General features: G+C 73.8%; 52 protein-coding genes and 1 pseudogene (1 of these 53 cut by a window edge). 28 read left to right on the top strand and 25 right to left on the bottom strand.

Features of this window, described 5'->3' with window-relative positions; genetic code table 11:
- The 3 genes in view from ACIGG8_RS26395 to ACIGG8_RS26385 are tightly spaced (at most 37 nt apart) and all read right to left on the bottom strand, a layout consistent with a single transcriptional unit that may run on beyond the window.
- Nucleotides 1-728 carry the 5' portion of an acetyl-CoA C-acetyltransferase gene (locus ACIGG8_RS26395; RefSeq protein ID WP_350524352.1) on the bottom strand. It extends 487 nt beyond the left edge of the window, so only the first 728 of its 1,215 coding nucleotides appear in the window; the start codon lies at nt 726-728; the stop codon falls past the left edge of the window.
- A 37-nt stretch (nt 729-765) separates the two neighbouring features.
- Entirely contained in the window at nt 766-1,908 is a 1,143-nt protein-coding gene (locus ACIGG8_RS26390) for an acyl-CoA dehydrogenase family protein (RefSeq protein ID WP_396551281.1), read from the bottom strand.
- Between the two features lie 2 nt (nt 1,909-1,910).
- The gene (locus ACIGG8_RS26385; protein ID WP_396551357.1) at nt 1,911-3,095 is read right to left on the bottom strand and encodes a CaiB/BaiF CoA transferase family protein; all 1,185 of its coding nucleotides are present in this window, start codon (nt 3,093-3,095) and stop codon (nt 1,911-1,913) included.
- 205 nt (nt 3,096-3,300) lie between these two features.
- Between ACIGG8_RS26385 and ACIGG8_RS26380 the strand changes: the two genes are divergently transcribed.
- The 5 genes from ACIGG8_RS26380 to ACIGG8_RS26360 all read left to right on the top strand — a co-directional run bounded on the left by ACIGG8_RS26380 (nt 3,301) and on the right by ACIGG8_RS26360 (nt 7,803).
- Nucleotides 3,301-3,885 carry a GNAT family N-acetyltransferase gene (locus ACIGG8_RS26380; protein ID WP_396551279.1) on the top strand — a complete coding sequence of 195 codons (585 nt, stop codon included), beginning with the start codon at nt 3,301-3,303 and terminating at the stop codon, nt 3,883-3,885.
- Between the two features lie 109 nt (nt 3,886-3,994).
- Entirely contained in the window at nt 3,995-4,975 is a 981-nt protein-coding gene (locus ACIGG8_RS26375; RefSeq protein WP_396551277.1) for a hypothetical protein, read from the top strand.
- Nucleotides 4,972-6,240, top strand: coding sequence for a sensor histidine kinase (locus ACIGG8_RS26370; RefSeq protein ID WP_396551275.1), 1,269 nt, complete (start codon nt 4,972-4,974; stop codon nt 6,238-6,240). The genes ACIGG8_RS26375 and ACIGG8_RS26370 overlap by 4 nt, the downstream gene beginning before the upstream one ends.
- Complete coding sequence (locus ACIGG8_RS26365) at nt 6,237-7,007, top strand: response regulator (protein WP_396551273.1); 771 nt, start codon at nt 6,237-6,239, stop codon at nt 7,005-7,007. The genes ACIGG8_RS26370 and ACIGG8_RS26365 overlap by 4 nt, the downstream gene beginning before the upstream one ends.
- Nucleotides 7,008-7,152: 145 nt before the next feature.
- On the top strand, nt 7,153-7,803 hold the full coding sequence (locus ACIGG8_RS26360) for a Pr6Pr family membrane protein (protein ID WP_396551271.1): 651 nt from the start codon (nt 7,153-7,155) through the stop codon (nt 7,801-7,803).
- 259 nt (nt 7,804-8,062) lie between these two features.
- On the opposite strand, the gene ACIGG8_RS26355 is transcribed toward ACIGG8_RS26360, so the two are convergent.
- Nucleotides 8,063-9,670 (bottom strand): ABC-F family ATP-binding cassette domain-containing protein, encoded by a 1,608-nt coding sequence (locus ACIGG8_RS26355; protein ID WP_350524358.1) that lies wholly within the window; start codon nt 9,668-9,670, stop codon nt 8,063-8,065.
- 535 nt (nt 9,671-10,205) lie between these two features.
- Between ACIGG8_RS26355 and ACIGG8_RS26350 the strand changes: the two genes are divergently transcribed.
- From ACIGG8_RS26350 to ACIGG8_RS26335, 4 genes are all read left to right on the top strand, one after another.
- A complete protein-coding gene (locus ACIGG8_RS26350) occupies nt 10,206-11,426 on the top strand; it encodes a hypothetical protein (RefSeq protein ID WP_396551269.1) in 1,221 nt (406 codons plus the stop codon).
- Nucleotides 11,427-11,531: 105 nt separating this feature from the next.
- Nucleotides 11,532-13,169 carry an ABC-F family ATP-binding cassette domain-containing protein gene (locus tag ACIGG8_RS26345; RefSeq protein WP_396551267.1) on the top strand — a complete coding sequence of 546 codons (1,638 nt, stop codon included), beginning with the start codon at nt 11,532-11,534 and terminating at the stop codon, nt 13,167-13,169.
- Between the two features lie 154 nt (nt 13,170-13,323).
- Nucleotides 13,324-13,944, top strand: coding sequence for a nitroreductase family protein (locus ACIGG8_RS26340; protein ID WP_396551265.1), 621 nt, complete (start codon nt 13,324-13,326; stop codon nt 13,942-13,944).
- 376 nt (nt 13,945-14,320) lie between these two features.
- A complete protein-coding gene (locus tag ACIGG8_RS26335; RefSeq protein ID WP_396551263.1) occupies nt 14,321-14,899 on the top strand; it encodes a GNAT family N-acetyltransferase in 579 nt (192 codons plus the stop codon).
- Between the two features lie 69 nt (nt 14,900-14,968).
- Here the strand turns inward: ACIGG8_RS26335 and ACIGG8_RS26330 are convergent, their stop codons facing one another.
- Both ACIGG8_RS26330 and ACIGG8_RS26325 read right to left on the bottom strand, forming a co-directional pair.
- Nucleotides 14,969-15,922, bottom strand: coding sequence for an aldo/keto reductase (locus ACIGG8_RS26330; RefSeq protein WP_396551261.1), 954 nt, complete (start codon nt 15,920-15,922; stop codon nt 14,969-14,971).
- A 143-nt stretch (nt 15,923-16,065) separates the two neighbouring features.
- Nucleotides 16,066-16,713: a GDSL-type esterase/lipase family protein gene (locus ACIGG8_RS26325; protein ID WP_396551259.1), complete on the bottom strand. Its 648-nt coding sequence runs from the start codon at nt 16,711-16,713 to the stop codon at nt 16,066-16,068.
- A gap of 295 nt (nt 16,714-17,008) precedes the next feature.
- On the opposite strand from ACIGG8_RS26325, the gene ACIGG8_RS26320 reads away from it, so the two are divergent.
- From ACIGG8_RS26320 to ACIGG8_RS26310, 3 genes are all read left to right on the top strand, one after another.
- Complete coding sequence (locus ACIGG8_RS26320; RefSeq protein ID WP_396551257.1) at nt 17,009-17,605, top strand: choice-of-anchor C family protein; 597 nt, start codon at nt 17,009-17,011, stop codon at nt 17,603-17,605.
- 236 nt (nt 17,606-17,841) lie between these two features.
- Complete coding sequence (locus ACIGG8_RS26315) at nt 17,842-19,374, top strand: carbohydrate binding domain-containing protein (protein WP_396551255.1); 1,533 nt, start codon at nt 17,842-17,844, stop codon at nt 19,372-19,374.
- Nucleotides 19,375-19,535: 161 nt separating this feature from the next.
- Nucleotides 19,536-20,975: an SDR family oxidoreductase gene (locus ACIGG8_RS26310; protein ID WP_396551253.1), complete on the top strand. Its 1,440-nt coding sequence runs from the start codon at nt 19,536-19,538 to the stop codon at nt 20,973-20,975.
- 34 nt (nt 20,976-21,009) lie between these two features.
- Here ACIGG8_RS26310 and ACIGG8_RS26305 read toward each other — a convergent pair whose 3' ends face one another.
- Together ACIGG8_RS26305 and ACIGG8_RS26300 are read right to left on the bottom strand one after the other, a co-directional pair.
- On the bottom strand, nt 21,010-21,447 hold the full coding sequence (locus tag ACIGG8_RS26305) for a hypothetical protein (RefSeq protein ID WP_396551251.1): 438 nt from the start codon (nt 21,445-21,447) through the stop codon (nt 21,010-21,012).
- 132 nt (nt 21,448-21,579) lie between these two features.
- Nucleotides 21,580-22,323: an SDR family oxidoreductase gene (locus tag ACIGG8_RS26300; protein ID WP_396551249.1), complete on the bottom strand. Its 744-nt coding sequence runs from the start codon at nt 22,321-22,323 to the stop codon at nt 21,580-21,582.
- A 112-nt stretch (nt 22,324-22,435) separates the two neighbouring features.
- On the opposite strand from ACIGG8_RS26300, the gene ACIGG8_RS26295 reads away from it, so the two are divergent.
- A complete protein-coding gene (locus tag ACIGG8_RS26295; RefSeq protein WP_396551247.1) occupies nt 22,436-23,155 on the top strand; it encodes a TetR/AcrR family transcriptional regulator in 720 nt (239 codons plus the stop codon).
- A 1,225-nt stretch (nt 23,156-24,380) separates the two neighbouring features.
- On the opposite strand, the gene ACIGG8_RS26290 is transcribed toward ACIGG8_RS26295, so the two are convergent.
- The 3 genes from ACIGG8_RS26290 to def all read right to left on the bottom strand — a co-directional run bounded on the left by ACIGG8_RS26290 (nt 24,381) and on the right by def (nt 26,442).
- On the bottom strand, nt 24,381-24,950 hold the full coding sequence (locus tag ACIGG8_RS26290; protein WP_396551245.1) for a hypothetical protein: 570 nt from the start codon (nt 24,948-24,950) through the stop codon (nt 24,381-24,383).
- Nucleotides 24,951-25,024: 74 nt separating this feature from the next.
- Entirely contained in the window at nt 25,025-25,798 is a 774-nt protein-coding gene (locus ACIGG8_RS26285) for a class I SAM-dependent methyltransferase (RefSeq protein ID WP_396551243.1), read from the bottom strand.
- Complete coding sequence (def, locus tag ACIGG8_RS26280; protein WP_396551241.1) at nt 25,795-26,442, bottom strand: peptide deformylase; 648 nt, start codon at nt 26,440-26,442, stop codon at nt 25,795-25,797. The genes ACIGG8_RS26285 and def overlap by 4 nt, the downstream gene beginning before the upstream one ends.
- A 71-nt stretch (nt 26,443-26,513) precedes the next feature.
- Between def and ACIGG8_RS26275 the strand changes: the two genes are divergently transcribed.
- Nucleotides 26,514-27,266, top strand: a complete 753-nt coding sequence (locus tag ACIGG8_RS26275) for a winged helix-turn-helix domain-containing protein (RefSeq protein WP_396551239.1) — start codon at nt 26,514-26,516, stop codon at nt 27,264-27,266.
- A 7-nt stretch (nt 27,267-27,273) separates the two neighbouring features.
- Here ACIGG8_RS26275 and ACIGG8_RS26270 read toward each other — a convergent pair whose 3' ends face one another.
- From ACIGG8_RS26270 to ACIGG8_RS26250, 5 genes are all read right to left on the bottom strand, one after another.
- On the bottom strand, nt 27,274-27,810 hold the full coding sequence (locus ACIGG8_RS26270) for a hypothetical protein (protein WP_350524375.1): 537 nt from the start codon (nt 27,808-27,810) through the stop codon (nt 27,274-27,276).
- A gap of 188 nt (nt 27,811-27,998) precedes the next feature.
- A complete protein-coding gene (hemC, locus tag ACIGG8_RS26265) occupies nt 27,999-28,934 on the bottom strand; it encodes a hydroxymethylbilane synthase (RefSeq protein ID WP_396551237.1) in 936 nt (311 codons plus the stop codon).
- Nucleotides 28,935-28,976: 42 nt separating this feature from the next.
- Nucleotides 28,977-30,290 (bottom strand): hypothetical protein, encoded by a 1,314-nt coding sequence (locus ACIGG8_RS26260; protein ID WP_396551235.1) that lies wholly within the window; start codon nt 30,288-30,290, stop codon nt 28,977-28,979.
- Nucleotides 30,291-30,465: 175 nt separating this feature from the next.
- A complete protein-coding gene (locus ACIGG8_RS26255; RefSeq protein ID WP_396551233.1) occupies nt 30,466-32,778 on the bottom strand; it encodes an FtsX-like permease family protein in 2,313 nt (770 codons plus the stop codon).
- A complete protein-coding gene (locus ACIGG8_RS26250; protein ID WP_396551231.1) occupies nt 32,775-33,500 on the bottom strand; it encodes an ABC transporter ATP-binding protein in 726 nt (241 codons plus the stop codon). The genes ACIGG8_RS26255 and ACIGG8_RS26250 overlap by 4 nt, the downstream gene beginning before the upstream one ends.
- Before the next feature lie 118 nt (nt 33,501-33,618).
- Here ACIGG8_RS26250 and ACIGG8_RS26245 point away from each other — a divergent pair, with 118 nt between their 5' ends.
- The 6 genes from ACIGG8_RS26245 (at nt 33,619) to ACIGG8_RS26220 (ending at nt 39,096) form a co-directional block, all read left to right on the top strand.
- On the top strand, nt 33,619-34,470 hold the full coding sequence (locus tag ACIGG8_RS26245) for a sensor histidine kinase (protein ID WP_396551229.1): 852 nt from the start codon (nt 33,619-33,621) through the stop codon (nt 34,468-34,470).
- 159 nt (nt 34,471-34,629) lie between these two features.
- A complete protein-coding gene (locus ACIGG8_RS26240; RefSeq protein ID WP_396551356.1) occupies nt 34,630-35,316 on the top strand; it encodes a response regulator in 687 nt (228 codons plus the stop codon).
- A 227-nt stretch (nt 35,317-35,543) separates the two neighbouring features.
- The gene (locus ACIGG8_RS26235; RefSeq protein WP_396551227.1) at nt 35,544-36,749 is read left to right on the top strand and encodes a cytochrome P450; all 1,206 of its coding nucleotides are present in this window, start codon (nt 35,544-35,546) and stop codon (nt 36,747-36,749) included.
- 86 nt (nt 36,750-36,835) lie between these two features.
- Complete coding sequence (locus tag ACIGG8_RS26230; RefSeq protein ID WP_396551225.1) at nt 36,836-37,996, top strand: type III polyketide synthase; 1,161 nt, start codon at nt 36,836-36,838, stop codon at nt 37,994-37,996.
- Nucleotides 37,993-38,577, top strand: a complete 585-nt coding sequence (locus ACIGG8_RS26225) for an NUDIX domain-containing protein (RefSeq protein ID WP_396551223.1) — start codon at nt 37,993-37,995, stop codon at nt 38,575-38,577. The genes ACIGG8_RS26230 and ACIGG8_RS26225 overlap by 4 nt, the downstream gene beginning before the upstream one ends.
- A 99-nt stretch (nt 38,578-38,676) precedes the next feature.
- Nucleotides 38,677-39,096, top strand: a complete 420-nt coding sequence (locus tag ACIGG8_RS26220) for an SHOCT domain-containing protein (protein ID WP_350524384.1) — start codon at nt 38,677-38,679, stop codon at nt 39,094-39,096.
- 128 nt (nt 39,097-39,224) lie between these two features.
- Here ACIGG8_RS26220 and ACIGG8_RS26215 read toward each other — a convergent pair whose 3' ends face one another.
- The gene (locus ACIGG8_RS26215) at nt 39,225-41,717 is read right to left on the bottom strand and encodes a Tex family protein (RefSeq protein WP_396551221.1); all 2,493 of its coding nucleotides are present in this window, start codon (nt 41,715-41,717) and stop codon (nt 39,225-39,227) included.
- Between the two features lie 188 nt (nt 41,718-41,905).
- Here ACIGG8_RS26215 and ACIGG8_RS26210 point away from each other — a divergent pair, with 188 nt between their 5' ends.
- The gene (locus tag ACIGG8_RS26210) at nt 41,906-42,298 is read left to right on the top strand and encodes a PPOX class F420-dependent oxidoreductase (RefSeq protein ID WP_350526439.1); all 393 of its coding nucleotides are present in this window, start codon (nt 41,906-41,908) and stop codon (nt 42,296-42,298) included.
- Here ACIGG8_RS26210 and ACIGG8_RS26205 read toward each other — a convergent pair.
- A complete protein-coding gene (locus ACIGG8_RS26205; RefSeq protein WP_396551219.1) occupies nt 42,285-42,863 on the bottom strand; it encodes a hypothetical protein in 579 nt (192 codons plus the stop codon). The genes ACIGG8_RS26210 and ACIGG8_RS26205 overlap by 14 nt on opposite strands.
- Nucleotides 42,864-42,937: 74 nt before the next feature.
- On the opposite strand from ACIGG8_RS26205, the gene ACIGG8_RS26200 reads away from it, so the two are divergent.
- From ACIGG8_RS26200 to ACIGG8_RS26185, 4 genes are all read left to right on the top strand, one after another.
- Nucleotides 42,938-43,837 carry an aminoglycoside phosphotransferase family protein gene (locus ACIGG8_RS26200; protein ID WP_396551217.1) on the top strand — a complete coding sequence of 300 codons (900 nt, stop codon included), beginning with the start codon at nt 42,938-42,940 and terminating at the stop codon, nt 43,835-43,837.
- A 175-nt stretch (nt 43,838-44,012) separates the two neighbouring features.
- Nucleotides 44,013-44,663 (top strand): TetR family transcriptional regulator, encoded by a 651-nt coding sequence (locus ACIGG8_RS26195; protein ID WP_350526436.1) that lies wholly within the window; start codon nt 44,013-44,015, stop codon nt 44,661-44,663.
- Nucleotides 44,664-44,725: 62 nt separating this feature from the next.
- On the top strand, nt 44,726-45,460 hold the full coding sequence (locus ACIGG8_RS26190) for a tyrosine-protein phosphatase (RefSeq protein ID WP_396551214.1): 735 nt from the start codon (nt 44,726-44,728) through the stop codon (nt 45,458-45,460).
- A 137-nt stretch (nt 45,461-45,597) separates the two neighbouring features.
- Complete coding sequence (locus ACIGG8_RS26185) at nt 45,598-46,158, top strand: DinB family protein (RefSeq protein ID WP_396551212.1); 561 nt, start codon at nt 45,598-45,600, stop codon at nt 46,156-46,158.
- A 19-nt stretch (nt 46,159-46,177) separates the two neighbouring features.
- Here ACIGG8_RS26185 and ACIGG8_RS26180 read toward each other — a convergent pair whose 3' ends face one another.
- Nucleotides 46,178-47,104 (bottom strand): pentapeptide repeat-containing protein, encoded by a 927-nt coding sequence (locus tag ACIGG8_RS26180; protein ID WP_396551210.1) that lies wholly within the window; start codon nt 47,102-47,104, stop codon nt 46,178-46,180.
- A 130-nt stretch (nt 47,105-47,234) separates the two neighbouring features.
- Here ACIGG8_RS26180 and ACIGG8_RS26175 point away from each other — a divergent pair, with 130 nt between their 5' ends.
- Nucleotides 47,235-47,900 carry a GNAT family N-acetyltransferase gene (locus ACIGG8_RS26175; RefSeq protein ID WP_396551207.1) on the top strand — a complete coding sequence of 222 codons (666 nt, stop codon included), beginning with the start codon at nt 47,235-47,237 and terminating at the stop codon, nt 47,898-47,900.
- 50 nt (nt 47,901-47,950) lie between these two features.
- Here the strand turns inward: ACIGG8_RS26175 and ACIGG8_RS26170 are convergent, their stop codons facing one another.
- Both ACIGG8_RS26170 and ACIGG8_RS26165 read right to left on the bottom strand, forming a co-directional pair.
- Entirely contained in the window at nt 47,951-48,745 is a 795-nt protein-coding gene (locus ACIGG8_RS26170) for an SGNH/GDSL hydrolase family protein (RefSeq protein WP_396551205.1), read from the bottom strand.
- 354 nt (nt 48,746-49,099) lie between these two features.
- Nucleotides 49,100-49,453 (bottom strand): annotated as a pseudogene (locus ACIGG8_RS26165) (winged helix-turn-helix transcriptional regulator); the annotation flags it as partial.
- Nucleotides 49,454-49,550: 97 nt separating this feature from the next.
- Between ACIGG8_RS26165 and ACIGG8_RS26160 the strand changes: the two are divergent.
- Together ACIGG8_RS26160 and ACIGG8_RS26155 are read left to right on the top strand one after the other, a co-directional pair.
- Nucleotides 49,551-50,765 (top strand): pyridoxal phosphate-dependent aminotransferase, encoded by a 1,215-nt coding sequence (locus ACIGG8_RS26160; RefSeq protein WP_396551203.1) that lies wholly within the window; start codon nt 49,551-49,553, stop codon nt 50,763-50,765.
- 18 nt (nt 50,766-50,783) lie between these two features.
- Nucleotides 50,784-51,116: a YnfA family protein gene (locus tag ACIGG8_RS26155; protein WP_350526430.1), complete on the top strand. Its 333-nt coding sequence runs from the start codon at nt 50,784-50,786 to the stop codon at nt 51,114-51,116.
- An 85-nt stretch (nt 51,117-51,201) separates the two neighbouring features.
- Here the strand turns inward: ACIGG8_RS26155 and ACIGG8_RS26150 are convergent, their stop codons facing one another.
- From ACIGG8_RS26150 to ACIGG8_RS26135, 4 genes are all read right to left on the bottom strand, one after another.
- Entirely contained in the window at nt 51,202-52,869 is a 1,668-nt protein-coding gene (locus tag ACIGG8_RS26150; RefSeq protein WP_396551201.1) for a fibronectin type III domain-containing protein, read from the bottom strand.
- Nucleotides 52,870-53,088: 219 nt separating this feature from the next.
- Complete coding sequence (locus ACIGG8_RS26145) at nt 53,089-53,340, bottom strand: hypothetical protein (protein WP_350526428.1); 252 nt, start codon at nt 53,338-53,340, stop codon at nt 53,089-53,091.
- A 118-nt stretch (nt 53,341-53,458) separates the two neighbouring features.
- Nucleotides 53,459-53,887, bottom strand: coding sequence for a (2Fe-2S) ferredoxin domain-containing protein (locus ACIGG8_RS26140; protein ID WP_396551200.1), 429 nt, complete (start codon nt 53,885-53,887; stop codon nt 53,459-53,461).
- A gap of 207 nt (nt 53,888-54,094) precedes the next feature.
- Nucleotides 54,095-55,750, bottom strand: coding sequence for an FAD-binding dehydrogenase (locus tag ACIGG8_RS26135; RefSeq protein WP_396551198.1), 1,656 nt, complete (start codon nt 55,748-55,750; stop codon nt 54,095-54,097).
- Between the last annotated feature and the right edge of the window lie 153 nt (nt 55,751-55,903).

Raw genomic sequence — 55,903 nt, 5'->3', positions numbered from 1 at the left:
TACTTCTGCAGGGCGACGGCGTCGAAGCCGCCGGCTTCGCCGATCTGGGCGAAGGAGGGCTTGAGGCCGGCCAGGGTCTCGACGGTGGTGCCGGGGCGGATGAACTCGTCGCGTTCCAGCACGACCAGGCCGTTGCGGTCGCGCACCGGGACGACCGAGCGGTCGAACAGGCCGTCCGCCTGGGCCTTGGCGGCGCGGGCCTGGGACTCGGCGGCGAAGGCGTCCACGTCGGTGCGGGAGAGGCCCTCGATGGTGGCGATCAGGTCGGCGCCGATGCCCTGCGGGACGAAGTTGGTCTCGTAGGCGGTCATCGGGTCGGCGAACCAGGCGCCACCGTCGGAGGCCATCCTGACCCGGGACATCGACTCCACGCCGCCGGCCAGGATGAGGTCCTCCCAGCCCGAACGGACCTTGGCGGCGGCCAGGTTGACGGCTTCCAGGCCGGAGGCGCAGAAGCGGTTCTCCTGGACGCCGGCGACGGTGTCGGGCAGGCCGGCCGCGACGGCGGCGATCCGGGCGATGTCGGAGCCCTGGTCGCCGATCGGGCTGACCACGCCGAGCACGATGTCGTCGATCGCGGCCGGGTCCAACCCGGGGAAGCGGCGGCGCAGTTCGTGGATCAGGCCGACGACGAGGTCGATCGGCTTGGTGCCGTGCAGCGAGCCGTTGGCCTTGCCCCGGCCGCGCGGGGTGCGGATCGCGTCGTAGACGTACGCTTCGGTGGTCACGATGGGATTTGCCTTTCGGGGCGGGGGGCTTGGCAGGTCAGCCGAGGACGGAGCGGCCCACGATCTCCTTCATGATCTCGGTGGTGCCGCCGTAGATGGTCTGGATGCGGCCGTCGGTGAACGCCCGGGCGACCGGGAACTCGCTCATGTACCCGTAGCCGCCGTGCAGTTGGAGGCACCGGTCGGCGGTGCGCTTCTGCAGTTCGGTGGCCCACCACTTGGCCATCGAGGCGTCGGCCGGGGTGAGCGCGTAGCGGTTGTGCTCGGTGATGCAGCGGTCGACGAAGGTCCGGGTGACGGCGCACTCGGTGGCCAGTTCGGCGATCTCGAAGCGGACGTGCTGCAGCTTGGCGAGCGGCCGGCCGAAGGCCTCGCGCTGCTTGACGTAGTCCGTGGTGATCTCGACCAGGTACTCGGCGCCGGCGATCGCCGAGGCCGCGATGGTGAGCCGTTCCTGGGCGAGGTTCTGCATCAGGTGGACGAAGCCGCCGTTGAGCTCGCCGAGCAGGTTCTCCTTCGGCACCCGGACGTCCTCGAAGAACAACTCGGCGGTGTCCTGGGCCTTCTGGCCGATCTTGTCGAGGTTGCGGCCGCGCTCGAAGCCGGGCGTGCCGCGTTCGACGACCAGCAGGCTCAGGCCGCGCGAGCCGCCCTCGGGGGTGGTGCGGGCCACCACGACGACCAGGTCCGCGAGGATCCCGTTGGAGATGAAGGTCTTGGCGCCGTTGAGCAGGAAGTGGTCACCCCGGTCGACCGCCTGGGTGCGGATGCCCTGCAGGTCGGAGCCGGCGCCGGGCTCGGTCATCGCGATCGCGGTGATCAGCTCGCCGGAGCAGAAGCCGGGCAGCCAGCGGCGCTTCTGCTCCTCGGTGGCGAGCGAGGTCAGGTAGGGGCCGATGATGTCGTTGTGCAGGCCGATCGCCAGTCCGGAGGCGCCGGCCCGGGCGAACTCCTCGGCCAGTACGGCGGCGTAGCGGAAGTCCGGGGTGCCACCGCCGCCGAACTCCTCGGGGACGGCGATGCCGAGCAGGCCCTGCCGGCCGGCCGCGAGCCAGGCGGACCGGTCGACGATGCCCGCCTTCTCCCAGCGGTCGTAGTGCGGCAGCACCTCCTTGGCGAGGAACGCCTTGACGGTGGCCCGGAAGTCGTCGTGCTGCTCGGTGAAGATCTCGCGCTGCAACGCTACTCTCCTTGCTCTGCTACGGAGTCGGGGGCCGACGGGCCGAGTGACGGCACGCCCCAGTCGCGGGCCACCTCGGCGGTGTCCGCGCCGGGTCGGGCCGGCGGGCGGCGCAGCGCGCCGGGGGTGGCGGAGAAGCGGGGGGCGGGCGCCGGCTGGGTGACGCCGCCCGCCTCGACGTACGTCCCGCGGGCCGACAGGTGTGCGTCGGCCGCCGCCTGACGCATCGTCAGCACGGGTTCCACGCAGGCGTCGGAGCCGGCGAAGACGGCCTCCCACTCGGCCCTGGTCCGGGTGGCGAAGCGGGCGGCGATCAGGGCGCGCAGCTCGGGCCAGCGGGCGAGGTCGTGCTGGCCGGGCGCGTCCGGGCCCAGCTCCAGCAGTCGGGCGAACTCGGCGTAGAAGCGCGGCTCCAGCGCGCCGACGGCCAGGTGTCCGCCGTCCGCAGCCCGGTAGACCGCGTAGAACGGGGCGCCGCCGTCGAGCAGGTTGACACCCCGGCGGTCCTGCCAGTGCCCGGCCGCGAGCAGGCCCCACAGCATGCTGCCGAGGTGTGCCGCGCCGTCGACGATCGCCGCGTCCACCACCTGGCCGGCGCCGGTGGCCCGGGCGTGGTGCAGCGCGGCGAGCAGGCCGACGACCAGGTAGAGCGAGCCGCCCGCGTAGTCGCCGAGCAGGTTGGCCGGGATGCCCGGCGCCTCCTCGGCACCGCCCGGCGCGGCCACCATCCCCAGCACCCCGGCGACCGCCGCGTACCCGAGGTCGTGCCCGGCGGTCGCGGCCCGGGGGCCGTGCTGGCCCCAGCCGGTCATCCGCCCGTACACCAGCGCCGGATTGCGCGCCAGGCAGTCCCGGGGCCCGACCCCGAGCCGCTCCGCGACGCCCGGCCGGTAGCCCTCGATCAGCAGGTCGGCCCGCTCCACCAGGTCCAGCACCAGCCCGGGGCCGTCGGGCGACTTCAGGTCGACCAGCACCGAGCGCTTGTTGCGGTTGCTGAGGTCGTGGGCCGGGTCCGTCCCCAGCGGCGACGGCTCCGGCCGGTCCACCCGCACCACGTCCGCGCCGAGGTCCCCCAGCAGCATCGCCGCGAACGGCCCCGGTCCGATCCCGGCGAGTTCCACCACCCGCACGCCCGCCAACGGGCCGCCCGAGCCCGGTGCACCGCTTGAGTCACGCACTGGCCGCAGAACCCTTCGGGGTTTGACAGTAAAGCTGTAACACTCGCGATGATAGGCAAGCGACCCGCCGGTAACAAGACCTCCGCGCCGGTCCGCGCCGGTCCGCGCCGCCCCGGGGCCCACCGGCGGAAATTGGCCGGGCGCCTGTCGGCGTAATGGCCTAGTCTGCGTTGCATCCATTACGAAGGACACGAAGAACCACGGGGGAAGCGCCATGACCATCACCGACCGGACCGTCACCGACCGGCCCGTCACCGATCGGCCCGTCACCGACCGGCCCGCCACCGACCGCACGGTCGTCGCCGTCTCCGAGCGGCTGGTGCTCACCCGGCCGCAGGAGGGCGACGCCGAGGCCATGTTCGCCGTGCACGGGGACCCGGAGACCAACCGGTACAACCCGCACGGGCCGCAGCGGGACCTCGCGCAGGCCCAGGAGGCGCTGGACGGCTTCGTGGCGGACTGGGTGCGGGACGGCGTCGGGTACTGCGCCGTGTCGACGCGGGACGAGCCGGAGGTGATCATCGGCTTCGCCGGGCTGTACCTGCACACGCTGGACGGGGAGCGGGTGTTCAACCTCTACTACCGGTTCCGGCCGTCCGCCTGGGGCAAGGGCTACGCGGCGGAGGCCGCACGGGCGGCGATGGCACAGGGGCGCCCGCGGTTCCCGGGGATCCCGGTCGTCGCGCTGATCCGGGCCGACAACCTGCCCTCCCGCCGGCTCGCCGAACGGCTCGGGCTGGTGGCCGACCCGGACGGACGGGTCGACGCCGAGGACCGGCTGATCCACCGGATGGCCTGAGCCGGACGGACAGAGCCGGACGGACCGAGCCGGACATCCCCCGCCGGGGGGAGCGGGATCACGCCCCGGGCGGAGGACGGGGAGCCGGTCCCGGCGCGACCGTGGGGGCATGAGGATCAACGAGACCGTCGTACGGGCCGGGGCCGCGTGGACGGCGGTGGCGGCGACGGGGCCGTACCTGACGCTCAAGCTGCTCTGGCTGACCGGCCATCCGGTGGGGTCGGACGACCCCGCCGGGATGGACCGGCTCTGGCTGCTGAACCTGCTCACCTTCGGGATGGACGCGATCGCCGTCGCCCTGGCGCTGGCCTTCGTACGGCCGTGGGGGCGGCGGGCCCCGGCCGGGCTGGTGGCGTTCCCGATGTGGGTGGCGACCGGGCTGCTCGGCACCCTCCTCGTGGCGCTGCCGCTGTCCCTGCTGAGCACCCTGGTGCTGGGCCCGGAGCACGGCACCGCTCCGGACGACAAGGGCCTCGGCAGCTGGGTCTTCGTCGTCGTGTACGGCGGGTTCGCGGTGCAGGGCCTCGCGCTGATCACCGCCTTCGCCCTGTACGCCCGGCGGCGGTGGGCCGGGCTGCTCGCGGACCGGATCGGCGACCTGCCGCGCTCCCCCACGCTGGCCGTGCAACGCACCCTCGCCTGCGTCGCGGCGCTGCTCGCCGCCGGTGTCGCGGCGGCCCGGACGTACTGGTCGCTCGGCGGCACCGCCGGGGTGCCGGCCGCGATGGCGCAGGAGCGGAACCGGGGCGTGGCGGTGATGGACGGGGTGACCGCCGTGATGGCGGTGGCCGCCGCGGCGGCCCTGCTGGTGGTGGTCTTCCGGGTCCGGCCGCGGCGGCGGCTGCTCGGTCCGCTGCTGGTGGCCTGGACGGCGGCCGGCTCGCTGTTCGGCTGGGGCAGCTGGCAGCTGGTGGCCTTCGGGGCGACGACGACCCGGGTGACCGAGCTGCGGATGGCGGTGCCCGGGCTGATGCCGCTGGTGCAGGCCGGCCAGGTGGTGACCGCGGTGCTGATGCTGGCCGTCGGGGCGGTCGCGCTGACCGAACGGGGAGCCCGAGCGGGCGCCCCTGACGTAGAGTCACCCAGGTGATCACGGGGGCGGGCACGCGGTTGCGGCGTGCGGCGGGGGCGGTGGTCGGGCGGCGGGCCCGGCTGCGCTGGGTGCACCTGGTGCTGGGCGGCGCGCTGCTGATGCCGTACTGGCTGCTGTCGGTGGTGCTGCTCGGGGCGCTCAACCCCGAACAGGGCAACGCCCGGCAGGCGCTGCTGCAGTTCCTCTCGCTGTTCACCTCGCTGCCGATGGCCGCCGTCACCGCGCTGGTGCCCACGGTCCGGGGGCTGGAGGGCGCGGCCGCCCGGGCGCTGTGCACGGCCGAACGGCCCGAGGAACTGGCCACCGGCCCGGCCCGCACCTGGCCGGCCCGGTGGCGCACCGCGGTCTGGTACGTGCTGCACGTGTTCTTCGGCGGGGTGGTCGCCGGGATGACGCTGGCCGGGGTGCCGTTCGCCGTGGTGCTGATGTTCTCCTTCGGCGGGGCCGAGGACATCGCCCGCTTCTGGGAGGACCGCTTCCCCGGCTGGATGGTCACCGGCCCCGCCCTCGGCCTCGCCGTCCTGCTGCTGGTCCTGCTCACCAACGCCGGCTGCGGAGCCCTGCTCGCCCGCTGGGCGCCCGCCCTGCTCGGCCCGACCCCGGAGGAGCGGCTCGCCGCCGTCGAGCGCCGAGCCACCGTGCTCGCCCAACGCAACCGGCTGGCACGCGAGTTGCACGACTCGGTCGGGCACGCGCTGAGCGCCGTCGGCATCCAGGCCTCGGCGGCCGCCCGGGTGCTGCGGACCAACCCCGACTTCGCCGCCGAGGCGCTGCAGGCGATCGAGGAGACCGCGCGGGCGGCCGTCAGCGAACTCGACACCGTGCTCGGCCTGCTGCGTGAGGAGGACCCGGAGGCCGCCGGACCGGCCGGGCCCACCCTCGCCGGGCTGGACGACCTGCTGCGCCAACTCGCCCGCACCGGGGTGACGGTGGACGCCGACCTGGCCCCCGGCCTGGCCGCCCTGCCGGCCCCGGTCTCCCGCGAGGCCTACCGGATCGTGCAGGAGGGCCTGACCAACGTGCTGCGGCATGCCGGACCGGCCCCGGCCGGGCTGCGGGTCGGGCTGGCCGCCGGCCGACTGGAGATCGAACTGACCAACCCGCTGGGCCCCGCCCGTCCGAGCCGACCCGGCGGCGGGCGCGGGCTGCGCGGGATCGGGGAGCGCGCGGCGGCCCTGCGGGGCGGCAGCACGGTGGGGCCGAGCGCGGACGGCACGACGTGGCGGCTGGCCGTGTGGCTGCCGGTGGGAGGGACCGCATGACGAACGACGGGACCGGCATGGGCAGCGGCATGGGGAGCGGCACGGACGGCCTGACGGACGGCGGCACGGAAAGCGTGACGGGCGGCGGCGTGGACAGCGGCACCGACGGCATCCGGGTGGTGATCGCCGACGACGAACGGCTGGTCCGGATGGGTCTGCGGGTGGTGATCGACGCCGAGCCGGACCTCACCGTGGTCGGCGAGGCAGCCGACGGCGCGGAGGTCGTCCCGCTGGTGCGCGAGCTGCGGCCGGACGTCGTGCTGATGGACGTCCGGATGCCCGGCATCAACGGGATCCGGGCCACCGAGCAGCTGGTCGGCGGGATGGCCGAGCCGCCGAGGATCCTGGTGGTCACCACCTTCGAGCACGACGACCACGTGTACGACGCGCTGCGCGCGGGCGCGGCCGGGTTCCTGCTGAAGCGGGCCCGGGCCGAGGAGATGGTGCAGGCGGTACGGCTGGTCGCACGCGGGGACTCGCTGCTCTTCCCGGCGGCCGTCCGCGAACTCGCGGTGCGGCACGGCAACGACCGCCGGCGGGAGGCCGGCACCGACCGGGGGCCGATCGGGCGGCTGACCGAACGGGAGGGGCAGGTGCTGCGGCTGATGGCCACCGGGCTCAACAACGGCGAGATCGCCGCCCGGCTGGTGGTGAGCCAGGAGACGGTGAAGACGCACGTCGGCAGCGTGCTCGCCAAGCTCGGTGCGCGGGACCGCACCCAGGCGGTCATCGCGGCGTACGAGTCGGGGTTCGTGCTGCCGGGCTGAACACCCGCAGACGGGCACGGGAGCCCACCGGAGGTCCGTGGGGATCACACACGGGTTCCACCCCGCCGGTACCGGCGAGTAGAGTGCGACCTTCCCCTCAGCCGTCCGATACCTCCCGTATCGCCTGAAACGAACTGGTGGCCGCATGACAGTCCGGACCCGACCCGCGCTGTGGTGGCGCATGGGAATCGTGCTCTCGGCAGGCCTCGGCCTGACCCTCGGAACGGCACCGCTCGTGTACTTCACCGTGCAGAGCAACGTGATCGTGCTCGGCTACTTCATCGGAGCGGTGTACTGGATGGAACGGCGCGGCACCGTGGACGCGCCCGCGCCCCGGCTGCGCGGCGCCGCCACGCTGTACATCCTGATCACCGGGCTGGTCTCGCACGTCCTGCTGCAGCACGGCGCCAACCCGCTGCCCGGCCTGGTCAGCGGGCCGGACCGGCTGGCGAACTGGTCGTCCTTCTTCCTGCACTACGTGACGCCGGTGATGGTGATCGTCGACTGGCTGGTCCTGAAGCCGCGCAACGCGGCAGCCTGGAAGGACATACCGCTCTGGCTGGCCTTCCCGCTCGGCTACGCGGCGATCGTGCTCACCCGCAACGCGCTGTTCGACGACTACCCGCTGCCCTACCCGTACTTCTTCTTCGACCCGACCACCAAGGGCTACGGCTACGTCTGGGGGCAGATCGCCCAGCTGACCGTCGAGTTCGTCGTGCTCGCCGCCCTCGTCGTCGGGCTGGACCGGCTCGGGACACGGGTCGCGGGCAGACTGCGCCCCGCGCCGCAGCCGTAGCCGCAGCCGTAGCACCGGAACGCGGCACCGGGAGCGGTGCCGGGACCGGCACCCGGAGCGACTGCCCGCGCGTCTCACGCCGCGGGCGCGTCCTCCGGGAGCGGGGCGTCGGAGCCGGCTCCGCACCCCGGTGTTCACTCCCGACGAGCCGGCCGTGCTCGGGGGCTCCGCCCTGAGCACGGCCCGCCGGGTGCTCGCCGGGGACGCCCGGGCCGACCAGGGCGCCCAGCAGCAGCGTTGGCGGCCGCAGCCGTCCCCGCTACATCGGATCCACCGCCCGCAGGTCGCCGTCCAGCTCCAGCCACCTGGTCACGCCCAGGCCGCGCAGGAACGGCAGATCGTGGCTGGCCACGATCAGCGCGCCCCGGTAGGCGGCCAGCGCCTGGGTGAGCTGGCGGACGCTGGCGAGGTCCAGGTTGTTGGTCGGCTCGTCGAGCAGCAGCAGCTGCGGCGGCGGGTCGGCCAGCAGCAGGGCGGCCAGGGTCGCGCGGAACCGCTCGCCACCGGAGAGGGTGGCGGCCGGCTGGTCGGCCCTGGCGCCGCGGAACAGGAACCGGGCGAGCCGGGCGCGGATCGCGTTGTCCCCCGCGGCGGGGGCGAACAGCTTGACGTTCTCCACCACGCTGAGCTTCTCGTCCAGCAGGTCGAGCCGCTGCGGGAGGTGCCGCAGCGACACCGGAGCGGTGATCTGCCCTTCCAGCGGGGCGAGTTCGCCCGCGATGGTGCGCAGCAGGGTGGACTTGCCGGCCCCGTTGCGGCCGACCAGGGCGATCCGCTCCGGCCCGCGCAGGTCGAGCTCGGCGGTGATGCCGTGCGGCAGCCGGACCTTCTGCAGGGTGAGCACCGTGCGCCCGGCCGGGACTTCGGTGCGCGGCAGGTCGATCCGGATCTCGGCGTCGTCCCGGACGGCCTCCTCGGCCTCGGTGAGCCGCGCCTTGGCCTCCTCCAGCCGCTCGGTGTGCATGCCCTGGAGCCGGCCCGCCGTCTCCTGGCCCTTGCGCTTGAGCATGCCCCGGAAGATGTGCGGGTCGTTGCGGGTGACCGAGCGCTTCTTTCCGTACGCGGCGCTGCGGTCCAGGCGGGACCGGGCGTCGACCAGGTCCCGCTTCTGGCGCTGGACGTCGGCCTCGGCGCTGCGCAGCAGCCGCTCCGCCGTCTCCTGCTGGGCGGCGAGGGTGCGCTCGTAGGCGTCGAAGTTGCCGCCATACCAGGTGACTTCGCCGCCCCGGAGGTCGGCGATCTGGTCGACGTGCTGCAGCAGCTCGCGGTCGTGGCTGACGATCAGCATCACGCCGTGCCAGCCGGCCACCGTCTCGTAGAGCCGCTCGCGGGCGGCCCGGTCGAGGTTGTTGGTGGGCTCGTCCAGCAGCAGGACGTCGGGGCGGGCCATCAGCAGGGCGGCCAGTCGCAGCAGCACCGCCTCGCCGCCGGAGAGTTCGCCGGTGGTGCGGTCGAGGCCGAGGCGGCGCAGGCCGAGCCGGTCGAGCGTGGCGCGGGCGCGCTCCTCGACGTCCCAGTCGTCGCCGACGGCGTCGAAGTGCCGCTGGTCGGTGTCGCCGGACTCGATGGCGTGCAGGGCCTCGCGGGCGGCCCGGATGCCGAGCGCCTCGTCCACCCGCAGGGAGGTGTCGAGCGTCAGGCCCTGGGGCAGGTAGCCGAGTTCGCCGTCGACCCGGACGGTGCCGCCGGTCGGGGTGAGGTCGCCGGCGATCAGCCGCAGCAGGGTGGACTTGCCGGCGCCGTTGAGCCCGATCAGGCCGGTGCGGCCGGGGCCGACGGCGAGGTGGAAGCCGCTCAGGACGGGCTTGCCGTCGGGCCAGTCGAACGCGAGGTCGGTGCAGAGGACGGCGGTGGTGGGTTGTGCCATGGAGGCCTCCCGAAGGTGGTTGCCGAAGGGGTGATGAGCAACACGGGGAGACACCGCGGGTGCGGGGACCGGTACGGCCGGCGGGGACGAGGAGGGGTGGCGTCACACCGACGATCGCCGCGGATCACAGAGGATCACGGAGGATCACGGAGGATCACGGAGCATCGATCGTGGGGGATCGCGGATCGCCACCGGGCCGTGACTGAGGTCGCGCACTCGCGCACCACGCGGCAACAGTGCCTGCGCGGCGGGGCGGTGTCCCGGAGCCTCAGTAGATCAACGGCCTACTCCTTGTCTGGTTGGCGACCCGGACCACGCTAGGCACGCCACGGGACGCGTGCAACCGGTTTTCCGGCCCCGACGGAGGCTCCGTGCCGATCCCGTAGCGATCCGGTGACAGCTTCGTCCCGGTCGGGGGTGGGTGTAAGGAGATCCTCATCCGCATGGCAGACTCCTCACCTGCCATACACGCGGCCCCGGGCCGTGCCCGAGGAGAAGGGCCGTATGGCGGAAGTCAACAGGGGGATTTGAACTCATGTCACCGATATCCCGGCCGAGCCGTGCCGTCCTGGGTGCCTCCGTCGCCGCGCTGACCATGGTGGTCGCGACCGCGTGCGGACCGGACAACAGCGACCCGGTGACCGGAGCCCAGACCACGGCTCCCTCGGTCGCGGCCAGCGCCTCCGGCAAGCCGGGCGCGGCGCCGATCAAGCTCCCGACGCTCGACGAGCTGAAGACCTGGAAGCTTGAGGACTGGGACAAGTGGGCCCAGGCGAACGTCATCACCCCGGCGGTCAAGGGCTACTGGACCCTGCAGAAGCTGCTGAACGCCAAGCCGAAGCCGCTGCCGCAGGCCCCGGCCCAGGACCCGACGCAGGCGCCCGCCCAGCCGACCGCGCAGCCCACCAGCGCGGCCCCGGCCCAGCCCACCGCCGCGCAGCCGCCGACCGGCCCGGACCAGATGCCCGCCGTGGTTCCGGCGAAGCCCGTCGCGCACCCGTTCCCGAAGAACATGCACGTCAACGGCAAGATCTTCTTCAAGGACGGCGACGAGGACTACGTGTGCTCCGGCACCGTCGTCTCCGACCCGGCCAACCCGGGCAAGAGCAACCTGGTGTGGACCGCGAGCCACTGCCTGCACGGCGGCAAGGGCAACAAGTACTACACCGACATCACCTTCGCCCCGGCCTTCAACAGCAACGGCGTGCTGAGCAACGGCAACAAGCAGAAGTCCAAGCTGGACGACGCCGAGCCGTACGGCGAGTGGGGCGCGACCGCCGGCATGGTCTCCCCGCAGTGGACCGGCGAGGCCGACCCGGAGCACGGCGGCCCGTGGAGCCAGTACGACTTCGGCATCATCAAGGTCGCCAACCCCGACCCGAACGGCAAGTCGCTGGAGGAGACCGTCGGCGGCTCGGTGCCGCTGTGGTTCAACGCCCCGCGCGACCAGATCGCCTCCGTCGCCAACTACGGCTTCCCTGAGGGCAAGCCCTTCGACGGCGTCGAGCTGGAGCACTGCGACGGCGGCAAGCCGTCCAAGAAGACCGGCGACCCGAGCCGCCCGGCGATGCTGCTGATCGGCTGCAACATGACCGGCGGCAGCAGCGGCGGCGGCTGGTTCGCGACCAAGGACGGCAAGCCGGCCCTGGTCAGCGACACCTCCATCGGCAACGGCGCGAACACCTACGAGGCCGGTCCGTACCTGGAGGACGTGGCCCAGCACATGTTCGAGTACTTCTCGAAGAAGGCCAAGTGATCCACGGGGGATGATCCCCACCGGTCCCGGGGGCCGCGGCTGCCACAGCCGCGGCCCCCGGGCTTTTCCCGTGTCGGCCCCGCTCCTCCTACAATCGGCCCCATCATGAGCGCGACACTCGTAGTCAAGGACCTCAGCGCCGGTCACGGCGAACGCACCCTCTTCTCCGGCCTGGACCTGGTCATCGCCCCCGGCGACGTGATCGGCCTGGTCGGCGTGAACGGCGCCGGAAAGTCGACCCTGCTGCGGCTGCTGGCGGGCCTGGACACCCCCGAGGGCGGCTCGCTGCGGCTGAGCCCGGCCAGTGCCAACGTCGGCCACCTCCCGCAGGAGCCGGAGCGGCGCGAGGGAGAGTCGGTGCGCGCGTTCCTGGCCCGCCGCACCGGCGTGGCGGCCGCCCAGGCCGCACTGGACGAGGCCACCGAGGGCCTGGTCGAGGGCCGGGCGGGCGCCGACGACGCGTACGCGGTGAGCCTGGACCGCTGGCTGGACCTCGGCGGCGCCGACCTGGAGGAGCGGGCCGAGGAGGTCGCCGACTCGCTCGGGCTGAAGGTCTCGCTCGACCTGCCGATGACCGCCCTCTCCGGTGGCCAGGCCGCCCGGGCCGGCCTCGCCTCGCTGCTGCTCTCCCGCTACGACGTCTTCCTGCTCGACGAGCCCACCAACGACCTCGACCTGGACGGCCTGGAGCGGCTGGAGTCCTTCGTCAAGGGCCTGCGCGCCGGCACCGTGGTGATCAGCCACGACCGCGAGTTCCTGGCCCGCACCGTGACCAAGGTGCTGGAGCTGGACCTGCACCAGCAGCAGGTCAACCTGTACGGCGGCGGCTACGAGGCGTACCTGGAGGAGCGGGCGGTGGCCCGTCGGCACGCCCGCGAGGAGTACGAGGAGTACGCCGACACCAAGGCCGGGCTGGAGGCCCGCGCCCGGATGCAGCGCGGCTGGATGGAGCACGGCGTGCGCAACGCCCGCCGCAAGTCCTCCGACAACGACAAGATGGGGCGCGCGATGCGCGCCGAGTCCACCGAGAAGCAGGCCTCCAAGGCGCGCCAGACCCAGCGGATGATCGAGCGCCTGGACGTGGTCGAGGAGCCGCGCAAGGAGTGGGAGCTGCGGATGGAGATCGCCACCGCGCCGCGCTCCGGCTCGGTGGTCGCCACCCTCAACGGGGCCACGGTGCGCCGCGGCGACTTCGCCTTCGGCCCGGTGGACCTGCAGATCGACTGGGCCGACCGGGTCGCCATCACCGGAGCCAACGGCGCGGGCAAGTCCACGCTGCTGGCCGCCCTGCTCGGCCGGCTCGAACTCGACGGCGGCGGCGCCTCGTTGGGCTCCGGCGTGGTGGTCGGCGAGGTCGACCAGGCCCGCGGACTGTTCCTCGGCGGGGAGCCGCTGGTGGAGGCCTTCTCCGCCGCCGTGCCGGAGCTCGCACCGGAGGACGTGCGCACCCTGCTGGCCAAGTTCGGCCTCAAGGCCGTGCACGTGCTCCGCCCGGCCGGCACCCTCTCCCCCGGCGAGCGCACCCGGGCCGCGCTGGCCCTGCTGCAGGCCCGCGGGGTCAACCTGCTGGTCCTGGACGAGCCCACCAACCACCTGGACCTGGCCGCGATCGAGCAGCTGGAGTCCGCGCTCGGCTCGTACACCGGCACCCTGCTGCTGGTGACGCACGACCGGCGGATGCTGGACACCGTCGCGGTGAACCGGCGGATCGAGGTCCGGGACGGTCGGGTGCACGAGCTGTAACCCGCGCCCGGCCGATGGCGGCCCCTCCGGAATTGGTCTCTACCTCTTCCCGGAGGGGTCGTCATGTGCTGTGCTGTCGGCCATGGTTGACAGTGCAGAGCGCGCGGAGAGCGCCGTGGCGGGGACGCCCCACCCGACCGTCCCCCTCACCCCCATGACAGTCCCGGCCCACGAGGCCGAGGCCCGCAGCAAGTCCTTCCACGAGGTGATGGCCCGGCGCCGCACCGTCCGCGACTACGCCACCCGCCCGATCCCGGACGGCGTCCTGGAGTGGGCCGTCCGGACCGCGAGCACCGCGCCCAGCGGCGCACACGTCCAGCCCTGGCGGTTCGTGGTGGTCACCGACCCGGAACGCAAGCGGCGGCTGCGCGAGGCGGCCGAGGCCGAGGAGCGCGAGTTCTACGCCCGCCGGGCGTCGGCGGAGTGGCTGGCCGCGCTGGCGCCGATCGGCACCGACTGGCGCAAGCCGTTCCTGGAGGACGCGCCGGCCGTGATCGTGGTGTTCGAGGTGCACAAGGGGCCCGACTCGCCGCGCCCGTACTACACCAAGGAGTCGGTGGGGATCGCGGTCGGACTGCTGCTGGCCTCGCTGCACCAGGCCGGGCTGGCGACACTGACCCACACGCCGAGCCCGATGAGGTTCCTCAACGAGGTGTGCGACCGTCCGGCCGAGGAGCGGGCGGCGTACGTGATCCCGGTCGGCTACCCGGCCGAGGGGGCTCGGGTGCCGGACCTGCGGCGCAAGGAGCTCGACGAGGTGATGGTCCGGCTCTGACGCGCCGGGGGCGGCGACCGGGCGCCGAGGACGCGCCGGCACGCCGGGGCGCGGCCCGGCACCGGGCTCCGCGACCGCGCGCGCCCGCCGTCCGGGGGGCCGGGCGGGGGTCGAATGGTGACAGGTCCGGGCCAAGGACATAATCGCCGCCATGAGCCAAGCACAGCCACGGTCCTGCGGCCCGGCACCGACCGGGCAGGCACCGAGCGGGCGGGCACCGGCCGCCGGACGGGCCCGGACGACCGGACCGGGGCAGGCGGTCGGACCCGGGCACGGAGCCGGACCGGGGCAGGCGGTCGGACCGGGGCACGGAGCCGGACCGGGGCAGGCGGTCGGACCGGGGCAGGGGCCCGGACCGGCACCGATCGCGGCGGAGGTGACCACCGGGCGGCCGCCCGAGCTGCTGCGGCTGCCCGGCGGCCTCTGGCTGCGCCGCCGGCGCAGCACCCACGCGGTGGCGCTGAACCGGGCCGTCCGCGCCAACCTGGACCACCTGCGCCCCTGGCTGGAGTGGGCGGCCGAGGCCCCGACCCGGGCGCGGACCGCCGAGCTCACCCGGGCCGGCTCCGCCGCCTGGGAGGCCGGCACCGACTTCATGTACCTGGCCGGCCTGGACGCCGAGCCCGGCGACGTGATCGGCGCCTTCGGCCTGCACGCGCGGATCGGCCCGGGCGCGCTGGAGCTCGGGTACTGGGTCGCCGCCGGGCACGTCGGCCGCGGCATCGCCACCACCGCCACCGGGGCTCTGACCGAAGCCGCGCTCGCCCTGCCCGGGATCACCCGGGTGGAGATCCACTGCGACCGGGCGAACGCCGCCAGCGCGGCCGTCCCGCGCAAGCTCGGCTACCGGCTGGAGCGGGTCGCCGCGGTTGCCGTCCGGGCACCGGGCGAGACCGGCCGGCAGCTGGTGTGGGTCAAGGAACGGCCCCGGGCCGACCGGGACACCGACCGGTAGCGCCCCGGCCGGCGGTGCCGCACCCGACCGGCCGGTGCCACACCGGCCGGTCGGCAGCGCACGGAGCGGTCAGTAGCGCCCGCCGGTCGGCGCCGGCAGACCGTCCAGCTCGGCGAGGTCGGCCGGCGAGAGCACGACGTCGGCCGCGCCCACGTTGTCCGCCAGGTAGCGCGGCGTCCGGGTGCCCGGGATCGGGAAGACGTACCGGCCCTGCGCCAGCACCCAGGCCAGCGCCACCTGCGCGGGTGTGGTGCCGAGCCGCTCGGCGACCTCCCGGACCTTCGCGACCAGCGCCAGGTTCGCCTTGAGCGCGTCCTGCTGGAAGCGCGGCAGCCGGCGGCGGAAGTCGTCGGCGGGCAGCTCGTCGAAGGAGGAGATGCTGCCGGTCAGGAAGCCGCGGCCGAGCGGCGAGAACGGCAGGAGGGCGATGCCCTGCTCCTCGGTGTACGGCAGGACCTCGGCCAGCGCGTCCCGGGTCCACAGGGACAGTTCGTTCTGCACGGAGGCCACCGGGTGCACCGACTGGGCCCGCCGGATCTCCTCGACGGTCACCTCGGACAGGCCGATGTGCCGGGCCTTGCCCGCCGCCACGATCTCGGCGAACGCGCCCCAGGTCTCCTCGATCGGGACCTCCGGGTCGACCCGGTGGAGCTGGTAGAGGTCGACGTGGTCGGTGCCCAGACGGCGCAGGCTCTCGTCGATGGAGCGGCGCACGTGCTCGGGCCGGCCGTTGCGCTCCATCTGGCCCTCGCCGCCCGGGACGATGCCCACCTTGGTGGCCAGGAAGGCGCGCTCCCGGTACGGGCCGGCCAGCGCCGCACCGACGACCTCCTCGTTGGTGTACGGGCCGTACATGTCGGCGGTGTCGATCAGGCCGACGCCGAGGTCCAGCGCCTGCCGGATCACCCGGACGGAGTTCTCGTCGTCCCGGTTCTGCACGTCGTAGGCCCAGGTCATGCCCATGCAGCCGAGACCGATGACGCCGATCTCCGGGCCGTTGGTACCGAACGTGGCGTTGCGCATGACGGTGCTCCCATCGTGGTTCGTGTGCTGGTTCGTGTGCTGGTTCGCGCGGTTCGCACGGCGGTGCGCGCACCCCGCCCGGTTGCGTGGGGCGGTTCGCGGGTTCGCGTGCTGGTCGGCGCGGTGATGCGTGATCAACTCCTTCAGCATTCACCTTGGAGTGCACTCAAGGTCAAGTCCGTTCCGATCCACTCACGGAACCCGCCCGCCAGGACCAGCTCCGCCAGCCGCCCGTACCCTCCCGCGCCCGGGTGAGCGCCGTCCGCCGCTCCGGCCTCGGACACCCACACCGGATCGGCCGCCAGCGTCTCGGTGACGTCGACGAACGGGACCTCGAACGCGGCGCAGGTCGCGGCCAGTTGCGGGACGAGGCCGCGCAGCCGGTCGAGGTGCGCCGCCCCGTCGCAGACCACGGGCGGCGGGCCGACCACCAGCGTGCCGAGGCCGAGTGCGCGGGCGCCGCCGAGCAGGGCGGCGAGGTTGTCGAGCGTCCCGAGGGGCGGCACGCGTGGCGCGCCGTCCTCCTCCGTCGCGTCGTTGGCGCCGACCGAGACGACCAGCCGGTTGTCCGCGCCGGGAACGGTCCTCGCCTCGACCTCGGCCTGCCAGCGGCGCCGCACCTGCGCCGAAGTGTCGCGCCTGACCCCGAGGTTGAACGCGGTGGCGCCCGGCGCGGCCGCCTGCAGCACCCGGCCGACCCAGCCGCGGAACTCCGGGTCGCCGAGGCCCTGGACGAAGGAGTCGCCGAGGAAGCAGATCCGCGGACCGTCGAAGGCTGTTCGTATGGTCATCGGCCCACCGTAGGGGTGCGAGCGGGGCGCACGCTTCCGGTTTCACCACCGGGTAGAACGAGCCCGCCGTCGACGGCGCGAGCTTCGTCCCCGGACTTTCCACCGGGCCACCGCGGGTGACGCTGCGCCAAACCGGCGCGCAGGCGCCCGCCCACGGATCTCCCGCACCACCGGGCGCCGCCCGTCCGGCCTTGGCAGGACTCACCGCGACGGTCGACGCTCTGTGCACAGCCGATCATCGGCTCGTCGTTCCATCACCAGGCTCGTCAGTTCACAACCGATTGGGGACCAACCCATGCAGCTCTCCCGCACCCGTGTCGCCGCCGTCGCCCTGCTCGCGGCCACCGCCACCGCGCTCGCCGTCCCGGCCCAGGCCGCCGGCGGGACCCGCGCGCTCAGCCGCTTCGACGACGGCAGCTTCGAGTCGCCCAAGGCCCCGGCGGGCTCCTTCACGAACCTGGCCACCGGCCAGACCATCGGCCCGTGGCGGATCACCGCCGGGAACATCGACCTGATCGGCGCCGGCTTCTGGCAGGCCGCCGAGGGCGACCAGTCGGTCGACCTCAACGGCGGCACCGGCGGCACCATCGCCCAGACCTTCACCACCACCCCCGGCACCACCTACTCGGTGACGTACGCGCTGGCCGCCAACCCCGCGGGCGGACCGGCCGTGAAGACCGGCAAGGCGCTGATCGACGGCCAGGACTTCCAGGACTTCTCCTTCGACTCCACCGGCAAGACCATGGCCGCGATGGGCTACGTGGGGCGGCAGTTCAGCTTCGTCGCACAGAACTCCTCCACCACCCTGACCTTCACCAGCACCGTGGCGGGGGCGTACGGGCCGGTGCTCGACGACGTGCAGGTGAAGGAGTGCAAGCCGTGCTGCAGCTGACCGGCCGGGGCCCGGAGCGCCACCCGACCGGCCTCCGCGAGTCGCCTCCTTAACCCTCCCTAAAACCTGCCCTCGGCGAGGCGTCCGGCGTGGGGAAGTGCTTGACGTGCACAGCTGGTCTAGTCCAGTTTGATGCTCAGCACCGCGCTCCCCCCACCGGACCACCCCAGGCCGCCGCCCGCCCGTGTCTCCCCCCTCGCGGCGCGGGCGGCCACCACGTCCCGAGAGGCACCCCCATGCCCAGCGCGCCCCAGCACGCCCCCACGCACCGCCGCCCCGCCCGCCGGACCACCCTGCTGAGCCTCGTCGCCGCCACCGCACTGGCCGCCGGCGGCCTGGCCGTCCTCGCCGGGAACGCCGGCGCCGCCGACGGCAACCTGCTCGCCAACGGCGGCCTGGAGAGCGGCGCGCTCAGCCCCTGGAGCTGTTCCGCCGGCACCGGGAGCATCGCCGGCACCGGTGCGCACGGCGGGACGTACGCACTGAAGGGGGCCGTGAGCGCGAGCGACACCGCTCAGTGCAGCCAGACCGTCAGCGTCCTGCCGAACACCCGGTACAGCCTGAGCGCCTGGGTGCAGGGCCGGTACGTCTACCTCGGCGCCACCGGCAGCGGCGTCACCGACCCGGCCACCTGGACCCCGGGCGGCGCCGACTGGCAGCAGCTGTCCACCGGCTTCACCACCGGGCCGGCCACCACCAGCGTCACCGTCTACCTGCACGGCTGGTACGGGCAGGGCGGCTACCTCGCCGACGACATCGCGTTGACCGGCCCCGGCGGCACCCCGACCACCCCGCCGCCCGGTTCGGGCACGCCGACCCCGACGAGCACGCCCACGGGCACGCCCACCGGCACCCCGACCGGCGGCCCGAGCACCCCGCCGCCGAACGTCGCGCTGCCGGTCGCCCCCTACATCGACATGGGCGCCTGGCCCACCCCGTCCATGCCCGCCCTCTCCAAGGCCGGCAACCTCAAGGGCTACACGATGGGCTTCGTCACCGGCGTCGGCTGCAAGGCCAGCTGGTTCAACGCCTACGACCCGCGCACCGGTTGGGCCAAGGACCAGGTCGACGCCCTGCGCGCGGCGGGCGGCGACGTCAAGGTCTCCTTCGGCGGCGCCAGCGGCACCGAACTCGCCGCCGCCTGCACCTCGGTGGACTCGCTGTTCGCCGAGTACGACGCCGTGGTGAAGGCCTACGGGCTGCGCTATGTCGACTTCGACATCGAGGGCGCCGCGATCGCCGACACCGCCGCCAACGACCGCCGCTCCGCCGCGCTCGCCAAGCTGCAGCAGGCCCACCCCGGCCTCAAGGTCTCCTTCACCCTGCCGGTGCTGCCCGAGGGCCTGACCGCCGAGGGCGCCGCCATCGTCAAGTCGGCCCGCGACGCCGGGGTCGACACCGACCTGGTCAACATCATGGCAATGGACTACTACCGGAGCGGGACGGACTACGGCAACGCCGCCGTCCAGGCCGCCCAGTCGCTGTTCGGCCAGCTCAGGGCGCTCTACCCGGCGAAGACCGACGCCCGACTGTGGGCCATGGTCGGCGTGACGCCGATGATCGGCGAGAACGACGACCACCAGGTCTACAACCAGGCGGACGCCCAGCAGTTGGTGACCTTCGCCCAGCAGAACCACCTCGGCCTGCTCGCCTTCTGGGACGCCACCCGGGACGCCAACGCCTGCACCGGCGGCTCGCTCTCCAAGTGCACCAACATCCCGCAGCAGCCGTACGAGTTCGCCAAGATCTTCAGCCAGTACGCGGGCTGACCCCCGCGGCACGACCGGGGTGCCGGCCGCCCTTCCCGGGCCGACCGGCACCCCGGCGTCCCCGGGAGCCCCGCCGGCGGCCGACCGGAGAAAATTGGCATCTCATCGTCCCGGACCGTCCACTACAGTCCCACCCACCTGTACGGCACGAGGGGGCGGACATGACGGTCCGGGACGACCACGACCAGCTCGACACGATCCATCCGACCGGCGAGGCGGCACTCGCGGCGGGTGTGACCGCGGAGGAACTCGCCGCGTTCAGCCGCACCCTCGGCCGGCTGCGGGCGCTCCCCTGGACCGACCGGACCCGGCTTCACGTCGAGAGGCAGATCGGCTCCTTCGTCATGGAGAGCCGCAAGCTCCGCCGCCAGGAGGCCAAGGAAGCCGTCCGGCAGGCCGACGCCGAGCTGCTCACCGCCACCGCGACCGGCAGCCGGCACCGCCGCGAGGACGCACCGCTCACGACGCTCGCGTCCGGGGGCGGGCCCGTCGGCGAACTGCAGATCCCGCGCAAGTGCTACGTCTGCAAACAGGCCTACCGCCAGGTCGACGGGTTCTACCACATGCTCTGCCCGGACTGCTCGGCCGACAACACCGCGCGCCGGGGCCTCAGCACCGACCTGCGCGGGCGTCGCGCCCTGCTCACCGGCGGACGGGTGAAGATCGGCTTCCAGCTCGCGCTGATGATGCTGCGCGACGGCGCCGAGCTGATCGTCACCAGCCGCTTCCCGCAGGACACCGTCCGACGCTTCCGCGCCGCCGAGGGCAGCGAGCACTGGTGGGAGCGCCTCACCGTGGTCGGCATCGACCTCCGCGACCCGCGCCAAGTCATCGGACTGACCGAGCAGTTGCGTGCGGACGGGCGCCCGCTCGACATCCTCGTCAACAACGCCGCCCAGACGCTGCGCCGCCCGCCCGAGTCGTACGCCCTGCTGGCCGCCGGCGAGCAGGACGCCCTGCCCACCGCAGACCGCCGGGTGATCAGCCACGCCCCGGGCTTCCTACCCCTCTCCGGCGGTGCCCGACTGCCCTCCGGCGCCGGATCGTTGGTCGGGATGGGAAACCTGGGCGAACTCGGCGCCGGCACCGACGAGGCCGGGCTGCTACCCGACCTCGCCCCCGACAACTCCTGGTCCGCCAGGCTCGGTTCGCTCGACCCGGCGGAGGTCCTGGAGACCCAGCTGGTCAACGCCCTGGCCCCGACGCTGCTCTGCGACCGACTGCTGCCCCTGCTGCTGGCCTCCCAGCACCCCGCCCGCTACATCGTCAACGTCACGGCGGTGGAGGGCCGGTTCGCCGTACGCAACAAGACCGCCCGGCACCCGCACACCAACATGGCCAAAGCCGCGCTCAACATGCTCACCCGCACCAGCGCCGCCGAACTCGCCCCGCAGGGCGTGCACATGTGCGCCGTCGACACCGGCTGGATCACTGACGAGAACCCGGCCCCCAAGAAGGCCCGCCTGGCCGAACGGGGCTTCCGCACGCCGCTCGACATCGTGGACGGCGCGGCCCGCGTCTACGACCCGATCGTTCGGGGCGAGGCGGGACACCCGGTGTCGGGGGTGTTCCTCAAGGACTACCGGGTCGCGGAGTGGTGACGAGCCGGGCCCACCGGCGGCCCGGTGCGGCTGCTCAGGTGTCGTAGCAGCCGCACCAGGGGGCGTGGAAGCCCAGGCCGTCGGGCTGGAGCTCGGCGGTGAAGCGGTCGGCCTCGTCGTCGTCCTCTTCGTGCTCGCCGTCCTCGCCGTCTTCCTCGATGACGAGGCGGAACAGCACGCCGTCGAACCGGACTTCGAACGGGGCGATCGCGATGCTCCCGTACTCCCGACCAGGCAGGGCGTCGAGCCACTCCTCCAGGAGCCGCCGGGCCTCGGGCCCGGTGCCCGCGGCCCGGATGGCCGAGTCGAGGTGCTGCCCGGCGGAGTCGAAGCGGTGCAGCACCGCGTACCACTCCGGCCGGTCGACCGGCCCCGTGACGGAGGCGAAGAACGCGCCGCCCCACCAGCGCCCGATGGTACGGGTGCGCCCCTCCGGCTCGTGCCGGATCGGGATCAGTTCGGGAACGCTCACGGTCGAACCGTACGGAGGACCTGTGACAACGGCCCGGCCGGGGGAGTTCCCCCGGCCGGGCCGTCCGGCGTTCTGAGCGCTGTCAGCCCTCGGCACTATCAGCCCTCGGCGCCATCCACGCTGTCAGCGCTGTCAGCGCCCGGTGGGCAGGTTGGCGCCGCCGGTGCAGTCGAACACCACGCCCGTCACGAAGGTGTTGGCGGCCAGCATGTGGATCGCCCGGGCGACGTCCTCGGCGCGGCCGACCCGGCCGACCGGGGTGGTGGCGGCCAGCCCCTCGAAGAGCGCGGTGCGCTGCTCGACCGGGACGCGGTCCCACCACGGGGTGTCGATGACGCCGGGCGAGACGGCGTTGACCCGCAGCGGGGCGAGCTCGACGGCCAGCGGCGGAACCATCGCCTCCAGCGCGCCGTTGATGGCGGCCAGTCCGGCGGTGCCGGGGATGGCGGCGCGGGCGGAGGCCGCGGTGATCAGGGTGACCGAGCCGTCCTTGCGCAGGTGCGGCAGCGCGGCCTGCAGGACGCGGACCTGCGGCCAGAACTTGGCGTCGAAGCCGGTGGCGAGGTCGGCCAGGTCGAGCTGGGCGAACGGGCCGCTGCCGGCCGCGCCGCTGACCGCGACGACCAGGTGGTCCACGGTGCCCTCGTCGGCGAAGAACGCGGCGAGTGCGGCCGGGTCGGTCGCGTCCAGCCGGCGACCGGTGGTCTTGCCGCCGATCCGGGCCACGGCGGCGTCGAGCCGCTCGCGGTCACGGCCGGTGACCACGACCTCGGCACCGTCCGCCGCGAAGGCGGTCGCGGCCGCCTCGCCGATGCCCGAGCTGCCGCCCATCACGACGACGCGCTGTCCGGCGAAGAGGTTTGACGCAGTGCTCATGGCGGTGGGGCCTTTCGACTTGTCGAGACTGTCGGTTCTGGCATTGATATTTGTCGAGACTGCTAGTCTTGTCAAGCGGGGGCAAGGAAACGGGGCCGACGAGAGGGAGACCATGAGCGACACCGAACCCCGGGCGGAACGGGCGGAACGGGCGGAACAGCCTGCGCAGGCAGTCCGGGCAGTGCGGGCAGATCGGGCACAGCAGCCGGAACACACGGACCAGACGGACCAGACGCCCGAGCAGACCGCGTCCACCCGCCCGCACACCGGACGCCGCCGCAACGAAGCCGCCCACCGGGCGATCCTCGACGCCGCCCTCCACCTGCTCGCCGACTCGGACGGCACCCCGGTCACCATCGACGCCATCGCCCGCACGGCCGGCGTCGGCAAGCAGACCGTCTACCGGTGGTGGCCCTCCAAGGGCGCCGTCCTGCTCGACGCCCTCACCGACCGCGCCGACCAGGACGTCCGCGGCCCCGACACCGGCACGCTGCGCACCGACCTGCACGCCTTCGTCGCCACCACCTTCGACGCCGCCCAGCGCAGCACCACGGCCTCCGCCCTGCGCACCCTCGTCCGCGAAGCCGCCCGCGACCCGCACCTCGCCGAACTCATGCAGACCTTCACCGCCACCCGCCGCACCGCCCTGCGCGAGCTCCTCTCCCGCGGACGCGAACGCGGCGAACTGGCCGACGATGCCGACCTGGAGCTGATCGTGGACCAGGTCTACGGGGTGTTCTGGTACCGCTTCCTCCTCGGGCACGCCCCACTGGACGCGACGACGGCCGAGCACCTCGCCGACTCCCTGCTCACCGGAAACGCTGCCGACTGACCCCCACCACTGCCAGTGCCCCGCCCCCGGCCCCCAGCCCCCGGCTGCGCAGGAAGTCGGCCCGCCCGACTTCCTGCGCAGCACCGCACCCCCGCAGCACGCGCCCGGCGAGGAGGCCACGCCGGCACCACTGGATCAGCCCGCTCGGAATATGAAGACCGGTCTACATATGGGCCCTGCTCGCGGCGGCAAACCGCACGAAAAGTCGATCGGCCCGACTTCCTGCGCCGTCCTCGCCACCCTCGCCGTGCGGCGCCGAGAGGAATATGACGACCGGTCTACATAGCCTGTCCGCAAAGGTGCCGCACGCACAAGAAGTCGGCCCGTTCGACCTCCCGCGCAACGCCTGCGGCGCGCCGAGCAGAATATGACGGTCGGTCTACATATTCGCCCAGCCCAGGCGATGCACCCACGCACACGCGCAGGAAGTCGGCCTGGTCGACTTCCTGCGCAATGCTCCGCGGCAGGCAGGCGGCGGAGCAGAAGCATGTAGCCCGAGCGTCATATTCCTCCCCCTTGCCTATCCCAACGGCACCTGCGCGGGAAGTCGGGTGGGCCGACTTCCTGTGCAGGCGCCTCCCGGGCTCTCGGGGCGGAGGGCAGAAATATGTCGGGCGGTCTACATAGTGGACCGGGCGGGGCCTGTGCCGGGGGTGGGGCGGCGGCGGTGGTAGGCGCAGGCGAGGGCCAGGGCGATCGGGCCCCAGAGCATGCTGGGCGAGGTGCAGACCCGGGCCAGGGCCTGCCACCATCGCCGCCCCAGCCCTTCGACGCGCCCGGCTGAATATGCCGGTCGGTCTACATATGGTCCCCGGCCGGGCGATGCGGACGCACAGGAAGTCGAACCAGCCGACTTCTCGCGCACCAGCCTGTGGCGCGGCAGGCAGAATATGACGGTCGATCTACATATTCGCCCGGCCCAGGCGATGCCCGTATGCATGCACGCACACACACGCGCAGGAAGTCGGCCTGGTCGACTTTCTGCGCGATGCTCCGCGGCAGGCAGTCAGTCACGCAGGCGGCGCGGTGCCCCGCAGGGCGGCCGCCCACAGTTGGCCAGGGCGGTCCGGCCGCTCCGACGGGGCCGGGGAAATATGTAGACCGAGCGTCATATTTCCTCCTCTTCCCATCGCAACGGCGCCTGCGCAGGAAGTCAGGCGGGCCGACTTCCTGTGCAGGCGCCTCTCGGGGTCTCGGGGCGGGCGGCAGGAATATGTCGGGCGGTCTACATAGTGTCCCTGGCGGGGCCAGGGCCGGGGCGGGGGTCGAGAGTGGGGCGGCGGCGGTGGTGGTAGGCGCAGGCGAGGGCCAGGACGATCGGGCCCCAGAGCATGCTGGGTGAGGTGCAGGCCCGGGCCAGGGCCTGCCACCAGCCGTTGGAGTACGCGACCTCCTCGAAGCCGAGGACGCCGAGCCAGGCGAGGGGCATGGGATCGAAGAGGGCGACGAGCGCCAGCCCGCCGAGGACCGCCGGGGCGACGGCGGCGAGCCGCGGCACCCGTCGGCCCCGGAGGAACGGAACCCAGGACGGGAAGACCTCGCCCCATCCACTGACCAGCCCCAGGGTGAGCAGCGCCAGCGCCTCGGTGAGCACGCTCAGGCCGATCACGTACGGCGTGGCCCACCAGGTGAAGGCCGGGGCGGCCGGGTCGATCGTCCCCATCCGGAAGTCCACCGCGAACGGCAGCCGCCACAGGCAATGCGGCAGCACCACGAATGGGAGCGCCCTGGCCAGGCGAAGGGCCCAACGGGGGACGGGGCGTTCGGTGTCGCCCAGCGGAATGTTCGTCAGCATGCGTCCACCGTCGCCGACAGCACCGGTGCCCCGCCTCGTCCGCCCGAATCGACCCCCTCCCCCGGCGGAGCCATCTACCTGTGCGCCAGCAGGCTGACGTAGCCGCGGCCCGGGCACTCCGGGCGCAGGTGTTCCAGTCGCGTGGTGACGGTGAAGCCGGCTCCGGTCAGCAGCTCGACCAGGCGGCCGGCCGGGACGAGGTAGGAGGAGTACGTCACCGGGTGGCCGTAGCCCGAGACCGGGCGCAGGTGTTCGTCGCCGACGTGGCCTCCGAGGAGGAGGTGGCCGCCGGGCGCGAGGACGCGGTGGAACCCGGCGAACAGCGCGGGCAGTAGCTCGGGCGGGGTGTGGTGGACGGAGTACCAGGCGAGGATGCCGCCGAGGGCGCCGTCGGGCAGGTCGAGGTCGGTCATCGTGCCCTGCAGGAACCGGAGTTCGGGGTACGCGCGACGGGCGAGCGCGATCATCTCGCCCGAGATGTCCACCCCGAAGGCCGGCACGCCCAGCGCCGCCAGGTGGGCGGTGACCCTGCCCGGTCCGCAGCCGAGGTCGGCGACCGGACCCACCGGCGCCCCCGCGCCCGAACCCACGCTCGTACCCACGCCCACGCCCGCAGGCCCGCCCACGCCCACGCCCACGCCCGCACCCGGACGCCCGCCCACACCCGCACCCACGCCCGCACCCGCAGGCCCGCCCACGCCCGCACCCCGCACCAGCTCCGCGAAGGCGGCCAGCATCGCCTGCGAGAGGGAGTCCATCCCGGTCGGCGGGACGACGGTCCGGACGTAGTCGGCGGCGACGGTGTCGTAGGAGGTCCGGATCGCGGCGAGGAAGTCGGGCTCGCTCACGCCCGCGCCTCCAGGCGCCGGCAGCGGCACGACGCATTGCACTCCTGCACCGGCCCGCCCCAGTCCGGCCGCTCGCCGGCCGTTGCCCGCCGCGCGAACACCTCCTCCCGGCGGTCCGCCGTCTGCCGGAGCACGTCCTTGCGGTCGCGCCGCGAGAGCCGGTCCACGTACAGCCGGCCGTCGAGGTGGTCGGTCTCGTGCTGCAGGCAGCGGGCGAAGTAGCCGGTGGCCTCGACGGTGCGCGGGCTGCCGTGCCGGTCGAAGCCGCGCACGACCGCGCGGGCCGGACGGGCGAGCGCGGGGGTGCCCGCGCCGGGGACGGAGAGGCAGCCCTCGGCGTCCTCGATCAGCCGCCGGCCCGCGGCCTGGGGCTCGACGACCGGGTTGAGCAGGTGGCCGGTGTGCCGGACGCCGTCGTCGTCGGGGCAGTCGTAGACGAAGAGGCGAAGGTCCACGTCGACCTGGTTGGCGGCGAGCCCGCAGCCGTCGGCGACGTACATGGTCAGGAACATGGAGTCGATCAGCTGCGCCAACTCCTCACTGCCGTAGTCCTGTTCGCCGGCCGGGCGACAGGGGCCGTGCAGGATCGACTCCCCGATCTCGGTGATCCGCAGGACGGGGGGACGTTCGCGTAGGTCGGACATGGGCGTGCTCCTCGACGCAATCCAGGCATGACAACTTGTCACCGACTTTGCAAAGTAGCAGACTTTGCAAAGTGACCGCAGAAGATCTCGCCACCGCCGGCGCCCTGCCCGAGCACGCCGTCCGCACCGCCCTGCTGGACCTGCTCGCCGAGCACGGCACCATCACCTCCACCGAGGCCGCCGCCCGGCTCGGCGTCAGCTCCGGCCTCTGCTCGTTCCACCTGCGACAGCTCGGCCGACACGGCCTGATCGAGGAGGCCCCGCCGGTCGACGGCCGCGCCCGCCCCTGGCGCCTGCCCCGAGCGCAGGCGCCCCGGAACCCGCAGGAGCCCGACGGCCGGCCCGGCGGCGAGCCCGGCGGCCGGCCCGGCAACGGGGTCGGCCCTGGGGTCGGCGACGAGTTCGCCCCCGGAGCCGGCGAGGAGTTCGGCGACGGGTTCGGCGACGGGTTCGGCGACGGGTTCGGCGCGCTGGCCCGCGGCTTGGAGGACGAGAGCTACCAACGCTGGCTCGCGCACCGTGCCGAAGCCCCCGCCGACTGGCAGCACGACGAAGCCTTCAGCGCCGTCGTCTACCTCACCCCCGACGAGCTCTCGGCCGTCGGCGAGGCCGTCCGTCAGGTCCTCGCCCGCTACCGGGGCCGCGAAGCCGACCCAGCCACCCGCCCCGCCGGGGCCCGCCCGGTCGCCGCCGTCACGCGCCTCTTCCCTCTCCTCGACGCGCTTCCCGCCGCGCCTCCCACCGCACTCCCCTCCCCGAGCCCGGCCGCGAGCCCCGCCGCGGGCCCCGACCCGCGCCCCGGGGAGCTTCCCGAGGAACGGTGACCACGCTTCAGGCCCGGCGCCAGGACTGCCGGGCCACCGCCCGTCCCAGCGGACCGACCAGGAGCCCCACCGCCGCGCCCAGCACGACTCCCTGCACCCCGTCCCAGACGTCCTGCACATCGCAGGACCGTCCGATCACCGGCAGCGCGTAGTGCATCGCCGACACCGCGAACGGCAGCACCGCCGCACCGAGCAGCGCCACCACCGCCCGCCGCCTGGTCCCCGCCAGGGCGGCCGCGAAGCCGACCGGGGCGTAGGTCGCCAGCTTGAGCTCGATGTACCGGACGTGCAGCAGCTCGTACGGCGACCGAGGCCGACCGCCCTCGACCGTGCAGTGCCGCACAGCGTCCTCGGAGAGCCGGAACGCCTCCGGCAGCAGCGTCGCCACGACCACCCCGCCGAGCCCGAGCAGCAGGACGAAGCCCACCGCCCAGTGGGCCCGCAGCAACCGCCCCACCGGCCGGTTCAACAGGGCCGCGGGCGCCAGCGAGAGCAGCAGCCCGGGCCAGAACATCGGCATCCCGCCGAGCACCGCACTGATCACTCCTCAACGGACGCCGCGCACCCGCGGCCGGTTCTCGCGCCGAGGGGGGAATCTCCGCGCGTCACCCCGGGACGGGTCACCGCACGCCCGGACGAGCCGGACGTACGCGCGCCGGGGACGGCGGACCGTGCACCCGGACGGGCTCTCCGCCGTCCGGGTACCCAGGGCGCCCGCTCCGGACGGGACGGTCAGTGCGGGATGGAGGAGATCAGCTCCTGCGCCCCCTGCCGCTTGAGCGCAAGGGCGACCGAGGTTCCCAGGTCCTCCGGGTTGAGCGCGCCCGCCCACTCGTGGGCGTCCAGCACCTGCTTGCCGTCCGGGGTGAAGACCCGGCCGCGCAGCGAGAGGCGGCCGTCCGCCTCGGCCTTGGCGTAGCCGGCGATCGGGCTGTTGCAGTGGCCCTGCAGCACGTGCAGGAACATCCGTTCGGCCGCCGCCTCCCGCCAGGTGTCGTGGTGGCCGAGCGTGGTGACGGCGTCGATGGTCGCGGTGTCGTCCTCGCGGCACTGCAGGACGAGGATCCCGGCGCCGATGGGCGGGCACATCGCGTCGACGCCGAGGATCTCGGTGATCCGCGTCTGCTCGCCGATCCGTTCCAGGCCGGAGACGGCGAGCAGCAGGGCGTCCACCGTCCCGGCGTCGAGCTTGGCGAGCCGGCTGTTGGCGTTGCCGCGGATCGGCACACACTCCAGGTGCGGGTGGGAGGCGGCGAGTTGGGCGGTGCGGCGGACGGAGGAGGTGCCGATCCGGGTGCCGGGCGGGAGTTCGGCGAGGGTCAGGCCACCGGGGTGGACGAGGGCGTCGCGGATGTCGTCCCGGCGCAGGTAGGCGGCGAAGACGGTGCCGGCGGGCAGCGGACGGTCGGCGGGAACGTCCTTGAGGCAGTGCACGGCGACGTCGGCCTCCCCGGCGAGCAGCGCGGCGTCGACCTCCTTGGTGAACGCGCCCTTGCCGCCCAGGTGGGCGAGGTCGCCGGTCCAGCGGTCGCCCGAGGTGGTGACCGGCACCACCTCGGTGCGAAGGTCCGGGTGCAGGACGGCGAGTTCGGCGCGGACCCGCTCGACCTGGGCGAGCGCCATGGGCGAGGAGCGGGAGACGATGCGGATCAGCTCAGCGGTGGACATGGCGCGATGATAGGCCTTCGAACAACCGTCATTGACGGCACGTCAGGCGTATGGCGCATAGTGCCGCCTCATCCGCCTCCGCTGCACGTCCTGCAACAGCGGCCCCACCGCGTCGATCGAAGCCCCGGCGACCACCAGCACGCTCGCCCCGCCGAACGCGTAGCCTCCGGCACCCCCGGCCCCGCCGAACGCCCCGAACGCCCCGAACCCGCCGAACCCGCCGAACCCGCCGAGTCCGCTGACCGCGCCGAACCCGCCGGCCGCGCCCGCCGCCGACAGCACGAGCGCCGGCAGGACGGCGACCACACCGGTGCCCAGCATCTCGGCGACGGCGAGCCGGCTGCGTACGGCGGCGAGGTGGTCGGCGGTCGCCCTGCCGGGCTCGACGCCGGGGACGTACGCGCGGGTGCGCAGCAGCTTGTCGGCGTCGGTCAGCACGGACCGGCCGTCCAGCACCGCCGGCCAGGACCCGGCCGCGGCGAGCAGGAACAGCAGCACCAGGTACGGGAACCACGGCAGCCGCAGCGGAGCGAGCAGCAGGGCGGCGGCCACCGCCGGCACGAATCCCCGGTGGCTGAGCACCAGCGGCAGGTAGCGGCGCTCGGCGCCCGCACGCCGCCCGCCGAGCGGGGAGTAGAACAGCTCGACCCGCCGCTCCCCCTTGCGCCCGGCTGTCACCAGGGCGATCGTCACGGCCAGCCCCACCAGCACGGCCACCAGCACCGACGCGTACGCGCCGGACCCGGCCCGTTCCCGGACGGCCCACAGCTGACCGGGCAGCACGGCCGCGACCTGGGCGAGCAGCAGTACCGCGATCGCGTCGCCGAGCCCGTGCCGGTCCATCCACCGGGTGAGCGGCACCAGCGCCGCCGTGCCCGCGGCGGCCCCGGCGGTCAGGACGGCGACGGCGAGCGCGCCGTGCAGCCGCAGTACGCCGTCCCCGGCGGCCGCGCCGGGGAGCAGGTGTCCGGTCGCCGCGACCAGTGCGAGGGCGAGGCTGCCGAGCAGGCCGAGCGCGAGGGCGGTCCGGCGCTGCAGCAGGAGCAGCCCGGGGCGCACGGCGCGCAGTGCGGCGAGCCGGGGGTGCAGCCGGGCGAGGGCGGGGACGGTCAGTCGGGCCAGGAGGAGCGGCAGCACCCCGAACGGGAGCAGCGCCAGTCGGTACAGCCCGCCGCCGGTGACGAGGTCGACCAGTCCGCGCACCCGGTCGCCGGGCAGTGCCCTGTCCGCGACCCGCCCGAGCACGGTCGGGTCGACGCCCGGCAGCGGCAGGTTCTGCCCGAGCCTGAGCAGGACGATCCCGCCGAGCGTGACCGCGACCCGGCGGCCCAGGCCCGGCGCCCTGAACAGTGACACGACGTCCTCCCCGATCACCTTGTCCTCAGCGGGAGTTGGGACGCGGGCGGACGGTCGGGCGGTTCCGGTGGGAGTGACGGCCGGGAATGACGGCCGGGAGCGGCGGCCGGGAGCGACGGCCGGGAGCGACGGCCGGGAGCGACGAACCGCCGGCCGGCGCCCCCACCCCCGTGGCTCACTCGTTGTGCAGCACCTCCGCGATCGACAGCCGGGCCGCCGACCGCGCCGGGACGAGTGCCCCGAGGACGGCGATCATCACCCCCGCGAGGGCGAGGCCGGTGAGCAGCGGGGCGCCCCAGACGTCGATCGCATCGTCCGTGAAGGCGATGATCCGGACGTTCTCGACGATCAACCGGTGCGTCAGGATCCCGACCGGGATCCCGATGACGCCGCTGAGCGCGCCCTGCCAGGCCACCGAGGTGATCGTCATCGTGACGACCTGCCGGGGCGTCATCCCGATCGACTTCAGCATGCCCAGGTCGCGGCGGCGTTCCCGGATGGTGAGCAGCAGGGTGTTGAAGACGCCGAGCGCGGCGACGACCGACAGCAGGACGGTGAAGGTCGTGGTGAAGCTCTTGACCGCGACGGTGCCCGCGTCCGGGTGCGGCGTGACGACGGAGGGCGTCAGGCTCGGGTCGGCGTCCGTCACGGCCTTCCGGTACGCCCCGGCGTCGGCGCCCGCGGCGAGCCGTACGTCGTACTCGACGTGGTGCGGGTCGTCGGTGAGCGCGGCCCGGGTCGCGTCGTTGGAGGTGATCGCGTTCGGGTTGCCCTCGACGTCCTTGCCGACGATGGTGACGGTCAGGTGCCGGCCCTCCAGGTCGAGGGTGAGCCGGTCGCCGAGCCTGAGCCCGTGCTGGTCGAGGAAGGCCGGTCCGGCCGAGACCTCGTTCGGGCCGGTCGGCGGGCGGCCCTCGACCACCCGGAGCCACTTGCCGGCCCCGATGTCGTCGCCGCCGTAGAAGTCGCCGAAGACGGGCTGGGGGTAGCCGATCAGGCCCACCCGGACCAGCCCCCGGGTCACCACGCCCGCCGCGCCGGGGGTGGCGCGCAGCATCGCCTCGGTCTGGGCCGGGGTGAGCCGCGGTGCGGTCCGGTTGTCCGCGAAGTGGGCGGTCTGCACGTTGACGTGGGTGCTGTCGTCGGCCGGGGCCATGGTCCGGCTCAGGGTGCTGCTCACGCCGGTGGTCACCGTCACGGTGACCACGCCGAGCACGATCGCCGCCATGGTCAGCGCGGTCCGGGCGGGTCGGGCGAAGGGCTGGCCGAGGCCGAGGCTGACGGCGCGCGGCAGCCGGGTGCCGCCGAGCAGGCGCTGGACCTTCAGCCCTCGTCCGGTGCGCGGCGCGCTGCCCGCCGAGATGGCCTGGGCGGCGGAGAGCCGGTGCGCCCTGGAGGCCGGGACGAGTGCGGCGAGGGCGACCAGCAGGGGGACGCCGGCGAGGGTCGCGGCGGGCAGCCAGCCGGCCGGTTCGATCACGGCGACGCCGGTCATGATCCCGCTGAAGGCGGTCCGGAGGATCGGGAACGCCGCCGCCCAGCCGGCCGCCGTACCGAGGACGGTGCCGACGACCGCGGGCACCGAGACCATGGTCAGGTAGACGGTGACGACCTGGCGCGGGGTGAAGCCGATCGACTTCAGCACGCCGATGTGCCGGTAGCCGGAGACCACCGCGCCGCTCACCACGTTGCCGACGATGAGCGTGGCGACCACCAGGCCGAGCACGCCGAAGACGGTCATCAGCGGCAGGTAGGCGTCGGCGCCCGCGGAGAAGGCCTGCTTCAGCACCAGGTACGACTGCGCGCTGGTGAGCGCGTCGGCGGGCAGGCCCTCGGTGGCCGTGCCGAGGGATGCGGTGACCTGCCGCGCGGTGTCGGCGTCGGCGAAGCGGTAGAGCATCTGCCGTCCGGTGGGCTGCAGGTCGGCGGCCTGCCCGGGGGTGACCCAGCCGCCGGCGGACCGGCTCATGCTGGTGGCGAAGCCGACGACGGTGAGCTTCAGTCCCCGGTCGGTGGTGATCGGTTTGCCCAGCTGGCTCGTCGCGGAGCCGCCGAACGGCGAGTCGAGCACCACTTCGCCGGGAGCGGCGACCCAGCGCCCGGACAGGAGCTCGACCCGGTCCACCGGGCCGCCGGGGTCGGCCCGGCCGACCAGCGGCAGCGGGCCCGGCGGGCTGCCGGCCCAGTCGGTGGGGATCTCCACCACGACCTGGTCGAACGGCCCGGCGGCGGCCTCGACGCCCGGCCGGTGGGCGGTGGCGGCGAGCTGCTCCGCGGATGCCCTGCCGGCGTCGAAGGCAGCCACGACGTGCGCTCCGCGCTGGGCGCCGAAGGCGTCGTCGAAGGGGGCCCGGGCGGCGCTGATCACCGCGAGGGCGAGCAGCACGGTCGTGGTGGAGCAGAAGACCACCAGGCCGATCACGATGGTCTGGACCCTGCGGCGTTTCACCGCCGCGCGCGAGGCCCGCCAGACGGCTCCGCCGTTCACGACCGGGCCTCCAGCATCCGCTCGCGCGCCACCCGGCCGTCCGCCACTTCGACCAGCCGGCTGGCGCAGCGGGTGGCCAGGTCGGGGTCGTGGGTGACGATCAGCAGGGTCTGCCCGATCTGGTTGAGGTCGATCAGCAGGTCCATCACCTGCTCGCCGGAGCGGCTGTCCAGGGCGCCGGTCGGCTCGTCGGCGAGCAGCAGGGCCGGGCGGTTCATCAGTGCCCGGGCCACCGCGACCCGCTGGCGCTCGCCGCCGCTGAGCGCGGCCGGGTAGACGTCCTTGCGGTGCGCGACGCCGAGTTCGTCCAGCAGTTCCAGCGCGCGGCGGCGGGCCTGGCGGGCGGTGGTGCCGGTCAGCTGGGCGGCCAGGGCGACGTTGTCGAGGGCCGGGAGGTCGTCGATCAGGTTGAAGAACTGGAAGATCATCCCGATGTGCCGGCGGCGGAACAGCGCCAGGCCGGTCTCGTTCAGCCGGCCGAGGTCCTGGCCCTGCACCCGGACGGTGCCGGCGGTGGGCCGGTCCAGCCCGGCCACCATGTTCAGCAGGGTGGACTTGCCGCATCCAGAGGGGCCCATCACGGCGACCGCCTCGCCCGCCCGGATCCGCAGGTCGACGCCGTCGAGCGCCTTGGCGTCGCCGAACTCCTTGTGCACCCCGGACAGCTCGACGACGACCTGCGCGTCGTCCGGCCGGGAGGTCCCGTCGTGGTCGTTGCTCATGGTGGACGACGGTAGGGGCGGGCGCCCGGCCGGTACGTCCCACCCGGGGTGTAACCGCGGGCCGTCGTAGTACCGGGGATGTACGGGCGCGGCACCCCCGGATGATGTGGATCATGCCGTGACCTGGGAAGCTGACGCCGTGTGGGGAACGGAAGTGGAGTGGGTGTCCGTCGCGGTGGCCGGGGCGGCGTGCGCGGGGGCCGGCCGGCTGGCCGTGGCGCTCGCGCGGGCGCGCCGGCTGCACCGGTCGGCGATCGGCGAGCGCGGCTGGCTGCTGGAGCGGGAGCGGGAGAGCGCCGCCCGTACCGCCGTGGACGCCGAACGGGCCCGGATCGCCGCGGAGTTGCACGACATCGTCAGCCACAACGTGAGCCTGATGGTGGTGCAGGCCGGGGCGGCGCGCGAGGTGCTGGCCACCATGCCCGAGGAGGCGGCGGCGGCGATGGGCGCGGTCGAGGCCGCCGGGCGGGACGCGATGACCGAACTGCGGCACCTGCTCGGCCTGCTCGCACCCGCCGCGGACGGCGGCGAGGAGCCGGACGGGGGCGACTTCGCGCCGCAGCCGAGCCTGAGCCGGCTGAGCCCGCTGATCGACCGGTTCGCCTTCGCCGGGCTGCCGGTCGAGGTGCGGATCTCCGGCGAGCCCCGGCCGCTCCCGGCGGGCATCGACGTGACGGCGTACCGGATCGTCCAGGAGGCGCTGACCAACGCGCTCAAGCACGGGGACGGGGTGACGGCCGAGGTGACGGTGCGCTACGCGGACCACTACCTGCGGGTCGAGGTGCTCAACAGCGGGCCCAGCGTGCTCGCCGACGGCCCCGCCCCGGCGCCGCGCCCGGCCGACGGCACCGGGCGCGGGCTGCTCGGCCTGCGCGAGCGGGTCGCCGTGTACGGCGGGGACCTGGACGCCCGGCGCCGGCTCGGCGGCGGCTACCGGGTCCGCGCCCGCATCCCGCTGGACCGGCCGTGACCGGGCGCACGCCGTAAGGGAACTCACGCCGCGAGGGACCGCACACCTCGCGACGGGAAGAGCCGTGGAAGAGATCACTGTAGAGGGGGCACCGTGGGCGAGGACACCGTGGGCGAGGGCGCCGCGGCAGAGGGCACCGCGGCGGAGGTGCGGGACCCGGTGGCGGAGCGCCGCCCCCGGGTGGTGATCGCCGACGACCAGGAGCTGGTCCGCACCGGCTTCCGGATGATCCTGACCGCGCGCGGCATCGACGTGGTCGCCGAGGCCGGCGACGGCGAGGCGGCGGTGGCCGCCGCCGGCCTGCACCGGCCGGACGTCGCCCTGCTCGACATCCGGATGCCCGGCACGGACGGCCTGGAGGCCGCCCGCCGGATCCTCGCCCGGGTGCCGGGCTGCCGGGTGATCATGCTGACCACCTTCGACCTCGACCACTACGTCTACGCCGCCCTGGCCGCCGGGGCGAGCGGCTTCCTGCTCAAGGACGTCACCTCCGCCCATCTCGCCGCCGCCGTACGGCTGGTGGACACCGGGGACGCCCTGCTCGCGCCCTCGATCACCCGGCGCCTGGTCGAGCGCTTCGCGGCCGGCGCACCGCGTCCGGCTCCCGGCGCCGAGGGCCCGCCGCTGCACCGGGACCTCGCTCCGCTCACCCCGCGCGAGGCGGAGGTGCTCGCCCTGCTCGGACGCGGGCTCTCCAACACCGAGTTGGCGCGCGAGCTCACCCTCAGCGAGTCGACGGTGAAGACGCACGTGGCCCGGATCTTCGCCAAGTTGAACCTGCGCGACCGGGCGCAGGCGGTGGTCCTCGCCTACGAGACCGGCCTGGTCGCTCCGGGCGGCGGCTGATCCCCGACCTGCCCGCCCCAACTGGCCAGCCACAACAGGCCAGCCACAACAGGCCCGCCACAACAGGCAGTTCGCATGACAATCATGCAGCTCACTCATTAGAGCTAACTCCCCGTCGAATCGCCCTTTTTGCCAATCCATGGGGGAACATCTGCATGTCCGCGCCCGAACGGAAGAACCACCTCGGGCGGCATCACCCGGCATGACGAAGACAATTGGACAGGCCCGTGACCACCACCGCCCCCGTGTGGGACTGCCCCTTCCACCACACCGACGGCCTGGAGTTCGACCCCCTCCTCAAGCGGCTGCTCACCGAGGCCCCGATCGCCCGGATCCGGCTACCGCACGGCGAGGGCGAGGCCTGGCTGGCCACCCGCTACGAGGACGTCCGGGTGGTCACCACCGACCGCCGGTTCAGCCGCGCCGCGGGCATCGGCCGGGACCTGCCGCGGATGACGCCCGCCCCGATCGCCCAGGCGGAAGCGATCAACCTGATGGACCCGCCCGCCCACAACCGGCTGCGCCGGCTGGTCGCCCAGGGCTTCACCAACCGCCAGGTCGAACGGATGCGCCCGGCCACCCAGCGGATCGTCGACGGCTACTACGACGAGATGACCGAGCACGGCTCCCCCGCCGACCTGATGCACTTCCTGGCCGGCCGGCTCCCGCTCACCACCATCTGCGAGCTGCTCGACATCCCCGAGGCCGACCGCGCCGAACTGCGCGGCCACGCCGTCGCGATGATGCGGATGGGCCCGGGCAGCCGGGACGGCCAGGAGACCGCCAAGACCGCGCTGCGCGCCTACTTCGGCGAGCTGACCGCGGCCCGCCGCGCCGCGCCGGGCGAGGACCTGATCAGCGCCCTGGCCACCGCCCGCGACGGTGACGAACTGCTGGACGCCGACGAGCTGACCGTGATGGCGATGGTCCTGCTGGTCACCGGGCACGACACCAGCACCTACCAGCTCGGCAACATCACCCACACCCTGCTCACCCACCCCGAGCAGCTCGCCCGGCTCCGCGCCCGGCCCGAGATGCTGCCGCGCGCCCTGGAGGAGTTGCTGCGCTTCATCCCGTTCCGGCAGGGCGTCGGCATCGCCCGGGTCGCGACCGAGGACGTCGAGCTGGGCGGGGTGCTGATCCGGGCCGGCGAGGCGGTGCACGTCTCCTACCTGACCGCCAACCGCGACCCGGCGGTGTACGAGCGCCCCGACGAGCTGGACCTCGACCGCGGCGCACCCACCCACATGACCTTCGGGTACGGCCAGCACCACTGCCTCGGCGCACACCTGGCCCGGATGGAGCTGCAGGTCGCCATCGGCACCCTGCTGCGGCGCTTCCCCGGCCTGCGGCCGGCCGTCGACCCGGCCGAACTCGACTGGGACTCCGGCTCGATCTGGCGCTTCCCGCGCACCCTGCCGGTGGCCTGGTAGCCGCACCGCGCCGCACTGCGCCGCCCGTACCCGTTCCACGCATCCACCGGCCTGCCCCCAGGCCCCCAGGGGAGACCCACACACCCATGGCAACACTCTGCCGCCCCGCCGTCGCCGTGCCCGAGCACGTCATCACCCTCGGCGAGACCCTCGACCTCGCCCGCGCCCTGCACGCCGACCACCCCCAGCTCGGCCTGGCCCTGCGGCTGATCGAGAACACCGGGGTGCGGACCCGGCACCTGGTCCAGCCGATCGAGCGGACCCTCACCCACCCGGGCTTCACCCGCCGCAACGAGGTATACGAGCGCGAGGCCAAGCACCGCGTCCCCGAGGTGATCGAACGGGCCCTGGCGTACGCCGAGTTGACCGCCCGGGACATCGACCTGATGGTCTACGTGTCCTGCACCGGCTTCATGATGCCGTCGATGACCGCCTGGCTGATCAACACCATGGGCTTCCGCTCCGACACCCGCCAGGTGCCGATCGCCCAGCTCGGCTGCGCGGCCGGCGGGGCCGCCGTCAACCGCGCGCACGACTTCTGCCGCGCCTACCCGGGCGCCAACGTGCTCGTCGTCGCCTGCGAGTTCTGCTCGCTCTGCTACCAGCCGACCGACCTCGGCGTGGGCTCGCTGCTCTCCAACGGCCTGTTCGGCGACGCGGTGGCCGCCGTGGTGATGCGCGGGCACGGCGGGCACGGCGTCCAGATCGAGCGCAACGGCTCGCACCTCGTCCCGGGCACCGAGAACTGGATCTCCTACGGGGTGAAGGACACCGGCTTCCACTTCCAGCTGGACAAGCGGGTGCCCGGCACGATGGAGATGCTCGCGCCCGCGCTGCGCCGCCTGGCCGGCGAGCACGGCTGGGAGGTGTCCGGGCTCGGCTTCTACATCGTGCACGCCGGCGGCCCCCGCATCCTGGACGACCTGTGCCGCTTCCTCAACCTGGAACCGGCCACCTTCCGCTACAGCCGCGCCACGCTCACCGAACGCGGCAACATCGCCAGTGCCGTCGTGTTCGACGCCCTCGCCCGGCTGTTCGACGACGGCGGCGTGCCGGAGGGCACCACCGGACTGATCGCCGGCTTCGGGCCGGGCATCACCGCCGAGATCTCACTGGGGAGTTGGGTCGGCGCGCCGGCCGAGGCACCGCGCCCCCGCCGGCCGCGTGCCATCTCCACCTCCGACATCGCCCTCGTCCATCCGACCGTCCCCCGCCGTTTCCCGGCCGGCACTACGATCACCGAATGACCGATACCACGGACCGCACCGACGCCTCCGCCAGAGCCGCCGAACTCGCCGCCCGCTTCCCGGCGTTGCACGCGCCGCAGTACTGGAGCTGGGGGCGCTACGACGCGCAGTTCTCCACCGTGCTGCCGCCGGACGACCTGGTCACCAACATCCACCTGGTCGGCTTCGCGGACGGCGAGGTGGTGCTCTGCCGGGACGACCGGGACCACTGGTTCCTGCCCGGCGGCACCCGGGAGCAGGACGAGAGCATCGCCACCTGCCTGGAGCGCGAGCTGCGCGAGGAGGCGGGCGCCCGGCTGCTCGGCGAGCCGGGCTGGCTGGGTGCGCACCGCTGCCGCACCGACGACCCGGTGCCGTACCGGCCGTGGCAGCCGCACCCGGAGAAGGCCTGGCTGTGGGGCTGGGGAGAGGTCGCGCTGGAGTCCTCGCCGACCAACCCGGCCGACGGCGAGCAGGTGGTCGAGGTCCGTCCGGTGCCGGTCGCCGAGGCGCAGCGACTGCTGCTGACCGGGCACGACGCCTGGTGGGGCGAGCTGATCGGGCTCGCGGTGGAGCTGCGGCGGCGAGCCGGACTGGGCTGAGGCGCCGGTCGAGCGCGGCTATTCCCGCCGCCCCGGAAGATCACTGGAACGGACGAACATCGGAGCGCAATGTCCGTTTTGCGATGATATGACTCGGCCATGGACACCTACACGCTGGCCGCGGACTACCCGCTGCTCAACATCTTCTGGACGATGTTGGAGCTGTTCCTGTGGATCCTCTGGTTCTTCCTGCTCTTCAAGATCATCACGGACATCTTCCGCAGCCACGACCTCGGCGGCTGGGGCAAGGCCGGCTGGCTGGTCCTGGTGATCCTGCTGCCCCTGATCGGCGTGCTCATCTACCTGATCGCCCGCGGGCAGTCGATGACCAAACGCGACATGGAACAGGCCAAGGAGAACCAGGCCGCGTTCCAGGCCTACGTCCGTGACGCGGCAGCGTCCGGACCGGGCGGCGGCGGCAGCCACGTCGACGACCTGGCGAAACTGGCGGACCTGAAGGAGAAGGGCGCCATCTCCGACGAGGAGTACCAGCAGGCCAAGGCGAAAATCCTGGCCTGAACGCCCCGACGGGCACCACGGCCGGGGGCCGGTGGACGCGACCTGCGTCCACCGGCCCCCGGCCGTGTCCCGGTACGGCCGTCGTCGGTACGGCCGTCCCGGTACGGCCGTCGTCCGTCCGTCCCGGCTCAGCGCCGCCCGGAGCGCCGGTCGCCGGAGCCGCCGTCGCCACCGGCCAGGCCGGCCCGGCGCAGCGCGTCCGCCATGGCGCTGTTGGCCGGAGCCGAGGAGCCGCCGGAGCCGCCCCGGTCACCCCGATCGCGCCCGCCCTGGCCGCCACCGCGCCGGTCCTGACCGCCGCGGCCGCCCTGACCGCCCTGACCGGCGCCGCGCCGCTCCTGGCGCGGCGGGCGGGCCTGCCGCTCGCCGCGGTCCCCGCGGTCGCCGCCCCGGTCGCCGCGCTCGCGCCCGACCTCGTCGTCCAGCCGCAGGGTGAGCCCGATCCGCTTGCGCGGCACGTCCACCGAGACCACCCGGACCTTCACGATGTCGCCGGGCTTGACCACCTCGCGCGGGTCCTTGACGAAGGTCCTGGACAGCGCCGAGACGTGCACCAGCCCGTCCTGGTGGACGCCCACGTCCACGAAGGCCCCGAAGGCCGCGACATTGGTGACCACGCCCTCCAGCACCATGCCGACCTCCAGGTCGCCGATCTTGTCGACGCCCTCCTTGAAGGTCGCGGTGCGGAAGGCCGGGCGCGGGTCGCGGCCGGGCTTGTCCAGCTCGCCGAGGATGTCGGTGACGGTCGGGACGCCGAAGGTCTCGTCGGCGAAGTCCGCGGGCTTCAGCGCCCGCAGCGCGGCGCCGTTGCCGATCAGAGCGCGCAGCTCCCCGCCGGTCGCGGCGAGGATGCGGCGCACCACCGGGTAGGCCTCGGGGTGCACGCTGGAGGCGTCCAGCGGGTCCTCGCCGCCGGGGATGCGCAGGAAGCCCGCGCACTGCTCGAAGGCCTTGGGGCCGAGCCGGGCGACGTCCTTGAGCTGCTTGCGGGTGCGGAACGGGCCGTTGGCGTCGCGGTGGGCGACGATGTTGTCGGCGAGCGTGCCGGTGATGCCGGAGACCCGGGTGAGCAGCGGCGCCGAGGCGGTGTTGACGTCCACGCCGACGGCGTTCACGCAGTCCTCGACCACGGCGTCCAGCGAGCGGGAGAGCTTCACCTCACTCAGGTCGTGCTGGTACTGGCCGACGCCGATCGACTTGGGGTCGATCTTGACCAGTTCGGCCAGCGGGTCCTGCAGGCGGCGGGCGATCGAGACCGCGCCGCGGATCGACACGTCCAGCTCCGGCAGCTCCTGCGAGGCGAACGCGGAGGCCGAGTAGACCGAGGCGCCGGCCTCGCTGACCATCGCCTTGGTGAGCTTCAGCTCGGGGTGGCGCTTGATCAGGTCCTCGCCCAGCTTGTCGGTCTCCCGGGAGGCGGTGCCGTTGCCGATGGCCACCAGGTCGACGTCGTGCTTCTTCGCCAGCGCGGCCAGGGTGTGCACGGCCGCGTCCCACTTGTTGGCGGGCTGGTGCGGGTAGATCGTGTCGTAGGCGACGACCTTGCCGGTGGCGTCGACCACGGCGACCTTCACCCCGGTGCGGAAGCCCGGGTCCAGGCCCATGGTGGCGCGGGTGCCGGCCGGGGCGGCGAGCAGCAGGTCGCGCAGGTTGGCGGCGAAGACGCGCACCGCCTCCTCCTCGGCCTCCGCGCGCAGCCGGGCGCGCAGGTCGATGCCGAGGCGCACCAGGATCCGGGTGCGCCAGGCCCAGCGCACGGTGTCGCCGAGCCACTTGTCGGCCGGGCGGCCGCGGTCGGCGATGCCGAAGCGGGCGGCGATCCGCTGCTCGTAGTCGCTCCCGCCGGGCAGGTCCCCTTCGGACTCGCCGTCGTAGGGCGAGAGTTCGAGGTCGAGCACCTCCTCCTTCTCGCCGCGCAGCATCGCCAGGATGCGGTGCGAGGGGAGCTTGGTGTACGGCTCCGCGAAGTCGAAGTAGTCGGCGAACTTGGCGCCGTCCTGCTCCTTGCCGTCGCGGACGGTGGCGACCACGCGGCCTCGGGTCCACATCCGCTCGCGCAGCGAGCCGACCAGGTCGGCGTCCTCGCCGAAGCGCTCGACCAGGATCGCGCGGGCGCCCTCCAGGGCCGCCGGGGCGTCCGCCACCGACTCGTTGAGGTACCCGGCGGCGAGCGTCGCCGGGTCCTGCGCGGGGTCGGCGAGCAGGGTGTCGGCCAGCGGCTCCAGCCCGGCCTCCCGGGCGATCTGCGCCTTGGTGCGCCGCTTCGGCTTGAACGGCAGGTAGATGTCCTCCAGCCGCGCCTTGGAGTCGGCGGCCAGCACCCGGGCGCGCAGCGCGTCGTCCAGCTTGCCCTGGGACTCGATCGACTCCAGGACGGCCGCCCGGCGCTCCTCCAGTTCGCGCAGGTAGCGCAGCCGTTCCTCCAGGCCGCGCAGCTGGGCGTCGTCGAGCGAGCCGGTGACCTCCTTGCGGTAGCGGGCCACGAACGGGACGGTCGCGCCGCCGTCGAGCAGGTCGACGGCCGCCTTCACCTGCCCCTCGCGGACGCCCAGTTCCTCGGCGATCTTGCGTTCGATCGCCTGCTGGCCCTGGCGGGCCGCCTGTTCGACTGGCGTGGTCACGAAGCCGGTCACCTTCTCCTTCAGTGCTTTCGCCGTACGCCCTGCATTCTGGCAGGTGCCGACGACGACGCCCGGCCGCACCCGTGGCGGCCGGGCGTGGCGCGCCCGGCCGGCGGCCCCGGGCGGGCCGCCGACGGCCCCAAGAAGGCTCAAGCGATGCCCAGTTGCCCCTGCATAGCCTGGCGGGCATGGACACTCTGGACGCTGCCGCCGAGTTGGAGCGGCTCGCCGCCGCCAAGTACCTGCTGTTCACCACCTACCGGAGGAACGGCACCCCGGTGGCCACCCCGGTCTGGGTCGCGCGGGACGGCGACGCGCTGGTCTTCACCACGGTGACGAAGACCGGCAAGGTCAAGCGCCTGCGCAACCGCTCGGACGTACTGGTCGGCCCGAGCGACATCCGCGGCAACCTGCTCGGCGCGCAGGTCCCGGCCACGGCCGTGCTCGACCCGGTCCGGGCGCCCGCCTACCGCAAGCTGCTGCGCCGCAAGTACGGGCTGCTGTGCGCGATCGCGCTGACCGCGAACGTGCTGCGGTTCGGCAAGGACGGCACGATCGGGGTGCGGGTCACCCCAGCGTGAGCGAGTCGCTGGGCCGGCCGTCGGCGGCGAGGTCGATCACCTTCGTCGTGCTGCCGCTCGTCAGCCGGACCCGGTCCGGGCCGTCCCAGGCGGCGTCGATCTCGTCGTCGTAGCGGAAGCCCGCGTGGGCGATCGGCCAGCGGCGGGCGGTCAGGCCGGTGCCCTGGTCGACGAAGACCCACTGGGCGGTGCTGAGCATCCCGGGCTCCTCCTGCCGGACGATCCGGCGGTCGGAGCGGTCGGGTGCCCGCTGCGTCCCGGTGTCGTACGGGGCGTCCAGGAAGAGCCACAGCGGCACCGTCGCCACGGCCGCCAGCAGCACGCCGACGCCCAGGACCACCCGGATCCAGGCCCGCCAGGTGACGCAGTACAGCACCACCAGCAGCAGCGGCAGCGCGGCGGTGAACAGCAGCAGCGGCCGGTCGAACCAGCCGCGCAGCACCAGCAGGCCGCCCGGGCGCTCGCTGTACCGCCCGACCGCGCCCAGCAGGACGAGCAGCGCGAGCGCCGCCGACGCCGCGCGCAGGGCCCGACGCTCGCCCGCCGTCTGCTGACTGATCACCATGTCGTCAGCCTACAAGTCAGCGCAGTTGGGGAATACGGCTGAACGGAAACGATCGGCGCTGTACGCTGCCGGGCATGTGCGCTGCCACCCGGATGCACCCCGACGAGCCGGTGGTCGACGCGGCCCTGGTGAGGCGTCTGATCTCCGCCCAGTTCCCGCAGTGGGAGCACCTTCCGATCACCCCGGTCGGCTCCGCGGCGGCGGACAACGCGATGTTCCGCCTCGGGCCCGAACTCGCCGTCCGGCTGCCCCGGGTGGAGTGGGCGGCGGGCGACCTCCGCCGGGAACGCCAGTGGCTGCCCCGGCTGGCGCCGCGGCTCCCGCTGCCGATCCCCGCCCCGCTCGCCGTCGGCCGGCCCGCCGCGGGCTACCCGTGGGAGTGGGCGGTGCTGCACTGGATCGACGGCGTCAACCCGGCCGTCGGCACCCTCGCCGCACCCGACGCGCTGGCCCGCGACCTGGCCGGCTTCGTCAACGCCCTGCGCGCCGTCGACCCGGCCGACGCCCCCGCCGGCCACCGCAGCGTCCCGCTCGCCTCCCGCGACGGCGCGACCCGCGCGGCCATCGCCCAGCTCGCCGGCTCGATCGACACCGCGGCCGCGACCGCGCTGTGGGACAAGGCCCTGCGCCTGCCCGACCACGCCGGACCGCCGCAGTGGATGCACGGCGACCTCACCCCAGGCAATCTGCTGCTCTCCCGGTCCGGCCGGCTCGCCGCCGTCATCGACTTCGCGCTGATGGGCGTCGGCGATCCGACCGCCGACCTGATCGCCGCCTGGAACCTGCTGCCGGCCGCCGCCCGCCCCGCCTTCCGCGCCGCTCTGCGCGCCGACGACGCGATGTGGGCCCGCGGCCGCGCCTGGGCCTTCTCCATCGCCCTGGTGACGATCCCGTACTACCGTCACACCGACGCGGCCCTGACCGCCAACGCCCGCCACGTCGTCCGCGAGGTGCTCGCCGACCGCAGCGTCTGACCGCTCCCCCGCAACGGCCCGCCGCTCCCGGGGGGCCGTCGCTCCCCAGGGGGCCGCGGGCGGCGGCCAAGGCGTCCGCGAGGTCGGTCGGCGCGGGCCGCGCGGCGGCCGGGCACCGGCGCGCCGACCGGGTAAAAAACCTTCCCGAGTCAAGATCCTCTGCTAGCCTGGACCCATGACTGGACTGCGCGAGCGCAAGAAGGAGCAGACCCGGCGGGCCATCTCCGAGGCAGCCATCGCGCTCTTCCTGGAGCGCGGGTTCGACCAGGTGTCGGTGGCGGAGGTCGCGGCGGCCGCCGAGGTCTCCAAGCCGACGCTGTTCTCCTACTTCCCCAGCAAGGAGGACCTGGTCGTCCACCGCTTCGCCGACCACCAGGAGCAGGCGGCCGACGTCGTCCGCAACCGGCTCGCCGGCGAACCGGTGCTCGACGCCCTGCTCAGGGACTTCCTGACCGGCCTCACCCGGCGCGACCCCGTCACCGGCCTCAACGACCACCCCGCCGTCCTCGCCTTCACCGCCCTCGTGTACGGCACCCCGAGCCTGGCCGCCCGGGTCGGCGCGTACGTGTCCCGCGCCGAACGCTCCCTGGCCGACGCCCTCTGCGGGGTCCCCGAACTCCCCGAACCCCGCGCGCTCACCGCCGCGCTGCTCGCCGCCCAGGTCACCGCCACCCAGCGCGTCCTGGCCCTGCACAACTGGCAGCGCATCCAGGAGGGCGGCCGCACCGCCGACGACCTGCACGCCGAGGCCGCCGGCGACGCCACCCGCGCCTTCGACCTCCTCGCCCACGGCTACGGCCACCCCGCCCCCGGGCGAGACGGCTGAACCGATGGACCGCTGAGCGGTTGTACGGTTGAACGGTTGAACGGCTGGCTAGAGTGCCGCGCATGACAACGCGTCACCACAGCTTCGATGCCCTGCACAACTTCCGCGACCTGGGCGGGTACCCGGCCGCCGGCGGACGGTCCGTACGGTGGGGCCTGCTCTACCGCTCCGACTCGCTCGGCAAGCTCTCCTCCCCCGCCGACCTCGACCGGCTGCGGGCCCTCGGCGTCCGGACCGTGATCGACCTGCGCTACCCCTGGGAGATCGCCGCCAAGGGCCGGGTCCCCGAGGTCGACGGGCTGGAGTACCACAACCTGTCGATCGAGCACCGCCCGTACGACCAGGCCGAGATCGACCCGGAGCTCGACCCCTGGCGCTACCTCGCCGACCGCTTCGCCGAGGTCGCCGAGGACGGGGTGAAGGAGATCCGGCAGGTCCTGGAGGTGATCGCCGCCGCCGACGCCCCGGTGGTCTTCCACTGCGCCTCCGGCAAGGACCGCACCGGGCTCATCGCGGCCCTGCTGCTCACCCTGCTCGGCGTCGGCGAGGACGACATCGCCGCCGACTTCGCCCTCACCGAGCTCGCCACCCCGCACTTCGTCGCCGAGTGGCACGCCGCCCACCCCGACCGCACCCTGCGCTGGCCCGGCTACGGCCGCGCCCCGGAGGCCGTCATCCGCCTCACGCTCGCCGACCTCGCCGCCCGCCACGGCTCGGTCGAGGCCTACCTCAGCGGCACCCTCGGCATCGACCGGGGCCAGGCCGACGCCCTGCGCGCCCGGCTGCTGACCGACTGAACGGCAGCCGAGGAGCGGTAGAGGATCGCTGAGGGGAACCGCCGAGGACCGGCCGCGCGGGAAGTCGGCCGGTCCGACTTCCCGCGCAGGCGATAACTCGCTGGCAGGCGGCGGTGGTTGCAGGCGACGATGCGGACATGACCGAACACCCCGCACGATGGACCGAGGCGACCGTCCACCCCGACATGTGGGCCGACCCGGACGACGACCCCCGCAACAGCGACGGGCCGAGTCCGGACGGCGAACTCGGCCCGCTGATCGACTGTCTGACGAACTACCGGCTGACCCTGCGGATGAAGTGCGAGGGGCTGGACGCCGAACAGCTGGCCCGCCGCTCGGTGCCGCCGTCGACGATGTCGCTGCTGGGGCTGGTGCGCCACCTGGCCGAGGTCGAGCGCGACTGGCGCAACTGGGTCACCGGCGGCGAGCGGCTCCCGAAGCTCTACGGGCCGCGGGACGCGGACTTCGACGGCGCGGTGGCCGAACCGGCCGTGGTGGAGGCCGCGTTCCGGGACCTGGAACGCGAACAGGCCGCGACCGACGCCCTGCTCAGCGGGTTCCCGGACCTCGGCGAGCGACTCGGGAAGGACGGCATCGCCGTCCGGGAGCTGCTGGTGCACCGGATCGACGAGTACGCCCGGCACTGCGGGCACGCCGACCTGCTGCGCGAGTGCGTCGACGGCCGGGTCGGCCAGTAGGCCCCGGACCGTCGCGGCCTCAGCGGCGACGCCCCCGGGCCGGCCGCCCGCCCTTGCCGGGCCCGGACCGGGGCTTCGCCGCCGGGCGCGCCGCCGCGGGCACCGCGGTGTCGGGCCAGTGGGCCGGGCGGGTGAGGCCGGCCGGGAGGCGGGTGGCGGAGTCGCCGCGGGCGGCGTGGAGCTGGGCCTGGGTGAGGAAGAGCGCCGTGCTGAGGTCGGCGCCGGCCAGGTCGGTGTCGCGCAGGTCGGCGCCGATCAGATCGGCCAGGCGCAGGTCCGCGCCGGAGAGGTCGGCGGCCACCAGCAGGGCTCCGCGCAGGTTCGCGCCCCGCAGGTCGGCACCGCGCAGCCGGGCGCCGAAGAGGTCACCGCCGCGGTGCTCCCGGCGGTTCGGGACACCGGCGCGGACGAGTTCGCCGGCGCGCAGCAGGAGTTCGCTGACGCGCTGCCGGTGGGCCGGGACGTCGAGGGCGAGGATCTCCTCGGGGGTGCCGCCGGCCAGCCGGTCGGTCTCCTCCAGGGCCTGCCGCAGCTCGGGGTGGACGGCGCGGGCGGGCTCGAAGGTGAGCGCCTCGGTCAGGTACCGGAGGAGTTCGTGCAGCTGCCGGACGACCGGGAAGACCTCGAACATCGGCCCGGCGCTGTCCGGCTCCTCGCGCCAGCTGCGCCCGCCGAAGGTCACCTGGGAGACCCTCTGCCCGGCGCCGAAGCAGTCGTAGACGGTGCAGCCCTGGAAGCCGCTGTCGCGCAGGCGCGCGTGGATGCCGCAGCTGAAGTCGGCCTGCAGGTTGCGGCACGGGCTCCCGGCGGCCTTGTTCACGGCGAAGTCGGACCCGGCGGCGAACGGCAGCGCGACGCAGCAGAGCCCGAAGCAGCTGCTGCAGTCGGACCGGAGCGGGGTCGGCTCGGCCGCCGTGGGGTCCTGCGGCGACTCGGTCTCGCGCACGTTCCGGGGTCCTTCCAGCCGGGCGCCGGTGCGGCGCCGTGAACCCCGAAATCCTACTGGGCAGACCACCCCCATCGCCGGTAAGGTGTGAAAAGCATCAGAGGCTGTTACATGCAACGAGGTGGGCATCATGCAGGAGCCGGACACCAGGGAACTGGTCCGGATGTGGATCTCGGGCTGGGTCGTGTCGCGCGGCGCCGCCGAGCCGGTCGACCAGCCCTGGGGCTGGAGCATCGACGTCGGCTCACCGACCGGGGAGGTGGGCCGGCACGTGCTGCCCGAGCCGACCGAGGCCGAGGTCCGCAAGATCGCCGAGGCCACCACCGCGCCGACCACCTGGCTGAAGCTGTTCGCCGAGGACGCCACCGTACTCCCCTGGCTGGGCCCGCAGTGGCGGCAGGACCAGCCGGGCTTCCTGATGAGCGTCCCGCTCGCCCCCGAGCGGCCGGCGGCCCCGGCCGGCCACACCGTCACCACCTGGGAGCGCGGCGGCGTCATCCGGACGATGGTGCGCACCGAGGACGGGCACCTGGCGGCGCGCGGCCAGGCCGGCCTGGCCGGACCGGTCGCCGTGCCCGACCAGATCACCACCGCGCCCGGGTTCCGCCGCCGGGGCCTGGGCGCCCTGGTGATGCGCACGCTGCAGTCCGCCGCGTACGAGCGGGGCGCGCGCACCGGCGTGCTGGTCGGCACCCCGGATGGACAGGCGCTCTACACCGCGCTTGGCTGGACCACCCACTCCCCCATGGCGAGCCTGGTCCTGGACCCGACCGACCCGCAGGCCCAGGACTCGTAGGGGTCCGGCTCGTAGGGGTCACGGCTCCCTGGAGTCAGGACTCGTGCGAGTCAGGACTCCTGGGAGTACGGCAGGAGTTCGGCCCGCTTCGGCGGGCGCCCGTCGCCGGAAGAGCGGCCGGTGAGGCGGCGGCCGACCCACGGGCCGAGGTGGGTGCGCAGCCAGCGGGCGTCGGCGCGCAGGCGCTCGGTCCGGCCGGGCGGGGCGGCGACGGGCAGCGGGGCGCGCCAGTCGAAGGCGGCCGGGCGGCCGAGCGCCTCCAACACGCCCTCGGCGACCCGCCGGTGCCCCTCGGGCGAGAGGTGCAGCCGGTCCTCGGCCCACAGCCGGCGGTCGTCGAAGCAGGGCGCGGAGAAGAGGTCGACCACCGCGAAGCCGTCCTGGCGGCCGAGCTCCTGCACGAAGGCCTTCATCCGCAGGATGGTGGGCAGCAGCCGGGCGCTGCCCGCCATCCTGCGGGTGGGGTCGGTGCTGGTGAACAGGACCACGGTGGCGCCACCGGCCCGCAGCTCGCGGGCGCAGTCGCCGAGCAGTTGCTCGACCCTCTCGATGTCGCAGCCGGGGCGCAGCACGTCGTTGAGACCGCCGGCCAGGGTGACCAGGTCGGCGCCCATGGCGGCGGCGGGGGCGAGCTGCTCGTCGTGGATCTGCCCGATGAGCTTGCCGCGGACGGCGAGGTTGGCGTACCGGAAGTCCCCGTCGGCGCGCTCCGCCGCCAGCGCCGAGGCGACCCGGTCGGCCCAGCCGCGGTAGTGGCCGTCGGGCAGCAGGTCGTCGCACATGCCCTCGGTGAAGGAGTCGCCGAGGGCGACGTAGCCGGCGTAGCTGCGATGGGTGGTGGGCACGGGCGGGGGCCTCCGCTCTCCTGGGACGGCTTCGCGGTCCGACGATCGTACGTGCGCGTCGGTGCGGCTCCGCAGTCAGGCCCCTGACCTCGGTGCTCATCGGGCGTCGACCGTTCGTTTATCGGCCCGCGCCATCCTGGGCGCACGGGGCGGCGGCCGGCGACGGGGGCCTTGCCGCTGCCCCCGCTCACCCGCCACGCGCCCACCGCGCCCACCGCGCCCACCGCACCCAAGGGGCCATCGGGCCACCGCGCCACCGCGCCACCGCGCCGCCGAGCCGTCGCGCTGCCGGGCCGCCGGGCCACCGGCTCGTCAGAGCGCGACGGCCGCCTCGTCCCCCGCCTTGCGGGGCGTGAACCAGTGCTCGCGCACGGCGTCGGTGGGCCGCTGCTCGCCGAGCGCGGCCAGGCCCCACTCCCCCAGCGCCTCGATGACCGGTCGCAGTTCGCGCCCGCGCTCGGTGAGCTCGTAGACCGTCGCGTTGGCCGGCCGTTCCAGTCGCCGCCGCGCGACCAGGCCCTCGCCCTCCAGCTGCTTGAGCCGGGTGGCCAGGATGTCGGTGGAGACGCCGGGCAGGTCGGCGTGCAGGTCGGTGTAGCGGCGCGGGCCGGCCAGGAGTTCACGGACGATCAGGAGGCTCCAGCGCTCCCCCACCGCGTCCAGGGCGCGGGCGACGGCGCAGTACTGGTCGTAGCTTCGGCGTGACATGTGGATCAGCATAGCCAAGAGGTTGGACTTTCCAAGTGCCAACTTGGTAGAACAAAGCAGAAGCAACGGAGCGGTGGTGACGGTCGGGAGGCCGCAGATGGAGTTTCGGCAGTCCAGCAAGCTGAATGACGTGTGCTACGAGATCCGCGGTCCGGTGGTCGACCAGGCCAACGCCCTGGAGGAGGCCGGGCACACCGTGCTGCGGCTGAACACCGGCAACCCGGCCCCGTTCGGCTTCGAGGCGCCCGAGGAGATCGTCCAGGACATCATCCGCAACCTGCCCAAGGCGCACGGCTACAGCGACTCCCGCGGCATCCTGCCGGCCCGCCGCGCGGTGGTGCAGTACTACCAGCAGCGCGGGGTCCAGGGCGTCGACGTCAACGACGTCTACCTCGGCAACGGCGCCTCCGAGCTGATCCAGATGGCCGTCACCGCACTGGTGGACGACGGCGACGAGGTGCTCGTGCCGATGCCCGACTACCCGCTGTGGACGGCGGTGGTCCGGCTGGCCGGCGGCAAGGCCGTGCACTACCTGTGCGACGAAGAGGCCGAGTGGTACCCGGACCTGGACGACATCGCCGCCAAGATCACCACCCGCACCAAGGCGATCGTCGTCATCAACCCCAACAACCCCACCGGCGCGGTCTACCCGAAGGAACTGCTGGAGGGCATCCTCGACCTGGCCCGCCGCCACCAGCTGATGGTCCTGGCCGACGAGATCTACGACAAGATCCTCTATGACGGCACCGAGCACCACTGCCTGGCCGCCCTCGCGGACGACGTGCTCACCCTCACCTTCAACGGCCTCTCCAAGTCCTACCGGGTGGCCGGCTTCCGCAGCGGCTGGCTGGTCGTCTCCGGCCCCAAGCAGCACGCCACCGACTACCTGGAGGGCCTCACCATGCTCTCCGGCATGCGGCTGTGCCCCAACGTGCCCGCCCAGTACGCCGTCCAGGCCGCGCTCGGCGGTCACCAGTCCATCAACGACCTGGTGCTGCCCGGCGGCCGGCTCACCGAGCAGCGCGACATCGCGGTCCGGGCGCTCAACGAGATCCCCGGCGTCAGCTGCGTCAAGCCCAAGGGCGCCCTGTACGCCTTCGCCAAGCTGGACCCGGCGGTGCACCGGATCGTCGACGACGAGCAGTTCGTGCTGGACCTGCTGCTGCGCGAGAAGATCCACGTCGTCCAGGGCACCGGCTTCAACTGGCCCCGCCCGGACCACTTCCGCTTCGTCACCCTGCCCCGCGCCGACGACCTGGAGACGGCCGTCAACCGGATCGGGCGCTTCCTGGCGACGTACCGCCAGAGCTGAGCCCCTACCCTCGCACCCATGACCGTCCTGCGCTCGATCGCCCTGTTCGTCCTCGCCGCGCTCGCCGAGATCGGCGGCTGCTGGCTGGTCTGGCAGAGCGTGCGCGAGCAACGGCCTTGGTGGCTGGCCGGGTTGGGCGTGGTGGCGCTCGGCGCGTACGGCTTCGTCGCGGCGCTGCAGCCGGACAGCCAGTTCGGCCGGGTGCTGGCGGCGTACGGCGGGGTGTTCGTGGCCGGCTCGCTGCTCTGGGGCGTGCTCGTCGACGGCTTCCGGCCGACCCGCTACGACGTGGCGGGCGCGCTGATCTGCCTGGCCGGGGTCGCCGTCATCATGTACGGCCCCCGGCGCTGACCCGCCGGACGACCGGCCACCGCGGACGCACCGGTGCCGCGGTGTCGGGCTTCCGACACCGCGGCACCGGTGCGACCGCCCGGGACTACCAGCCCCAGCCGCCGCCCTCGCCGTCGTCGTCGCGGCCGGAGTCCCAGCCCTCGCCGACCTTGCGCAGGATGGTGTAGTTGTCGATCTGCGTGCCGTCCTCGGCCAGCGCGGTGACCTTCATGGTCGACTTCTGGCCCAGGTGGGCCGGGGTGACATCGACCTTGATGAAGGAGTAGCCGGTGTAGCGCACCCGCGACCACTGGATGGTCTCGGGGGTCTTCACCCGGCCCTTGCTCCAGTAGTACGTGGTGACCTCGTCCTGGTGGTTCTCGTGCCCCTCGTAGGTGTCCGGCGCGTCGAACTTGTACAGGCTGCGGCCGGCCGCGCCCGCGGTCACGTAGACCACGCCGTCCTTCTCGGGCTCGATGGTGGCGCCGCTCGGCACCTGCTTCGAGACCTTGTTGCCGAGGATGGCGTCGGTGCGCTCGTAGATGTGGTTGTGGCCGTTGATGACCAGGTCCACCCGGTACTTCTCGAACAGCGGCACCCAGGCCTCGCGGACACCGCCCTCGGAGGCGTGCGCGACGGTGGTGGAGAAGGCGCAGTGGTGGAAGAAGACCACGACGAAGTCGATGGTCTCGTCGCTGCGCAGGTCCTTGAGGGTGCGCTCCAGCCACTTGGTCTGCTTGCCCGCCGAGAGGCCCAGGTTGGCCGGGATCTCGTAGGAGACGTCGTTGGCGTCGAGGGAGATCACGCCGACGTTCTTGTAGCGGAAGGTGTAGACGCCCGGGACGGTGCGCGGGTCCGGACCGTTGTTCGGCAGGTAGAAGCGGGTGTTCTCGCCGCCGTAGCCGTTGGGCGAGTACCAGGCCTCGATGTCGTGGTTGCCGTAGGAGACCATCCACGGGATCTCGGCGGCGACCGTCTCGGTCTGGACCAGGAAGTCGTCCCAGGTCTTCGCGTTGTAGACGGACTTGTCCGGGTCGGTGCCGGAGCCGGCCGGGTCGGCGTAGCAGATGTCGCCGGCGTGCAGGTGGAAGGACGGCTTCTGCGCCTTGATGATGTGGTCGTTGCCGGCCGCGTGGGCGCTGACGCCCTGGTCACCGAAGGCGGTGAAGGTGAACGGCTCGTACACCTTGCCCCAGCGGTGGTCGCGGGAGGGCGCGGTGCGGAAGGTGTGCAGGGTGGAGATCTGCTGCTGCGACGCGGGGTCGAAGCCCTCGTGGCCGACGCCGTAGTAGTACGTGGTGTCGGGGTGCAGGTCCTCCAGCGCCACGTGCAGGTAGTACTGGTCCACCGGCTGGCTGCCCGGGGTCAGCGCCGGGGTGTGCAGCGCGCGGACCTCGGCCTGCACCTTGTGGCTGAGCTCCCACGGGGTCTTGCCGAAGCGCAGGAACGGCTTCTTGACCGGCGCCGGGACCTGCCAGGAGATGCGGAACTGGGTGTCCGGCTCGGGGCCGAACTGGAGGTGGCGGCCGACCGGCGCGACCAGCGAGCCGTCGATGCCGTCCGTCGTGCCGCCCGTCAGCAGCTGCGGGCCGGCCGGCGCCGCGAAGGCGGTGCCGCTGCCCAGGGCACCGCCGACGGCGACGGCACCGACGGTCACGGCACCGGCGCGCAGCATCCGGCGGCGGGAGAAGCGGGCCCGCAGGTACTCGTGCTGCTCGGCCATGCTCATGCGGTCGGCAAGCTTGGCCGGCACGCCCATGTTGGGGATATCCATGCGCGGGACTCTGTCAGCGGCGCGTGGATCTGACGCGGACGCCCGGTGAACGGGCCGCAGCGTGTCCCCCATTCGAACACCAATGTTCGACCATGGTTCGGTAAAGGGCGTGTCCGCGTCGATCCGACGCCGGATCATGGCCCCCGCCGACCGGTCCACTTGAGTCCGTGTCGGCGCGGCCTCCCCCGGTGGGAACGGCGTACCGGAGGGGCAGGCGGGTCAGGAGGGCTCGTCCCACTGCGTGGCGGTGCGGTTCCCGGTGCCGTCGCAGGTGCGGCAGATCTCGTCCCGGTAGGCGTGCTTGGCGCCGGTCGCGTCCACCCGGTAGCGCACGTACACCCCGGTGCCGTCGCACAGGAAGCAGTTGCCGCCCCCGCCGCCCACCTCGGTGGTGCCGGTGCCCTGGCAGGTCCGGCAGTTGAGGCCGGCGGTCCGTCCGGTGCCCGCGCAGATGCGGCAGACCGTCGTCATCGTCTTCCTCCCTGGCGCGGAACGGCTCGGTGCCACCGGTCATGCTAGTGGTGCGGACCGCCGGACTACCCCGGGACGACCATATGACGATCGGTCAGGTCGGGCCCGGCGGCGGACACTACTCCGACAGGCCCTCGCGGACCCGCCGGGAGACCGAGATCAGCTGGAGGTCGAGCAGACCGGGCGGCTCGGCGAGCCCGGGGCCGCCCGCGCGCACCCAGGCGGCTATGTCGTCGATCATCTCGTCCATCAGGACGAAGCCGAGCCAGACCGGCCGCCCGCCCGCGGCCCGACCCTCGCTGGAGGGCCCGACCACCACCACGTTGGACTGGCTGCACACGTCCAGGCACTTGACGGCACGGACCCGGCCCGCCGCCCCCACCGCCGTCCGCAGCCGCTCGTACTGCCCCGCGTGGTCCACCCCGGGGTGCTTCGCCTCGGTGCCGCAGCAGCAGCCGCGGCAGACGGTCACGGTCACCGGGGAGCCGGCGCCCCGCTTCCGGTCGTGGTCCCGGGCGCCGTCACGGTCACGGTCTCGGCGGCTCATCGGTTCTGGATACCCCTCGTGGTCGGCGGCGCGCTCTGCACCGGCACTGTACCCGCCGGTCAGGGGCCGCCCACCAGGCCTGACGCCCCGTGCCCCCGGGCGGGCCACCGTCGAACCGCCCGCCGCCGCACCGACCGCCGTCGAACCGCCCGCCGCCCGCCGCCCGCCGTCGAACTGCCCGCCGTCGAACTGCCCGCCGCCCGCCGGCTATCCGACCGCCTGCGCCGCGGCCCGCCCCGCCGTACGGCCCGAGAACAGGCACCCGCCCAGGAACGTCCCCTCCAGCGAGCGGTAGCCGTGCACGCCCCCGCCGCCGAAGCCCGCCGCCTCGCCCGCCGCGTACAGGCCCGGCAGCACCTCCCCGTCCGGCCGCAGCACCCGGGAGGACAGGTCCGTCTCCAGCCCGCCCAGCGACTTGCGGGTCAGGATGTTGAGCCGCACGGCGATCAGCGGGGCGGCGCCGGGGTCGAGGATGCGGTGCGGGGCGGCGGTGCGCACGAGCTTGTCGCCGAGGTAGCGGCGGGCGCCGTGGATGGCGGTGACCTGGAGGTCCTTGGCGAAGGGGTTGGCCAGCTGGCGGTCGCGGTCCTCGACGGTGCGGCGCAGCGCGTCCGGGTCGATCAGCGGCTCGCGGGTCTTGGCGTTCATGCCGCGGGCGAGGTCGGCGAGGTTGCCCGCGACCACGAAGTCCCGTCCGTGCCGCAGGTGGCCCAGGACCGGGCCGGGGGCGCCGGGCAGGGCGCGGCCGAGCACGCCGCGCACGGACTTCCCGGTCAGGTCCGGGTTCTGCTCGGAGCCGGAGAGGGTGAACTCCTTCTCGATGATGCGCTGGTTGAGCACGAACCAGGTGTACTCGTACCCGGTGGACATGATGTGCTCCAGCGTCCCGAGGGTGTCGAAGCCGGGGAACAGCGGGACGGGCAGCCGCCGGCCGCGCGCGTCCAGCCAGAGCGAGGACGGGCCGGGCAGGATCCGGATGCCGTGCCGGGCCCAGATCGGGTCCCAGTTCTCGATGCCCTCGGTGTAGTGCCACATCCGGTCGCCGTTGATCAGGCTGGCGCCGGCCGCGCCGGCGATGTCCAGCATCAGGCCGTCCACGTGCGCGGGCACGCCGGAGAGCAGCTTGGCGGGCGGGGTGCCGAGCCGGGCCGGCCAGGCCTTGCGGACCAGGTCGTGGTTGCCGCCGATGCCGCCGGAGGTGACGACCACGGCCTGGGCGCGCAGTTCGAAGTGCCCGGCGACCATGCGGGAGCTGGCCTCGCCCCGGCCGGCCGGGCTCGGCTCCAGCACCTCGCCGGTGACGGTGTCGACGGCGCCCGCGGTGGCGGACAGCCCGGTGACGCGGTGCCGGAAGCGCAGGTCCACCAGCCCGCGGGCGGCGGCGTCGCGGACCCGGCGCACGAAGGGCGCCAGCAGTCCGGGGCCGGTGCCCCAGGTGATGTGGAAGCGCGGCACCGAGTTGCCGGGTCCGTCGGCGAGGAATCCGCCGCGCTCGGCCCAGCCGACCACCGGGAAGAACCGCACGCCCATCCCGCGCAGCCAGGAGCGCTTCTCGCCCGCGGCGAAGTCCACGTACGCCTCGGCCCAGCGGCGCGGCCAGGCGTCCTCGGGGCGGTCGAAGCCGGCCGTGCCGAGCCAGTCCTGCCAGGCGAGGGCGTGCGAGTCGCGGATCCGCATCCGGCGCTGCTCGGGCGAGTCGACCAGGAAGAGGCCGCCGAAGGACCAGTGCGCCTGTCCGCCGAGCGAGGCCGCCGGCTCCTGGTCGAGCAGGATCACCTTCCGTCCGGTGTCGGCGAGTTCGGCGGCCGCGGCGAGGCCGGCGAGGCCCGCCCCGATGACGATGACGTCGGCGTCCAGGGCCATGCGCTGTCCTCCGTGGCGGCTCGCGGTGGCGGCGGGCCCGGGGGTGCGCCGTCGCCGTGCGCCCGATACTGCGGCCTGCGGTGACGTCCGGTCAACCGGTTGTCGACCAGCCGGTAACAAGCGCGTGCGCGAATTCCGCTCCACAGCGTTTCG

Source organism: Kitasatospora sp. NPDC085464, from assembly GCF_044541955.1.
Classification (GTDB): domain Bacteria; phylum Actinomycetota; class Actinomycetes; order Streptomycetales; family Streptomycetaceae; genus Kitasatospora.
Note: the sequence above shows the minus strand (reverse complement) of the source record. Positions and strands in the feature narration are given on the sequence as shown.

Excerpts from the sequence above, each read along its gene's own strand:
- ACIGG8_RS26230 (WP_396551225.1), top strand. The coding sequence starts at position 36,836 with ATGGCAACACTCTGCCGCCCCGCCGTCGCCGTGCCCGAGCACGTCATC.
- ACIGG8_RS26360 (WP_396551271.1), top strand. The coding sequence starts at position 7,153 with ATGACAGTCCGGACCCGACCCGCGCTGTGGTGGCGCATGGGAATCGTG.
- ACIGG8_RS26225 (WP_396551223.1), top strand. The coding sequence starts at position 37,993 with ATGACCGATACCACGGACCGCACCGACGCCTCCGCCAGAGCCGCCGAA.
- ACIGG8_RS26320 (WP_396551257.1), top strand. The coding sequence starts at position 17,009 with ATGCAGCTCTCCCGCACCCGTGTCGCCGCCGTCGCCCTGCTCGCGGCC.
- ACIGG8_RS26140 (WP_396551200.1), bottom strand. The coding sequence starts at position 53,887 with ATGAGCCGCCGAGACCGTGACCGTGACGGCGCCCGGGACCACGACCGG.
- ACIGG8_RS26160 (WP_396551203.1), top strand. The coding sequence starts at position 49,551 with ATGGAGTTTCGGCAGTCCAGCAAGCTGAATGACGTGTGCTACGAGATC.
- ACIGG8_RS26355 (WP_350524358.1), bottom strand. The coding sequence starts at position 9,670 with ATGGCACAACCCACCACCGCCGTCCTCTGCACCGACCTCGCGTTCGAC.
- ACIGG8_RS26330 (WP_396551261.1), bottom strand. The coding sequence starts at position 15,922 with ATGCGCAACGCCACGTTCGGTACCAACGGCCCGGAGATCGGCGTCATC.
- ACIGG8_RS26150 (WP_396551201.1), bottom strand. The coding sequence starts at position 52,869 with ATGGATATCCCCAACATGGGCGTGCCGGCCAAGCTTGCCGACCGCATG.
- ACIGG8_RS26350 (WP_396551269.1), top strand. The coding sequence starts at position 10,206 with ATGTCACCGATATCCCGGCCGAGCCGTGCCGTCCTGGGTGCCTCCGTC.
- ACIGG8_RS26380 (WP_396551279.1), top strand. The coding sequence starts at position 3,301 with ATGACCATCACCGACCGGACCGTCACCGACCGGCCCGTCACCGATCGG.
- ACIGG8_RS26250 (WP_396551231.1), bottom strand. The coding sequence starts at position 33,500 with ATGAGCAACGACCACGACGGGACCTCCCGGCCGGACGACGCGCAGGTC.
- ACIGG8_RS26300 (WP_396551249.1), bottom strand. The coding sequence starts at position 22,323 with ATGAGCACTGCGTCAAACCTCTTCGCCGGACAGCGCGTCGTCGTGATG.
- ACIGG8_RS26365 (WP_396551273.1), top strand. The coding sequence starts at position 6,237 with ATGACGAACGACGGGACCGGCATGGGCAGCGGCATGGGGAGCGGCACG.
- ACIGG8_RS26375 (WP_396551277.1), top strand. The coding sequence starts at position 3,995 with ATGAGGATCAACGAGACCGTCGTACGGGCCGGGGCCGCGTGGACGGCG.
- ACIGG8_RS26345 (WP_396551267.1), top strand. The coding sequence starts at position 11,532 with ATGAGCGCGACACTCGTAGTCAAGGACCTCAGCGCCGGTCACGGCGAA.
- ACIGG8_RS26315 (WP_396551255.1), top strand. The coding sequence starts at position 17,842 with ATGCCCAGCGCGCCCCAGCACGCCCCCACGCACCGCCGCCCCGCCCGC.
- ACIGG8_RS26200 (WP_396551217.1), top strand. The coding sequence starts at position 42,938 with ATGTGCGCTGCCACCCGGATGCACCCCGACGAGCCGGTGGTCGACGCG.
- ACIGG8_RS26210 (WP_350526439.1), top strand. The coding sequence starts at position 41,906 with ATGGACACTCTGGACGCTGCCGCCGAGTTGGAGCGGCTCGCCGCCGCC.
- ACIGG8_RS26185 (WP_396551212.1), top strand. The coding sequence starts at position 45,598 with ATGACCGAACACCCCGCACGATGGACCGAGGCGACCGTCCACCCCGAC.
- ACIGG8_RS26295 (WP_396551247.1), top strand. The coding sequence starts at position 22,436 with ATGAGCGACACCGAACCCCGGGCGGAACGGGCGGAACGGGCGGAACAG.
- hemC (WP_396551237.1), bottom strand. The coding sequence starts at position 28,934 with ATGTCCACCGCTGAGCTGATCCGCATCGTCTCCCGCTCCTCGCCCATG.
- ACIGG8_RS26220 (WP_350524384.1), top strand. The coding sequence starts at position 38,677 with ATGGACACCTACACGCTGGCCGCGGACTACCCGCTGCTCAACATCTTC.
- ACIGG8_RS26310 (WP_396551253.1), top strand. The coding sequence starts at position 19,536 with ATGACGGTCCGGGACGACCACGACCAGCTCGACACGATCCATCCGACC.
- ACIGG8_RS26290 (WP_396551245.1), bottom strand. The coding sequence starts at position 24,950 with ATGCTGACGAACATTCCGCTGGGCGACACCGAACGCCCCGTCCCCCGT.
- ACIGG8_RS26325 (WP_396551259.1), bottom strand. The coding sequence starts at position 16,713 with ATGACCATACGAACAGCCTTCGACGGTCCGCGGATCTGCTTCCTCGGC.
- ACIGG8_RS26205 (WP_396551219.1), bottom strand. The coding sequence starts at position 42,863 with ATGGTGATCAGTCAGCAGACGGCGGGCGAGCGTCGGGCCCTGCGCGCG.
- ACIGG8_RS26195 (WP_350526436.1), top strand. The coding sequence starts at position 44,013 with ATGACTGGACTGCGCGAGCGCAAGAAGGAGCAGACCCGGCGGGCCATC.
- ACIGG8_RS26135 (WP_396551198.1), bottom strand. The coding sequence starts at position 55,750 with ATGGCCCTGGACGCCGACGTCATCGTCATCGGGGCGGGCCTCGCCGGC.
- ACIGG8_RS26340 (WP_396551265.1), top strand. The coding sequence starts at position 13,324 with ATGACAGTCCCGGCCCACGAGGCCGAGGCCCGCAGCAAGTCCTTCCAC.
- ACIGG8_RS26155 (WP_350526430.1), top strand. The coding sequence starts at position 50,784 with ATGACCGTCCTGCGCTCGATCGCCCTGTTCGTCCTCGCCGCGCTCGCC.
- ACIGG8_RS26175 (WP_396551207.1), top strand. The coding sequence starts at position 47,235 with ATGCAGGAGCCGGACACCAGGGAACTGGTCCGGATGTGGATCTCGGGC.
- def (WP_396551241.1), bottom strand. The coding sequence starts at position 26,442 with ATGTCCGACCTACGCGAACGTCCCCCCGTCCTGCGGATCACCGAGATC.
- ACIGG8_RS26190 (WP_396551214.1), top strand. The coding sequence starts at position 44,726 with ATGACAACGCGTCACCACAGCTTCGATGCCCTGCACAACTTCCGCGAC.
- ACIGG8_RS26145 (WP_350526428.1), bottom strand. The coding sequence starts at position 53,340 with ATGACGACGGTCTGCCGCATCTGCGCGGGCACCGGACGGACCGCCGGC.